At 60.2% G+C, this 56,785-nt stretch carries 57 protein-coding genes and 1 tRNA gene (2 of these 58 cut by a window edge); 37 read left to right on the forward strand and 21 right to left on the reverse strand.

Annotated elements, in window-relative coordinates; all coding sequences use genetic code 11:
* A protein-coding gene (locus J2X54_RS00720) for a DEAD/DEAH box helicase (protein ID WP_310176656.1) crosses the window boundary here: on the reverse strand, positions 1–122 show its start. 3,022 nt of this gene lie to the left of the window's left edge; 122 of the gene's 3,144 nt are visible here — the first part of the coding sequence; its start codon is at positions 120–122; its stop codon lies off the left edge, out of view.
* 226 nt (positions 123–348) lie between these two features.
* Here J2X54_RS00720 and J2X54_RS00725 point away from each other — a divergent pair, with 226 nt between their 5' ends.
* The 3 genes from J2X54_RS00725 (at position 349) to J2X54_RS00735 (ending at position 3,745) form a co-directional block, all read left to right on the forward strand.
* Complete coding sequence (locus tag J2X54_RS00725; RefSeq protein WP_310176659.1) at positions 349–2,697, forward strand: Tex family protein; 2,349 nt, start codon at positions 349–351, stop codon at positions 2,695–2,697.
* A gap of 153 nt (positions 2,698–2,850) precedes the next feature.
* Positions 2,851–3,162, forward strand: coding sequence for a Grx4 family monothiol glutaredoxin (grxD, locus tag J2X54_RS00730; protein WP_070249901.1), 312 nt, complete (start codon positions 2,851–2,853; stop codon positions 3,160–3,162).
* Complete coding sequence (locus J2X54_RS00735) at positions 3,155–3,745, forward strand: UbiX family flavin prenyltransferase (RefSeq protein WP_070249902.1); 591 nt, start codon at positions 3,155–3,157, stop codon at positions 3,743–3,745. Before grxD ends, J2X54_RS00735 begins: the two co-directional genes overlap by 8 nt.
* Before the next feature lie 59 nt (positions 3,746–3,804).
* Here J2X54_RS00735 and J2X54_RS00740 read toward each other — a convergent pair whose 3' ends face one another.
* Positions 3,805–3,978: a hypothetical protein gene (locus tag J2X54_RS00740; RefSeq protein ID WP_310176663.1), complete on the reverse strand. Its 174-nt coding sequence runs from the start codon at positions 3,976–3,978 to the stop codon at positions 3,805–3,807.
* Between the two features lie 298 nt (positions 3,979–4,276).
* The gene (locus J2X54_RS00745) at positions 4,277–4,684 is read right to left on the reverse strand and encodes a hypothetical protein (RefSeq protein ID WP_070249904.1); all 408 of its coding nucleotides are present in this window, start codon (positions 4,682–4,684) and stop codon (positions 4,277–4,279) included.
* Positions 4,685–4,951: 267 nt separating this feature from the next.
* Between J2X54_RS00745 and J2X54_RS00750 the strand changes: the two genes are divergently transcribed.
* From J2X54_RS00750 to J2X54_RS00775, 6 genes are all read left to right on the forward strand, one after another.
* Positions 4,952–5,359 carry a MerR family DNA-binding transcriptional regulator gene (locus J2X54_RS00750; RefSeq protein ID WP_310176666.1) on the forward strand — a complete coding sequence of 136 codons (408 nt, stop codon included), beginning with the start codon at positions 4,952–4,954 and terminating at the stop codon, positions 5,357–5,359.
* A 106-nt stretch (positions 5,360–5,465) separates the two neighbouring features.
* A complete protein-coding gene (locus tag J2X54_RS00755) occupies positions 5,466–6,650 on the forward strand; it encodes an isovaleryl-CoA dehydrogenase (RefSeq protein ID WP_310176669.1) in 1,185 nt (394 codons plus the stop codon).
* A 35-nt stretch (positions 6,651–6,685) separates the two neighbouring features.
* Positions 6,686–8,506 (forward strand): bifunctional isocitrate dehydrogenase kinase/phosphatase, encoded by a 1,821-nt coding sequence (gene aceK / locus J2X54_RS00760; protein WP_310176671.1) that lies wholly within the window; start codon positions 6,686–6,688, stop codon positions 8,504–8,506.
* Positions 8,499–9,719, forward strand: coding sequence for an acetyl-CoA C-acyltransferase (locus tag J2X54_RS00765; RefSeq protein WP_310176673.1), 1,221 nt, complete (start codon positions 8,499–8,501; stop codon positions 9,717–9,719). The genes aceK and J2X54_RS00765 overlap by 8 nt, the downstream gene beginning before the upstream one ends.
* A complete protein-coding gene (locus J2X54_RS00770) occupies positions 9,704–10,372 on the forward strand; it encodes an SDR family oxidoreductase (protein ID WP_310176675.1) in 669 nt (222 codons plus the stop codon). Before J2X54_RS00765 ends, J2X54_RS00770 begins: the two co-directional genes overlap by 16 nt.
* Before the next feature lie 40 nt (positions 10,373–10,412).
* Complete coding sequence (locus J2X54_RS00775) at positions 10,413–11,540, forward strand: acyl-CoA dehydrogenase family protein (protein WP_310176677.1); 1,128 nt, start codon at positions 10,413–10,415, stop codon at positions 11,538–11,540.
* 3 nt (positions 11,541–11,543) lie between these two features.
* Here J2X54_RS00775 and lepB read toward each other — a convergent pair whose 3' ends face one another.
* A complete protein-coding gene (gene lepB, locus J2X54_RS00780; RefSeq protein WP_310176680.1) occupies positions 11,544–12,311 on the reverse strand; it encodes a signal peptidase I in 768 nt (255 codons plus the stop codon).
* Between the two features lie 217 nt (positions 12,312–12,528).
* Between lepB and J2X54_RS00785 the strand changes: the two genes are divergently transcribed.
* Positions 12,529–13,110, forward strand: a complete 582-nt coding sequence (locus tag J2X54_RS00785; RefSeq protein ID WP_310176682.1) for a flavin reductase family protein — start codon at positions 12,529–12,531, stop codon at positions 13,108–13,110.
* A gap of 316 nt (positions 13,111–13,426) precedes the next feature.
* On the opposite strand, the gene J2X54_RS00790 is transcribed toward J2X54_RS00785, so the two are convergent.
* Positions 13,427–14,344, reverse strand: a complete 918-nt coding sequence (locus J2X54_RS00790; RefSeq protein WP_070249923.1) for a YihY/virulence factor BrkB family protein — start codon at positions 14,342–14,344, stop codon at positions 13,427–13,429.
* A 159-nt stretch (positions 14,345–14,503) separates the two neighbouring features.
* On the opposite strand from J2X54_RS00790, the gene J2X54_RS00795 reads away from it, so the two are divergent.
* Entirely contained in the window at positions 14,504–15,742 is a 1,239-nt protein-coding gene (locus J2X54_RS00795) for a nucleoside recognition domain-containing protein (RefSeq protein WP_070249925.1), read from the forward strand.
* 11 nt (positions 15,743–15,753) lie between these two features.
* Positions 15,754–17,367, forward strand: coding sequence for a D-alanyl-D-alanine carboxypeptidase/D-alanyl-D-alanine-endopeptidase (gene dacB / locus J2X54_RS00800; RefSeq protein ID WP_310176687.1), 1,614 nt, complete (start codon positions 15,754–15,756; stop codon positions 17,365–17,367).
* A 222-nt stretch (positions 17,368–17,589) separates the two neighbouring features.
* On the opposite strand, the gene J2X54_RS00805 is transcribed toward dacB, so the two are convergent.
* The 5 genes from J2X54_RS00805 to J2X54_RS00825 form a co-directional block, all read right to left on the reverse strand.
* Positions 17,590–18,324 carry an MFS transporter gene (locus tag J2X54_RS00805; RefSeq protein WP_310176689.1) on the reverse strand — a complete coding sequence of 245 codons (735 nt, stop codon included), beginning with the start codon at positions 18,322–18,324 and terminating at the stop codon, positions 17,590–17,592.
* 94 nt (positions 18,325–18,418) lie between these two features.
* Positions 18,419–19,285, reverse strand: coding sequence for an N-acetylmuramoyl-L-alanine amidase (locus tag J2X54_RS00810; RefSeq protein WP_310176691.1), 867 nt, complete (start codon positions 19,283–19,285; stop codon positions 18,419–18,421).
* A gap of 43 nt (positions 19,286–19,328) precedes the next feature.
* On the reverse strand, positions 19,329–20,309 hold the full coding sequence (locus J2X54_RS00815) for a BadF/BadG/BcrA/BcrD ATPase family protein (protein ID WP_310176692.1): 981 nt from the start codon (positions 20,307–20,309) through the stop codon (positions 19,329–19,331).
* Positions 20,310–20,317: 8 nt separating this feature from the next.
* Complete coding sequence (locus J2X54_RS00820; protein WP_310178372.1) at positions 20,318–21,898, reverse strand: family 10 glycosylhydrolase; 1,581 nt, start codon at positions 21,896–21,898, stop codon at positions 20,318–20,320.
* Positions 21,899–22,142: 244 nt separating this feature from the next.
* Positions 22,143–23,423 carry an MFS transporter gene (locus tag J2X54_RS00825; protein ID WP_310176694.1) on the reverse strand — a complete coding sequence of 427 codons (1,281 nt, stop codon included), beginning with the start codon at positions 23,421–23,423 and terminating at the stop codon, positions 22,143–22,145.
* 143 nt (positions 23,424–23,566) lie between these two features.
* On the opposite strand from J2X54_RS00825, the gene J2X54_RS00830 reads away from it, so the two are divergent.
* From J2X54_RS00830 to J2X54_RS00875, 10 genes are all read left to right on the forward strand, one after another.
* Positions 23,567–24,007, forward strand: coding sequence for a YchJ family metal-binding protein (locus J2X54_RS00830; protein ID WP_310176696.1), 441 nt, complete (start codon positions 23,567–23,569; stop codon positions 24,005–24,007).
* Between the two features lie 30 nt (positions 24,008–24,037).
* Positions 24,038–25,660: a carboxyl transferase domain-containing protein gene (locus J2X54_RS00835; protein WP_310176698.1), complete on the forward strand. Its 1,623-nt coding sequence runs from the start codon at positions 24,038–24,040 to the stop codon at positions 25,658–25,660.
* Positions 25,661–25,669: 9 nt separating this feature from the next.
* A complete protein-coding gene (locus tag J2X54_RS00840; protein ID WP_310176700.1) occupies positions 25,670–26,455 on the forward strand; it encodes an enoyl-CoA hydratase/isomerase family protein in 786 nt (261 codons plus the stop codon).
* A 75-nt stretch (positions 26,456–26,530) separates the two neighbouring features.
* Entirely contained in the window at positions 26,531–27,859 is a 1,329-nt protein-coding gene (gene bioA / locus J2X54_RS00845) for an adenosylmethionine--8-amino-7-oxononanoate transaminase (RefSeq protein ID WP_310176703.1), read from the forward strand.
* A gap of 1 nt (position 27,860) precedes the next feature.
* Positions 27,861–29,060: an 8-amino-7-oxononanoate synthase gene (bioF, locus tag J2X54_RS00850; RefSeq protein ID WP_310176705.1), complete on the forward strand. Its 1,200-nt coding sequence runs from the start codon at positions 27,861–27,863 to the stop codon at positions 29,058–29,060.
* The gene (bioD, locus tag J2X54_RS00855) at positions 29,051–29,917 is read left to right on the forward strand and encodes a dethiobiotin synthase (RefSeq protein ID WP_310176707.1); all 867 of its coding nucleotides are present in this window, start codon (positions 29,051–29,053) and stop codon (positions 29,915–29,917) included. The genes bioF and bioD overlap by 10 nt, the downstream gene beginning before the upstream one ends.
* 30 nt (positions 29,918–29,947) lie before the next feature.
* The gene (gene bioB / locus J2X54_RS00860; RefSeq protein ID WP_070245885.1) at positions 29,948–30,997 is read left to right on the forward strand and encodes a biotin synthase BioB; all 1,050 of its coding nucleotides are present in this window, start codon (positions 29,948–29,950) and stop codon (positions 30,995–30,997) included.
* 96 nt (positions 30,998–31,093) lie between these two features.
* Complete coding sequence (locus J2X54_RS00865) at positions 31,094–33,127, forward strand: acetyl/propionyl/methylcrotonyl-CoA carboxylase subunit alpha (RefSeq protein ID WP_310176710.1); 2,034 nt, start codon at positions 31,094–31,096, stop codon at positions 33,125–33,127.
* Between the two features lie 17 nt (positions 33,128–33,144).
* On the forward strand, positions 33,145–34,077 hold the full coding sequence (locus J2X54_RS00870) for a glyoxylate/hydroxypyruvate reductase A (protein ID WP_310176712.1): 933 nt from the start codon (positions 33,145–33,147) through the stop codon (positions 34,075–34,077).
* Between the two features lies 1 nt (position 34,078).
* On the forward strand, positions 34,079–34,990 hold the full coding sequence (locus tag J2X54_RS00875) for a hydroxymethylglutaryl-CoA lyase (protein WP_310176714.1): 912 nt from the start codon (positions 34,079–34,081) through the stop codon (positions 34,988–34,990).
* A gap of 117 nt (positions 34,991–35,107) precedes the next feature.
* Here the strand turns inward: J2X54_RS00875 and J2X54_RS00880 are convergent.
* Positions 35,108–35,184 (reverse strand) — tRNA-Pro (locus tag J2X54_RS00880).
* A 122-nt stretch (positions 35,185–35,306) separates the two neighbouring features.
* Here J2X54_RS00880 and J2X54_RS00885 point away from each other — a divergent pair.
* Positions 35,307–35,987: a hypothetical protein gene (locus J2X54_RS00885; RefSeq protein ID WP_310176717.1), complete on the forward strand. Its 681-nt coding sequence runs from the start codon at positions 35,307–35,309 to the stop codon at positions 35,985–35,987.
* 18 nt (positions 35,988–36,005) lie between these two features.
* On the opposite strand, the gene rsmI is transcribed toward J2X54_RS00885, so the two are convergent.
* Positions 36,006–36,914 (reverse strand): 16S rRNA (cytidine(1402)-2'-O)-methyltransferase, encoded by a 909-nt coding sequence (gene rsmI / locus J2X54_RS00890; protein ID WP_310176718.1) that lies wholly within the window; start codon positions 36,912–36,914, stop codon positions 36,006–36,008.
* Between the two features lie 32 nt (positions 36,915–36,946).
* Here rsmI and J2X54_RS00895 point away from each other — a divergent pair, with 32 nt between their 5' ends.
* The 5 genes from J2X54_RS00895 to J2X54_RS00915 all read left to right on the forward strand — a co-directional run bounded on the left by J2X54_RS00895 (position 36,947) and on the right by J2X54_RS00915 (position 40,564).
* Positions 36,947–38,329 (forward strand): penicillin-binding protein activator, encoded by a 1,383-nt coding sequence (locus J2X54_RS00895; RefSeq protein WP_310176721.1) that lies wholly within the window; start codon positions 36,947–36,949, stop codon positions 38,327–38,329.
* Between the two features lie 7 nt (positions 38,330–38,336).
* The gene (locus J2X54_RS00900) at positions 38,337–38,711 is read left to right on the forward strand and encodes a YraN family protein (protein ID WP_310176723.1); all 375 of its coding nucleotides are present in this window, start codon (positions 38,337–38,339) and stop codon (positions 38,709–38,711) included.
* 69 nt (positions 38,712–38,780) lie between these two features.
* Complete coding sequence (locus J2X54_RS00905; protein ID WP_070247639.1) at positions 38,781–39,377, forward strand: phosphoheptose isomerase; 597 nt, start codon at positions 38,781–38,783, stop codon at positions 39,375–39,377.
* Complete coding sequence (locus J2X54_RS00910; RefSeq protein ID WP_070247640.1) at positions 39,370–40,020, forward strand: BON domain-containing protein; 651 nt, start codon at positions 39,370–39,372, stop codon at positions 40,018–40,020. Before J2X54_RS00905 ends, J2X54_RS00910 begins: the two co-directional genes overlap by 8 nt.
* A 4-nt stretch (positions 40,021–40,024) precedes the next feature.
* Positions 40,025–40,564, forward strand: a complete 540-nt coding sequence (locus tag J2X54_RS00915) for a peroxiredoxin (protein WP_070247641.1) — start codon at positions 40,025–40,027, stop codon at positions 40,562–40,564.
* Here J2X54_RS00915 and J2X54_RS00920 read toward each other — a convergent pair.
* From J2X54_RS00920 to J2X54_RS00940, 5 genes are all read right to left on the reverse strand, one after another.
* Positions 40,561–41,463, reverse strand: coding sequence for a DUF3034 family protein (locus J2X54_RS00920; protein ID WP_310176731.1), 903 nt, complete (start codon positions 41,461–41,463; stop codon positions 40,561–40,563). The two genes, J2X54_RS00915 and J2X54_RS00920, sit on opposite strands and share 4 nt — an antisense overlap.
* A 21-nt stretch (positions 41,464–41,484) precedes the next feature.
* Positions 41,485–41,964 (reverse strand): group 1 truncated hemoglobin, encoded by a 480-nt coding sequence (locus J2X54_RS00925; protein ID WP_310176734.1) that lies wholly within the window; start codon positions 41,962–41,964, stop codon positions 41,485–41,487.
* Between the two features lie 141 nt (positions 41,965–42,105).
* Complete coding sequence (locus J2X54_RS00930) at positions 42,106–42,768, reverse strand: uracil-DNA glycosylase (RefSeq protein WP_310176735.1); 663 nt, start codon at positions 42,766–42,768, stop codon at positions 42,106–42,108.
* A gap of 211 nt (positions 42,769–42,979) precedes the next feature.
* Positions 42,980–43,492, reverse strand: a complete 513-nt coding sequence (locus J2X54_RS00935) for a hypothetical protein (RefSeq protein WP_310176737.1) — start codon at positions 43,490–43,492, stop codon at positions 42,980–42,982.
* Positions 43,489–44,349, reverse strand: a complete 861-nt coding sequence (locus tag J2X54_RS00940; RefSeq protein WP_310176739.1) for an AAA family ATPase — start codon at positions 44,347–44,349, stop codon at positions 43,489–43,491. The genes J2X54_RS00935 and J2X54_RS00940 overlap by 4 nt, the downstream gene beginning before the upstream one ends.
* A 511-nt stretch (positions 44,350–44,860) precedes the next feature.
* Between J2X54_RS00940 and J2X54_RS00945 the strand changes: the two genes are divergently transcribed.
* Positions 44,861–45,163 carry a hypothetical protein gene (locus J2X54_RS00945; protein WP_310176741.1) on the forward strand — a complete coding sequence of 101 codons (303 nt, stop codon included), beginning with the start codon at positions 44,861–44,863 and terminating at the stop codon, positions 45,161–45,163.
* A 218-nt stretch (positions 45,164–45,381) separates the two neighbouring features.
* Positions 45,382–46,056: a hypothetical protein gene (locus tag J2X54_RS00950; protein ID WP_310176744.1), complete on the forward strand. Its 675-nt coding sequence runs from the start codon at positions 45,382–45,384 to the stop codon at positions 46,054–46,056.
* Positions 46,057–46,257: 201 nt separating this feature from the next.
* Here the strand turns inward: J2X54_RS00950 and istB are convergent, their stop codons facing one another.
* Complete coding sequence (gene istB, locus J2X54_RS00955; RefSeq protein WP_310176747.1) at positions 46,258–47,034, reverse strand: IS21-like element helper ATPase IstB; 777 nt, start codon at positions 47,032–47,034, stop codon at positions 46,258–46,260.
* 194 nt (positions 47,035–47,228) lie between these two features.
* Between istB and tnpA the strand changes: the two genes are divergently transcribed.
* The 7 genes from tnpA (at position 47,229) to J2X54_RS00985 (ending at position 51,981) form a co-directional block, all read left to right on the forward strand.
* Entirely contained in the window at positions 47,229–47,558 is a 330-nt protein-coding gene (gene tnpA, locus J2X54_RS00960) for an IS66 family insertion sequence element accessory protein TnpA (protein ID WP_310176750.1), read from the forward strand.
* Positions 47,558–47,914: an IS66 family insertion sequence element accessory protein TnpB gene (tnpB, locus tag J2X54_RS00965; protein WP_310176752.1), complete on the forward strand. Its 357-nt coding sequence runs from the start codon at positions 47,558–47,560 to the stop codon at positions 47,912–47,914. Before tnpA ends, tnpB begins: the two co-directional genes overlap by 1 nt.
* Before the next feature lie 21 nt (positions 47,915–47,935).
* The gene (tnpC, locus tag J2X54_RS00970) at positions 47,936–49,525 is read left to right on the forward strand and encodes an IS66 family transposase (RefSeq protein ID WP_310176755.1); all 1,590 of its coding nucleotides are present in this window, start codon (positions 47,936–47,938) and stop codon (positions 49,523–49,525) included.
* On the forward strand, positions 49,522–50,031 hold the full coding sequence (locus J2X54_RS00975) for a hypothetical protein (RefSeq protein ID WP_310176757.1): 510 nt from the start codon (positions 49,522–49,524) through the stop codon (positions 50,029–50,031). Before tnpC ends, J2X54_RS00975 begins: the two co-directional genes overlap by 4 nt.
* Positions 50,032–50,138: 107 nt before the next feature.
* A complete protein-coding gene (locus J2X54_RS00980; RefSeq protein WP_310178374.1) occupies positions 50,139–50,954 on the forward strand; it encodes a TniB family NTP-binding protein in 816 nt (271 codons plus the stop codon).
* 5 nt (positions 50,955–50,959) lie between these two features.
* A complete protein-coding gene (locus tag J2X54_RS25710) occupies positions 50,960–51,463 on the forward strand; it encodes a TniQ family protein (protein ID WP_404990870.1) in 504 nt (167 codons plus the stop codon).
* A gap of 2 nt (positions 51,464–51,465) precedes the next feature.
* A complete protein-coding gene (locus tag J2X54_RS00985; RefSeq protein ID WP_310176759.1) occupies positions 51,466–51,981 on the forward strand; it encodes a hypothetical protein in 516 nt (171 codons plus the stop codon).
* A 71-nt stretch (positions 51,982–52,052) separates the two neighbouring features.
* On the opposite strand, the gene J2X54_RS00990 is transcribed toward J2X54_RS00985, so the two are convergent.
* The 3 genes in view from J2X54_RS00990 to J2X54_RS01000 are tightly spaced (at most 23 nt apart) and all read right to left on the reverse strand, a layout consistent with a single transcriptional unit that may run on beyond the window.
* On the reverse strand, positions 52,053–53,924 hold the full coding sequence (locus J2X54_RS00990) for a hypothetical protein (protein ID WP_310176762.1): 1,872 nt from the start codon (positions 53,922–53,924) through the stop codon (positions 52,053–52,055).
* Between the two features lie 14 nt (positions 53,925–53,938).
* Complete coding sequence (locus J2X54_RS00995) at positions 53,939–56,515, reverse strand: sensor histidine kinase (RefSeq protein WP_310176764.1); 2,577 nt, start codon at positions 56,513–56,515, stop codon at positions 53,939–53,941.
* 23 nt (positions 56,516–56,538) lie between these two features.
* Positions 56,539–56,785: the 3' portion of a hypothetical protein gene (locus J2X54_RS01000; protein ID WP_310176765.1), read on the reverse strand. Its footprint extends 944 nt past the window's final position; only the last 247 of its 1,191 coding nucleotides appear in the window; its start codon lies beyond the right edge, outside the window — the gene reads right to left on this strand; it ends in the stop codon at positions 56,539–56,541.

Below are 56,785 nucleotides of genomic sequence, written 5' to 3' on the forward strand. Positions count from 1 at the left end.
CGCTGCAGCCACGTGGCGACAGCATACGAGAGTTGATTCGCAGGGGGCGTCAGGCGCGGGGGTGCAGCCGGTGCCGAGGGGGCAGCTTTTACTTCGGAAGCGTCGTCGCGGGTAAAATCCATGGGTCGCATTGTTGTTCAAAGATGGTTCAAAATCGGCAACAGGCGATATTATCCGCCATACACGCGTTCGTGTTTGCGGATTCTATCGAAAAGCCGCCATTCAATCGGTGTTTCCGCACGCATTCGGCACACATCCGCGCGCACACAGTCCGTTTCCGCTGTCAAGACTGGCAGATTCGCCAAGATTGCGTATGATTCCGGGCTTGACTGCTTAGGATGCCCTCTCATGTTGCCTTCCATCGAACAACGCCTCGCCCTCGAACTTGCTGCCAAACCGGCCCAGGTTGCCGCCGCCATCGCCCTGCTCGACGAAGGCGCCACCGTGCCGTTCATCGCGCGTTATCGCAAGGAAGCAACGGGCGGCCTCGACGACATCCAGCTGCGCCTCCTGGAAGAACGCCTGCGCTACCTGCGCGAGCTGGAAGACCGGCGCGCCGCTATCGTGGCATCTATTACCGAACAGAACAAGATGACGCCGGTCTTGCTAGATGCAGTCATGCACGCCGAAGACAAGACCCGCCTCGAAGATTTGTATCTTCCGTACAAACAAAAACGCCGCACCAAGGCCCAGATCGCCATCGAAGCGGGCCTGGCGCCGCTGGCCGACGGCCTGCTGGGCAACCCGGACCTGAACCCGGAAACCGAGGCCGCCAACTACCTGCGCGAGGCCTTTACATCCACCGACGGCAACAACCCGGGCGTGGCCGACACCAAGGCAGCGCTCGATGGCGCGCGCCAGATCCTGATGGAACGCTTTGCCGAAGATGCAACCTTGCTGCAATCGCTGCGCGAATACGTACAGGAGCATGGCATTGTCCAGTCGAAAGTCATTGAAGGAAAACAAGACGAAGGCGAAAAGTTCGCCGATTATTTTGATTATTCCGAACCCCTCGCCAACGTTCCTTCGCACCGCGCGCTGGCGCTGATGCGCGGCCGCCGCGAGGGCATCCTCGACGTGGCGCTGCGCCTCGACAGCGAACCGGAAAAACCGAAATGGGACGCGCCGCACAATCCGTGCGAGAGCCGCATCGCCGCGCGCTTCGGCATCCGGCAGCAGGGTCGCCCGGCTGACAAGTGGCTGGCCGACACGGCGCGCTGGACCTGGCGCGTAAAAAGTTTCATGCACCTCGATACTGAATTGATGGGCGCGCTGCGCGAAAAATCCGAGCTCGACGCCATCAACGTGTTCGCTACCAACCTGAAAGCCTTGTTGCTGGCAGCACCCGCCGGTCAGCACGCCACCATGGGCTTGGACCCGGGCCTGCGCACCGGCGTCAAGGTGGCGGTGGTCGATGCCACCGGCAAGGTGGTCGATACGGCCGTGATCTATCCGCACCAGCCCAGGAACGACTGGGACGGTTCGCTGCACACGCTGGGCAAGCTGGCCGCCAAGCACAATGTCTCCTTGATTTCGATCGGCAACGGCACCGCCTCGCGCGAGACCGATAAATTGGCACAGGACTTGATCAAGCGCTTCCCAGAGCAAAAGATGAGCAAGATCGTCGTCTCGGAAGCGGGCGCGTCGGTGTACTCGGCGTCCGAATTCGCGTCGCGCGAGTTGCCGGATATGGATGTATCGCTGCGCGGCGCGGTATCGATTGCCCGCCGCCTGCAGGATCCGCTGGCTGAACTGGTCAAGATCGATCCGAAATCGATCGGCGTGGGCCAGTACCAGCACGATGTGTCGCAAACCCAGCTGGCGCGCACGCTCGACGCCGTGGTCGAGGATTGCGTCAATGCCGTGGGCGTGGACGTGAATACGGCATCGGCGCCGCTGCTGGCGCGGGTGTCGGGCCTGTCGGCGTCGGTGGCGCAGGCCATCGTCACCTATCGCGATGCAAAGGGCGCGTTTACGTCGCGCAGCGGGCTGAAATCGGTACCGCGCCTGGGTGATAAAACGTTCGAGCTGGCGGCGGGCTTTTTGCGCGTGACCGGCGGCGACAATCCGCTCGACGCCTCGGCCGTGCACCCGGAATCGTATCCGCTGGTGGAAAAAATCCTGGCTGATATCAAGAAGGACATCAAGGGCGTGATCGGCGAAGCTGCACTGATCAAATCACTGAATCCGGCCAAGTACGCGGACGACAAGTTCGGCGTGCCGACCATCACCGACATTTTAAAAGAGCTGGAAAAGCCGGGCCGCGATCCACGGCCGGAATTTACCACTGCCACCTTCAAGGAAGGCGTGGAAGAAATCCGCGACCTGCGCCCGGACATGATCCTCGAGGGCGTGGTGACCAACGTCGCCGCCTTCGGCGCTTTTGTCGACATCGGCGTGCACCAGGACGGCCTGGTGCATATCTCGGCGCTGTCGAACACCTTCGTGAAAGATCCGCACACGGTGGTCAAGGCCGGCCAGGTGGTGAAAGTGAAAGTGCTGGAAGTGGACGAAAAGCGCAAGCGCATCGCCCTGACCATGCGCCTGACCGACAGCGCCCCGCAGCCAGGCGCCCAGCCACAACAGCGCGCCGACCGCAACGACCGCAAGAGCATGGGCCAGCACCAGAAGCAAAGCGCCCGCGAACAACCGGCCGGCGGCAGCATGGCTGCTGCGTTTGCCAAGCTGCGGGGTTGAGCTTCGGGGTCAGTGCCGACATTCAGACACGGCCTCGGCCGCTAAATGCTGAGCACGTGTCCAATTGTCGGCACTGACCCCGAAGTGGCAGTACGCGTGCGGCGCATTTCTTATAAAATGTCGCCATCTATTTACTTCATTACCGAGGCAGCTATGAGCGACGTACAAACCTGGATCAAAGAGACCGTGAGCAACACCCCGGTGGTGCTGTTCATGAAGGGCACCGCCCAGTTCCCGCAGTGCGGCTTTTCCGGCCGTGCCATCCAGATCCTGAAATCTTGCGGCGTTGAAAACATTGCCACCGTCAATGTGCTGGAAGATCCGGAAGTTCGCCAGGGCATCAAGGACTACTCGAACTGGCCAACCATTCCCCAGCTCTACGTCAAGGGCGAATTCATCGGCGGTTCGGACATCATGAACGAAATGTTCGAGTCGGGCGAACTGAAAGCCCTGTTGAATGGCTGATCGCCCGCTGCGGCTGATCGTTGCCATCACCGGCGCCACCGGCGCCATCTATGGCGTGCGACTGCTGCAGCATTTGCAACACACCGCCGGCGTCGAGACCCATGTACTGGTCTCGGATGCCGCCGTGCTGACCTTGCACCAGGAAACCGGCTTGCAGCGACGAGACGTGGAGGCGTTTGCCCACGTGGTGCACAAGGTACGCGATATCGGCGCCTCGATTGCCAGCGGTTCGTTCCAGTCGGATGGGATGGTAGTGGCGCCGTGCTCGATGAAGACGCTGGCGTCGGTGGCGCACGGCCTGTCGGACAATTTGATTACGCGCGCGGCCGACGTGGTGCTCAAGGAGCGCCGGCGCCTGGTGCTGATGGTGCGGGAAACGCCGTTCAACCTGGCGCACCTGCGCAATATGACGGCGGTGACGGAAATGGGCGGGATTATCTACCCGCCCCTGCCCGGCTTTTATCACAAGCCGCAATCGATCGAAGAGATGGTGGACCACACCGTGGGGCGGGTAATCGACTTGTTCGGCATCGACCACGCACTGACGCCGCGCTGGCATGGCATGAAGCCGTCCGGCCAATAAACACCACTGCAACATTGCCACGCTGCCAGGCCAACCTGGCCGGCAGCGCCACCGAGGTCCTAGCGCGCGCCGAAATGCAGGCCGTCTTCCGCTTTTTTCAGTTCCCTGGCTTCTTCCACCATGCGCCGGTCGGCGATGCGCTTGCGCATGACCTCGGCATGCTTGGCGGCCGTCATGGGCGGGGCGGTCATCAATTCCTTCAGCTGCGCGACATTGCTGTAGTTACTTTTCATATGGCTGCTCAAAGGCTGGACTCCAAGTAATCACTACGACTGCAACCGCAAGTCTGTGACAACAACTGTCGATGACAACTTGCCGTTGCAAGTCAGCGGTGCTGACGCCTTATTGTGCCTGAAATCCAATTCTGGATCATGACAATTCGCAAACGTACTTCAAATAAAAAAGTAGCGTTGACGTGAATCAATCCCGCCACCGTGATTCCGAACAAAAAGCGGAAAAGTCATGAAACAAGGTTCACGCGGCAACAGTAAAAATGGCCCTTTCCGCCACTGCAAAAACCGCGCAACTTTATTACTTTTGGTAGTTAACCCGGACCAGCATGCGAATAAATTCGCGGGCAATTTGCTTGTGATGTTCGTCCAAGCGCTGTAAATCGGCAATTAACTTGACGTCAGCCGACTCGAAGCGCGAGACACCGTTGGCGCCGTCGCCTTCCGGGGTACCGTGTTCGGCGCCGCCAAAGCGCAACCACTCCGCAGGCACGCCCAGCCATTGGGCGATCATGCGCAGCTTCTCCTGGGTCGGTATCGCCTCGCCCACGAGCCACTTGCGGGCTGCGTGGACGGTAATCGGTCGCCCGTCAAAGCGGATATTGAACTCGCGCGCCAGCCGGGTGGGGCTGTCTGGGGAGTAGTGGGCATTCTTCAGCGCTTGCTGAAGGCGCTGGCTAAAGCTTTCGCGTTCATTTGAGGAATTCATCGTTGCACTATTTCATGTTGCGTCATGAAAGTCAGTCTCTTGAAGCAGAGCTTGATTTGTGACGCTGTGTGGTTCTAAAGTTAACGTTATCGGCTCTGCCAAAAGCGGGAGGGCCCTGGTGGCTGAGCAAATTTTATTTTGTTTTTTGCTTCTATGGAACACTAAACCGTGGAGCGTTATAAATCAAGAAATGTCGCAAGCATCTGCTGCCGCGCTACAATGGCCACTAACGTTAACGTAAGCGGAAATCCAACAATTATTTTGCCGATGTCCACCTATACCATTACCGAACTGGCCCGTGAATTCGACATCACGGCGCGCGCCATCCGCTTCTATGAAGACCAGGGGCTGCTGAGCCCGTTACGCGAGGGCACTGGCGGGCGCAACCGCGTGTATACGCCGCGCGACCGTACCCGCCTCAAGCTTACCTTGCGCGGCAAACGCCTGGGTTTGCCATTGTCGGAAATCCGCGACTTGGTCGACATGTACGAAACACCCAAAGACACGGCGGTGCAGATGAATCACTTTCTCGGCGTACTGGCGCGCCACCGCGAAAATCTGGAACAACAGCGCGAAGACATCGAAATGACCTTGGCCGAGATCACGGCCCACGAACAGGAATGCCGGCGCCTGATCGCCGCCGCTGCCGATGGCAAACCGGCTGCGCTGGACTGAGCACGGTTGACGTTTACGGTTGACGTTTACGTTAACGTCACTCAAGAGTATCATCGGATGTTCCAGGGAACCGGATTCCCGCCCATGACAACAATGAGGAAGAGACATGCTCGATCTGCCCGGACTGACCTTTGACCACGGCGAGGACATCGCCGCCCTGCGCGCAGCGGTGCAGCAGTTTGCCGCTGCCGAAATTGCGCCGCGCGCAGCCGAGATCGACCGCTCCGACCAGTTCCCGATGGACCTGTGGCGCAAGCTCGGCGACCTGGGGGTGCTGGGCGTGACCGTCGGCGAGGAATACGGCGGCGCCAACATGGGCTACCTGGCCCACATCGTGGCGATGGAAGAAATCTCGCGCGCTTCGGCCTCGGTCGGCCTGTCGTACGGCGCCCACTCCAACCTGTGCGTCAACCAGATCAAGCGCAACGGCACCGCAGAGCAAAAGCAGCGTTACCTGCCCAAGCTGGTCTCGGGCGAATTCATCGGCGCGCTGGCCATGTCCGAACCGAACGCCGGCTCCGACGTGGTCAGCATGAAGCTGCGCGCCGAACTCAAGGGCGACCGCTGGGTGCTCAACGGCACCAAGATGTGGATCACCAACGGGCCAGATGCCGACGTGCTGGTGGTCTACGCCAAGAACGACCTCGAGGCTGGCGCACGCGGCATGACCGCGTTCCTGATCGAAAAAACCTTCAAGGGTTTCTCGGTGGCGCAAAAGCTCGACAAGCTCGGCATGCGCGGCTCGCACACGGGCGAACTGGTGTTCGAGGACTGCGAAGTGCCGCTGGAAAATGTGCTCGGCGGCGTCGGCAAGGGCGTCAACGTGCTGATGTCAGGCCTCGATTTCGAGCGCACCGTGCTCTCCGGCGGCCCGCTCGGCATCATGCAGGCCTGCATGGATTCGGTGGTGCCGTACATCCACGAGCGCACCCAGTTCGGCCAGGCCATCGGCGAGTTCCAGCTGATGCAAGGCAAGCTGGCCGACATGTACTCGACCATGATGGCCTGCAAGGCCTACGTTTACGCGGTGGGCCAGGCCTGCGACCGCGCCGCCACGCCCGAAGCGGTGCGCAACCTGCGCAAGGACGCCGCCGGCGCCATCCTGTACAGCGCCGAAAAGGCCACGTGGATGGCCGGCGAAGCGATCCAGGCACTGGGCGGCAATGGCTACATCAACGAGTACCCGGTCGGGCGCCTGTGGCGCGACGCCAAGCTGTATGAAATTGGCGCCGGCACCAGCGAAATTCGCCGCATGCTGATCGGCCGCGAACTGTTCGCGGAAACCCGCTAAGCGCGCCAGGCGGCCCTGCCACGGTGACATCGACCATGACCCGGGCCGCCTTCCCCAAGCTGCTGCGCTCGCAAATCGCGTTCGACATCGCCCGCGCCATTCTCGACGGCTTCGACAAGCACTACCGGCTGTTCCGCGCAACCAGCCGGCAGGCCAAGCGCTATTTCGAGCGCGGCGCCTGGGCCGAAGCGCAGCAAGCGGCGCGCGAACGGATCGACTTTTACGACCGCCGCGTGCAGGAGTGCGTGCAACTGCTTGAAGACGAATACAGCCAGGCCGACCTGTCCGACGACGTGTGGCAGGAACTCAAGCTGCACTACATCGGCCTGCTGTCCGACCATGCCCAGCCGGAGCTGGCCGAGACGTTTTTCAATTCCGTGTGCTGCAAGCTGCTGCACCGCAGCTACTTCCATAACGCCTACATTTTCGTGCGGCCGGTGATCTCCACCGAATACATCGACACCCGGGAACTTGCGCCCACCTACAAGGTCTATTACCCGGATGCCGATGGTGTGCATTTCGCGCTCAAGCGCATCATCACCAATTTTCAACTGAACGCGCCGTTCGCCAACCTCACGCGCGACGTCGAGCAAGTCGAGTCGCGCCTGCAGCAGCTGTTCGGCGCCACCCGCATCGAGGCCAACCACCAGATTCATGTGCTCTCAAACCTGTTCTTCCGTAACAAGGGAGCGTACATCGTGGGCAGGATCATCAATGGCAACCGCGAGTACCCGTTCGTCGTGCCGATCCTGCACGACCGCGAAGGCCATCTCGTGCTCGACACCGTGCTGCTCGACCCCGAGCAGATCACGGTGCTGTTCTCGTTTACGCGCGCTTATTTTTTGGTGGACATGGAAGTGCCGTCGTCCTATGTGCAATTCCTGCGCACGCTGTTGCCGCGCAAGCCGCGCAGCGAGATTTATACGATCCTCGGCCTGCAAAAACAGGGCAAGACGCTGTTCTACCGCGACTACCTGCAACATCTGAAACACTCGTCGGACCGCTTCGATATTGCACCCGGCATTCGCGGCCTGGTGATGCTGGTGTTTGCGCTGCCGTCGTTTCCGTACGTGTTCAAGGTGATCAAGGATTTTTATCCGCCACCGAAGGACACCACGCGCGCGCTGATCAAGCAGAAGTACTTGCTGGTCAAGCACCACGACCGCGTGGGCCGCATGGCGGACACGCTCGAATACTCCAACGTGGCGTTCCCGCGCCACCGCTTCTCGGAGCGCCTGGTCGCCGAACTCGAGCAATTTGCGCCGTCAATGGTGGAGGTCGATGGCGACCAGCTGATCATTCGCCACCTGTACATCGAACGGCGCATGGTGCCGCTCAATATGTGGCTGGCCCATGCCGACCAGGACGGCGACGATGTCCAGCTCGAACACGGCATCGTCGAGTACGGCAACGCCATCAAGGAACTGGTTGCCGCCAACATTTTCCCCGGCGATATGCTGTACAAGAATTTCGGCGTCACCCGCCACCAGCGCGTGGTGTTCTACGATTACGACGAAATCGAATACGTCACCGACTGCAACTTCCGCGACATCCCGCCAGCCCGCACGGAAGAAGACGAGATGGCGTCCGAGCCGTGGTACCCGGTCGGCAAGCACGACGTTTTTCCCGAGCAGTTCGGCCAGTTTTTACTCGGCAACCCCAAGATCCGCCGCTTTTTCCTGCAGCACCACGCCGACCTGCTCACGCGCGACTACTGGCAGGCGCGCAAGCAGCGCATTCTTGATGGCGTGGTGGAAGACGTCTATCCGTACCCGCAGCACATCCGCTTTTTCCATCATGTCAACACCCCGGCGGTTCCGCCGCCACCGTTTATGGAGATACTTGAAAATGAATGATCCAATTGTGATCGTGGGCGCAGCCCGCACCCCCATGGGCGCCTTCCAGGGCGACTTTTCCGGCCAGGCCGCGCACGACCTGGGCGCAGTGGCCATTGCCGCCGCCGTCGAGCGTGCCGGTATCGATGGCCAACTGGTCGAGCACGTCTATTTCGGCAACTGCCTGATGGCGGGCCAGGGCCAGGCGCCGGCACGCCAGGCGTTATTGAAAGCGGGCTTGCCCACCTCCACCGGCGCCGTCACCCTGTCCAAGATGTGCGGCTCGGCGATGCAGGCGGCGATTTTTGCGCATGACCAGCTGATCGCCGGCAGCGCCGACGTGGTGGTGGCCGGCGGCATGGAATCGATGACCAATGCGCCGTACCTGGTGCCCAAGGCGCGCGGCGGCTACCGCATCGGCCACGGCATGCTGCTCGACCACATGATGTACGACGGCCTCGAAGACGCCTACTCGCGCAACGAGAAAACCGGCGAAGGCCGCTCGATGGGCACCTTTGCCGAAGAGTGCGTAGCCAAGTATCAATTTACGCGCGAAGCGCAGGACAATTTCGCCATCGAGTCGGTCAAGCGCGCGCAAGCGGCGACCAGCGAAGGCTGGTTCAAATGGGAAATCGCGCCTGTCACGGTCAGCAGCCGCGCCGGCGACACCGTGATCGACCGCGACGAAGGTCCGTTGAAAGCCAAGCTCGACAAGATCCCAACCCTGCGCGCCGCGTTCAAAAAGGACGGCACCATCACCGCCGCCTCGTCGTCGTCGATCAACGACGGCGCCGCCGCCCTGGTCATGATGCGCGAATCGACCGCCGTCAAACTGGGCGCCAAGGTCATCGCCCGCATCCACGGCCACGCCACCCACGCCCAGGCGCCGGACCTGTTTACCACCGCGCCGATTGGCGCCATCGAAAAGCTGTACAAGAAAACCGGCTGGGCCAGCCGCGACGTCGATCTGTTCGAGATCAACGAAGCGTTCGCGGCCGTGCCGATGGCCGCCATGCGCGACCTCGACATCCCGCACAGCAAGATCAACGTGCACGGCGGCGCCTGCGCGCTCGGTCACCCGATCGGTGCCTCGGGCGCGCGCATCATCGTCACCCTGCTCGGTGCGCTCAAGCGCACCGGCGGCAAGAAAGGCGTGGCGGCATTGTGCATCGGCGGCGGCGAGGCGACCGCCATGGCTATCGAACTGGTGGAGGCATCATGCCAACCGCACTGATCATTGGCGCCTCGCGCGGCATCGGCCTGGAACTGGTCAAACAATATCGCGCCGACGGCTGGCGCGTGATCGCCACCGCGCGCAAGGCCGAGGACTGCACCGCCTTGACAGCGCTGGGCGCGGAAGCGCACAAGCTCGACGTGACCGACGTCGAAGCCTGCGCCGGCCTGGGCTGGAAGCTCGACGACGAGGAACTGGACGTAGCGTTCCTCAACGCCGGCGTGTATGGTCCGCGCCACGACGGTTTTCCGCAGCAATCGGATTTCGACACCGTGATGCATACCAATGTGCTGGCTGCGATGCGCCTGTTGCCGATCATCGCGCCGATGGTGGCCAGCAAGCGCGGCAAGCTGGCGGTACTGTCGTCGCACATGGGCTCGCTCAGCGAACGTAGCAACCCCAGCGGTTCGCTGTACCGCGCCAGCAAGGCGGCGCTGAACTCGGTGCTGATCGATACCGCGCTGGTGCATGGTCCGCAAGGCGCCACCTGCGTGGCGTTCCACCCGGGCTGGGTACGCACCGAGATGGGCGGCGCCGGCGCCGACATTTCGCCCGAGGAAAGTGCAGCGGGCATGCGCCATACGCTGGCCACCTTGCCGGCATCGGATAAAGCTGTGTACCGCAATTACGACGGCAAGCCGATCGGCTGGTAGCCCATCCTCCGCCCTTGAACGATAAAAAACACGAGACACCATGATACTGAGCCAGGAACACGACATGATCCGCGACGCCCTGCGCGCTTTTGCGCAGGAGCGTCTCGCCCCCAACGCCGCCCGCTGGGACAAGGAACACCATTTTCCGAAGGAGGAATTGCAGGAGCTTGCCGCCCTCGGCGCCTTCGGGGTAGCGGTGCCCGAAGCCTTGGGCGGCGCCGGCATGGATTACGTGTCGCTGGCGCTGGTGCTCGAGGAAATCGCCGCCGGCGACGGCGGCACGTCCACCATCATCTCGGTCAACAATTGCCCGGTGTGCAGCATCGCCATGATGTACGCCAACGACCGCCAGAAGGAACAATGGCTGCGTCCGCTGGCGCAAGGCGCGATGCTGGGCGCGTTCTGCCTGACCGAGCCGCACACGGGCAGCGACGCTGCCGCCCTGCGCACCACGGCCACGCGCGATGGCGACGAGTACGTACTCAACGGCGTCAAGCAGTTCATCACCAGCGGCAAATATGCGGACGTGGCGATCGTGCTGGCGGTGACCGACAAGGCCGCCGGCAAAAAGGGCATCAGCGCATTCTGGGTACCGACCAGCACGCCCGGCTACGTCGTCGCAGGGCTGGAACAGAAGATGGGCCAGCACTCGTCGGACACGGCGCAAATCCTGTTCGAGAATTGCCGCATTCCGGCAGAAAACCTGATCGGCGAAGAGGGGCAAGGCTACAAGATCGCGCTGTCGGGCCTGGAAGGCGGACGCATCGGCATCGCAGCCCAGGCCGTGGGCATGGCGCGCGCGGCGTACGAGGCAGCACTGAGCTACGCGCGCGACCGCGAAAGTTTCGGCAAGCCGATCTTCGAGCACCAGGCCGTGCAATTCCGCCTGGCCGACATGGCCACCCAGATCGAAGCGGCGCGGCAATTGATACGCCATGCGGCGTCGATGAAGGACGCGGGCTTGCCGTGCCTGAAGGAGGCGGCAATGGCGAAACTGTTCGCCTCCGAGATGGCCGAGCGCGTCTGTTCGGACGCGATCCAGGTCCACGGCGGCTACGGCTACGTCAGCGACTTCCCGGTCGAACGCATCTACCGCGACGTGCGCGTGTGCCAGATTTACGAGGGCACCAGCGATATCCAGAAACTGCTGATCGCGCGCGCCTTGTAGCAGTTACTGTGCAGGCGGGAAGATGGCCACGACCTTGCCGACGATGGCGCCGGACGGTACGAAGCCCCAGTAGCGGCTGTCCTGGCTGTTGTCGCGGTTGTCGCCCATCACGAAGTAGGCGCCGGCCGGCACCTTGCAGCGCAGGGTATCGTTGGCGCTCACGCAGTCGGCTGGCAACGATTGCTGATCATGGGCGATTGCCGGCACGTCGGGATCGATCACGATATCGAACTCCGACTTGACCGAGCGTTCACGGTAGCGCTGGAGATATTTTGGCGCAGGGTCGGTCAGCAGATGGTCATCGAGCCGTTTTCCACGGGTATCACTGCCATTGATGAAAACGTGCTTGTCGCGGTACTCGACCAGGTCGCCCGGCACACCAATCACGCGCTTGACGAAGACGGTCGCGAGGTCGCGCGGATAATCGAACGCAATCACGTCACCGCGCTCCACGGTAACCGAGAGCGGACGCGTGATCAATTTCGCGCCATACGTGGAATAATGGCCGTAACCCCACTTTTGCACGAGCAGGTTGGAGCGCACCGGGATGGTGGGCGTCATCGAGGTGGACGGCGCGTTGAACGGCTCCACGACAAACAAGCGTACCGGCACGATCACGACCGCCATGGCAACAACTGCGCCGATCAAACCGTACCGGCGGGCATACCACGGCTGCGGCACGCCTTCGCTGGCTGTGGCGGCCCGGCTCGCCAGGCGGTAGGCCAACACGGCGCAAGCCACAGCAAACGCCAGGGTTGCCAAGGCCATCATTGGCGAGTCCGGCAACGTAAAACCTATCCCCGCGAGCACCAACTGCAGAGCGAGCATCACCACCGCCAAACCCGGCCGTCCCAGGTACAAAAAGCCCAGCAACGGCATGAAGAACCCGAGCACGGTGGCCAACCACCTTTTTGGTTTGTAAAGCACGACTACCCCGTCAACGTGTATATTAATCAGCAATCTTACTGCGAAAAACCACTTAAAAACCATGACTGATTACATCGATTCTGTCCCACTGGAAAAAGCTTACCGCCTGCTCACCCACGGTCCGACCGTGCTGGTTTCGAGCCGCCACAACGGTGTGGATAACGTGATGGCCGCCGCCTGGTCGTGCGCGCTCGACTTCGCCCCGCCCAAGGTGACAGTGGTGATCGACAAGATCACCGCCACCCGGGCGCTGGTCGAAGGCAGCGGCATGTTCGTGCTGCAAGTGCCGACCGTCGCGCAGTTGCAACTGACCGAGCAACTGGGCACGACCAGCCTGGCGACCGAACCACACAAGCTGCAACGCGCCCAGGCCGAACTGTTCCATATCGACGGCCATGACCTGCCGTTCGTGGCCGGCTGCTCGGCCTGGCTGGCGTGCCGGCTGGTGCCGGAACCGCACAACCAGCAGACTTATGACTTGTTCATCGGCGAAGTGGTGGGCGCCTGGTCCGATACGCGCGCGTTCAAGGACGGCCACTGGCAGTTCGAACATGCCGATCCGGCCTGGCGCAGCCTGCACCACGTGGCCGGCGGACACTTTTATGCGATTGGCGAGGCACTGACGGTCACGCCGGAAAAATAGGCGAAAAAAAAGCCCGCTTAGCATCAGCTAGCGGGCTTCGTTCCAATGTATTACCAATGCTTTAATCGTACCGTTCTCCAGGGCTATCTGCCAAGTGAGGCGGTAATCTCAGGCGCCCATGCTATCTGCATAGTGCCCCTGACGTGTAAGTCGACCAACGTATTCGAAAGACAGCTGCAGCATCTGCGTCACCAGCGCTACGAACTTACACAGTTCTCGCGCGGCGCATTTGCCAGAGGTGGGACTGTCGGCACGCACAACGTGCAGACCTCAACCACGAACGTAGTGTAACACAGATATTTGTGCGCCGCACAAATTATTTCATTGGTGTTGCTTCGGTGGTCAACGGGCGCACGGTCCGGCGCGGCTTGTGGCGGCAGGCGCGTTCGAACTCCGAGATCACCTGGGCCCCGAACAGCAGCAGGGTGGCGCCGATTTCCAGGCTGAACATGACGATGATGGCGGTCGTCATCGAGCCATACACCACGTTCACCTGCGACAGCGTGGTGAAGTACCACACCAGGATGTGGCGCGCGCACTCCCACAGCAGCGCTGCCGTCACGCCGCCGATCAACGCGTGCGACAGCGACAACCTGCCCACCGGCATTACCAGGTAGATCGACGTGAGTACCAGCACCTCGCCGCCAAAGCCCACCATGTAGAGCAGCACGCCCGAAATGCCCTGCAACGACCATTCGTAGCCGAACAGCGACACGCTTTCTTCGCCCATCACCTGCAAACTGCCGGCCACTAGCGTGACCAGCAACATGCCCGCCCCCAGCGACAGGATGTAGCAATACGGCATGATGGCCGAGATCAGGAAACGCCGCCGCTTGACCTCCACCCGGTGCTTGAAGATCACCGACATGGCGTTTTCCAGCACCGTGAACGCCAGCGAGCTGAAGAAGATCATGCTGATCAGCAGCACCCCGCCCACCACGTCGCGATGATCGAGAAAGTGCGAGACCTCCTCGACGATGGGGCCGGAGTGGCCCGGCACCAGCCAGCCCAGGTAGCGCCCGACGGTCTCGAGCAGTACGGCCTCGTCGATGACGTGGGACAGCGCCACCACCACCAGCATCAAGAGCGGCACGATGGACAGCAACGAGTAATAGGCGACCGCGCCCGCGAGCAACAAGCCCTGGTTGGCGCGAAAGCCTTTCAGGCATTGCACCAGGAAAGCCATGGGATGGGTGATCACGTAGACCAGGCCCCTGCGATTAAGAAATTTCATTGCCTTATTTTACGCACAAGCCGGGGACAAGTATGTGCGGCGTCGCCCAGACTCCAGCGCCGGCGCGCCGGTCCAGCTCCGGCCCCACCGATGGCGCGCGGCAGCGATCCCCCGCTATACTGCGACTATTGCCCACTGATTTGAAGAAAATACGCCTCTATGTCGCTCACCTATATCTGGTCTGGATTTTTCGTGGTCGGCTTGCTGGCCGCACTGGTGCAGTTTTTCTTCATGGGCGACACCGAGATTTTCAAGCGCATTGTCGATGGCACTTTCGTCTCGGCCAAGTCCAGCGTGATGGACATCGCGCTGCCGCTGGCCGGCGTGATGACCTTGTGGCTCGGCATCATGAACATCGGTGAAAAGGCCGGCGCGGTCAACCTGCTGGCGAAGATTATCGCGCCATTCTTCTCGCGCATCTTCCCCGGCGTGCCATCGAACCACCCGGCCAACGGCCACATGGTGATGAATTTCTCGGCCAACCTGCTGGGCCTCGATAACGCCGCCACGCCGTTCGGTTTAAAGGCGATGGAAAGCCTGCAAACCCTCAACCCCAAGGCCGACGAACCGACCGACGCCCAGATCATGTTCCTGGTGCTGCACACCTCGGGCCTGACCCTGATCCCGGTGGCGATCATGGCGCAGCGCTCGATCATGGGCGCGGCCGACCCGGCCGACATCTTCATTCCGTGCCTGATTGCCACCTACGTGGCCACCGTGACCGGCATCATCGTGGTGTCGATCCGCCAGCGCATCAACCTGATCAACCGCGTGGTGCTGGGCTGGCTGGGCGGCATGACTGCCGCCATCTTGGGCATGATCTGGTATTTCACCGAATACCTGACCAAGGCCGAGATCCAGAAGTTTTCCACCGTGTTCAGCAACCTGCTGCTGCTGGTCGTCATTGTCGGCTTCATCCTCGGCGCCTTGCGCAAGAAGGTCAATGTCTACGATGCCTTCATCGAGGGCGCCAAGGGCGGCATCGAAACCTCGATCAAGGTCATTCCGTACCTGGTGGGCATGCTGGTGGCGATCAGCGTGATCCGTAACGCCGGCGTGTTCAACTTCGTGGTGCAGGGCTTTACCTGGGTGTTTACCCACATGGGCATCAATACCGATTTCGTGCCGGCGCTGCCCACCGCGCTGATGAAGCCGCTCAGCGGCAGCGGCGCCAAGGCCATGATGATCGATACCATGCAAACCTACGGTCCCGATTCCTTCGTGGGCCGCCTGGCGTGCGTGTTCAACGGCTCGGCCGATACCACCTTCTACATCGTCGCGCTGTACTTCGGCTCGGTTGGCATCCGCAAGACGCGCTACGCGATCTCGTGCGGCCTGATCGCCGATTTTGCCGGCGTGATCACCGCCATCGCGGTCGCTTACCTCTTCTTCCATTGATCGGGCTGTCCATGTTGCGTCGTACCTTGCTTGCCGCCCTGCTGTTCGTTGGCTCCGTTCATGCCGCGCCGTTGCCGGAGCCGGTCGCGCGACTGATGAAATCAGCCAAGATTCCAGAGTCGGCGGCCGGCATCGTCGTGCTGCGCGGCGACACCGTGCTGCTGGCGCACAATGCGCAGCAGGTGATGCAGCCGGCCTCGACCATGAAGCTGTTCACGGCCATGACCGCGCTGGAAAAACTGGGACCGGTATTCCGGGGCCGCACCGAGCTGCGCAGCAGCGCCGACGTCGTGCAAGGTGTGCTGCAAGGCGACCTGATCGTGCGTGGCGGCGCCGATGCCGACTTCAACGAAGATGTGCTTCTGCACATGCTGCAGGCGCTGCGCAACCAAGGCATCACCGCCATCAACGGCGACGTGGTACTGGACCGCACGCTGTTCCAGCCGGCGCGCCTCGACCTCGGCCAGCCGCCGTTCGACGAGTATCCGTGGGCCTACTACAACGTGATTCCCGACGCGCTGCTGATCAACACCAACCTCTTGAAACTCGAACTGCGCGCAGTCGGCGGCCAGCTCGCGATCGTGACCATGCCCGAGATGGACAACGTCACCGTGCGTTCCGACCTGCGCATGACCGATGCGACGTGCGCGCAGTGGGAGCAAGGCTGGCGCACACCCGATTTCGTGCGCAACGGCGACCGCATCAACGTGGTGCTGCACGGCAGCTTCCCGCGCGATTGCGTGAAAACCGTCAACGTCAACGTGCTCGATCCACACGATTACCTGGCAGGGCTGGTGCGGGCGACCTGGCGAAAGCTCGGCGGCACGATTGCCGGCACCGTGCGCGAGGCCAATGCGCCGGTCCCGCAGTCCGCTGGATTGGCAAGCGCCCCGGCTGCGCAACAACCTGCGGTAACGACACTGTCCCTAGCTGCACAGCAGTCTGCCGCCCCGAACGCCGCGCCGGCCAATGCCGACGCAGACGAAGGCGTGCCGGCCGCGCCGCCAGCGACCACGCCGGTCGCACCGGTCACCACGCGCCTGCTGGCCGAACACGTTTCGCGCGCGCTGCCGGAAGTGCTGCGCGACGTCAACAAGAACTCCGACAACACGCTGGCACGCACCATTTTCCTCAGCCTGGGCAGCCTGGAAGCCGACCCGGCGCTGGGCAGCCGCCCGCTGCCACCGGACGGCCTCAACACCACCACCAGCGCCCGCGCCGATGCGACGATCCGGGCCTGGCTGCAACAGCACAACATCGACAGCACCGGCCTGGTGCTCGACAACGGCTCCGGCCTGTCGCGCACTGAGCGCGCTACGGCTACCCAGCTGGCCGGCGTGCTGCAGGCGGGATTAAAAAGCAACTGGATGCCGGAGTTTCTGTCGAGTCTGCCGATCGCAGCCACCGACGGCACCATGCGGCGCCGCCTGAAAGACAGCCCGGCCGCCACCCGCGCCCGCATCAAGACGGGCAGCCTGAACGGCGTGATTGCGATCGCCGGCTATGTGCAGGACGCCAACAACCAGCCTGTGGTGGTGGTGGCCATGCTGAACGATCCGCGCGTGGCCGGTGGTGTCGGGCGGGCGGTGCTCGATGCGCTGATTGACTGGGTGGCACGGCAATAGCGACAGCAGAACGCTCTCGGCCTAGATGTTCGTATCATCCACTGAAGGTAAGTCCAATACTCGCTGTTTGGATTCGGGACTTTCCGGCAAATCGTCGGTACCGAACGCAGGTATTCCCAATGAGTCAGCGAATTTGCGCAAGCCAGCATCTTCCGAAACGAAGGCGATCCGAGGTACGCGGATCAAGCAACCTGATGAGTGTGCCTGCATCGAAAAGTACCTTCACTCCACACCCCGCATGTCGAGATGGACGTGGACAGGATCATCGAGATCGTTCCAGCTGTTTCCCTTGGTGAGCCTTGCGGCGTTGAGGATATCCGAGATCGGCGTTTCGTCGAGTAATTCCCAGCCGGTGATCTTGAACTTCTCCAGCGTCCAGAGGCCATTTTCGCCGCGCAGCCAATCACCGTTGCCTGTGACCCGAACCGGGAGGGAGAGGCAGTGCTGAACCAGCTCGCGCGCCATCTCGCTATTTGCTTCGCATTTATGGACGGTGCCATCTGCGTCCTTGAGCCACACCGGAATGGTCTGGTCCTTGCCACCGATGCGAATGACGACCCCGTCCAGGACACCTGCCTCTTTGACGCGATAGGTTTTTTGAACTGCTGTATCCCTGCCAGGAAAGACCAAAATCAGCGCGCTGGTCGGTAAGTTGATTTGGCCAACTGCATGGTCGGATTTCAGCATGCCGTTGATATTGTGGTAGGCCCGTCGAACGTCATCCGGTGCAGCGATAGTATTGGCCAGGCGCAGGCGCGACTCCACAGAGGCAATTGCATCGCATTCGACATGGGCATGTAACACCGCGCTGCCTTTTCTCACTTCCTTGAAATGTACGCAAGCCTGGCTGCCATAGAGGGCTGCCAGTTCGTGCAAGTATTCAGCAAGTCGGGACATGGGAATAGTCTCCGGGCTGAATACATCAATACTGAAGTCGAGGGATTGCGAGTTTTCCATGACACGGCGAAATGGACAAAATGATCAGCCACAGTATGAGCCAGATAGATGAAATGTCAATCGTCACCGAGCGGAACCTCACTTGACAAGTACTTCACTCCACCGGCGCAGTCTCCACACCCGCCGGCACCGCCACTGGCGCGGCCGGCAACACCGGCAGCGGGCTGGTCAGCACGTCCAGCAAGGCGGCGGTTTCCGCGTCCGGCGTGCCGTCGAACAGCGCCGGGCGGTACTTGGTCTGGAATACGGCCACCACGTTGCGGGTGGCCGTGTCGAACACGCCGGTCTGCGGTACGGCGTAGCCTACCTGCGCCAGCGTGCGCTGGAACCAGAAGATGTCGGGCAGTTGCTGCTGGTAGCCGGGCAGGCGCGCGGCCACGCGGCTCGGTTCGGGCCAGGTGATCAGGCCTTCGTCGGCCAGGCGTTTCCAGGGAAACAGCGGGCCGGGATCGAGCTTGCGCTGCGGTGCGATCTCGTTGTGGCCGAGGATGTTTTCCGGGCGGATGTTGTGACGCTTGACGATGTCCTTGAGCAGCAGCACCAACTGGTCGATCTGCGCCGGCTTGAACGGATACCAGGCGCGGCCCTCCGGCGTGTCCTTGTAGCCGGGGTTGACGATCTCGATGCCGATCGAGGCGGCGTTGAGCTGGTTGTAGATCTTCCAGTTGCTGTAGCCGGCGTGGTTCGACTGGCGCGATTCGTCCACCAGGCTGTACACGGTGGGCTGGTCGGCGTCGGTCACAAGATAATGGGCGCTGACGTCCTGCGTGGTCAGGATCTTGACCGAACGCGGCGTGTCCGACACCGTGTAGTGGATGATGATGTACTTGACGCGGTCGCTCTGGCCGCGCGCGCTCAGGGTGCGGTCGATGGCCAGCCCGGCGGGCGGCGGGGGCGGCACGGTGGCGCAGCCGGCAAGCGCCAGCAGGGTGGACAAAACAGTCAGCGTTACGATCTTCATGGGCGGTCTCAGGTAATCTCGGGCAACAGTTGCAGCAACATGCTCATGCGTGGGAGTGTAGTGCAATCCGCGCGGCCGCGTGGTGCGCCGGAACACTTATTTGCGTGAGCGAAAGTTCTGCCGGCAGCGCTGAACGCATCGCCTTCAGGATGGCCGGATGCAGGGTGGCGGCGCGTCCGCTCACTGCGATCGGCCGCGCGCCGTAGCGGCCCACCAGCGCCAGCGCGATGCGCGCCAGCTCGCGCCCAGCCTGCTCGAGGATGGCGCGCGCCACCGGATCGGCGTCCGCTGCCTGCGCGACCGCCAGCGCCAGCCGGCCGATCGCACCCCGATCCTGGCCATAGATGAACTGGCGCGAGACCGCCCAGTCGCTGCCGCCCACGTGGTCGAACACGGCGCGCGCCAGCGCCGACTGTTCCCATGCGCCCGGCTGTTCATCCTCGCGGCGCCAGATATGGCGCATCGCCTCGCGCGCGATCCAGAAGCCGCCGCCGCCATCGTCGAGCGTCACGCCGCGGCCGCCGGCGCGGTGCAAGCTGCCGTCCACATCGATCCACGCTGCGATCGAGCCGGTGCCAGCGACCACCAGGTAGCCCTCGCCCGGCGCAAAGCTGGCCAGATAGGCGATGTCGATGTCGCTGCGCACCGTGACCGCTGCGGGACTCAGTTCCAGTGCTGCGGCCAGCAGCATGGCCGGTGCGCTGGAGAGGCTGTCGAACCCGGCCAGCGTTGCGGGCGCGATGTCCAGCACTGCGGCCAGCTGCGCGGCCGGCGTGGTGGCAGCGCCGTCAAAGCCGGTCAGTCCGGCGCAGACGAAGGCAGGAGTGGCGACCGCCAGCACCTGCCCGGCCAGGTCGGCCAGCACTGCGCGCACCGCCGCAACACCAGCGGCAGAGCCCAGCTGGTTGGCCGAGATGCCGGCTACAAAACCTTCCGCCACGATGGTGCCGGCAGCATCGGCCAGCGCCCAGCGGGTTTGGGTGCCGCCGGCGTCGAGGCCGAGCGCCATCGAGTTCACGCTCATCACCAAGCTCACGCCTGCAAGGCGACCGTCACGCGCGTGCTTTCATTGCCGAGCCGGTCAACGGCACTCACCACCACGGCCTGGGCCGCGCCGGCCACCGCATCATCAGGCAGCAACATTACCGGGCGCGACGAGGGCGCCACCGCGAAGCGCCACTGGGCGCCGTAGCGTGTCCAGATCGCGTAATGGCTCACCGGCTTGCCGGCGCCAGCAGACAGGCGCAAGCCGGTGCCGTTGGTTTCACGGCGCGCGGTCGCTGTTGGCGCCGTGGGCAGATCGGAGCCGAGCCACGGCGTGGCCGGCGCCAGCGCAGCGCTCTGGTAGGCGCGGGCGCGCAGCTGGTCGGTGATGCCCTTGCGGTTTTCCATCAGCGGCGCAATGCTGAAATGCACGTGGCCACGGGCGCCGGCGCGGGTGCGCGTCACGCCGATCTGTTTGACGATCTCGTCGGGCGCAAACGACTTGGCGCTGTTGTCGATACGGCTCGTGTACAAGCCGGGCCAGACGTGACGCGCGTACGTATTTTGCGCCAGCCAGTAGTCGAGCAGCACGCCGAACGCCTGCGGCGCCTGCGCCACCGGCCAGTACAGCTGCGGCGCCAGGTAGTCGAGCCAGCCGTTGTTGAGCCACAGTTCGGCATCGGCATAGAGCTTGTCGTACTGGCTGAAGCCCACGATGCCGGTGGGGCGGCGGTCCGGGCGGCCGATGCCGAACGGGCTGATGCCAAAGCGCACCCAGCTTTTCTCACGGTGGATGCCCTTGTACAGCGCCTCGATCAGGGTATTGACGTTCTGGCGCCGCCAGTGCGGACGGTCGAGCGCGCCGCCGCCGAGCAGGTAGCGCTGCCACGACGGCTCGTCCGGGAAATCGAGTTCGCGCCGTGCGGCGCTGCCGCCATCGAGGGCCACGCCCTCGGCGCCGGCGGCATTGGTATTGTCGATCGGGTAAGGATAGAAATAGTCGTCGATGTGGACGCCGTCGATGTCATAGCGGCGCACCACGTCGAGGATCACGTCCAGCGTGCGCTGGGCGGCAGCCGGCTCGCCCGGGTCCATCCACAGGTAGCGCCCGTACGTCTTGACCGCTTCGGGATGGGTGTACGACATGTGGTTGCGCGCCAGCGGCGACTTGGCCGTGGCATGGCGCGCGCGGTACGGGTTGAACCACGCGTGCAGTTCCAGCCCGCGCGCATGGGCCTGCTCCACCCAGAATTGCAGCGGATCGTAGGTGGGCGCGCGGCCCTGCTGGCCGGTGAGAAACTCCGACCACGGCTCGAGCGCGGACGGGTAAATGGTATCGGCGCTGGGGCGCACCTGCAGCACGATGGCGTTCAGGTTGAGCAGCTTGCAACGCTCGAGGATGGCGATGGCTTCGGCCTGCTGCTTTTCGGCAGACAAATTGCTGCGGCTGGGCCAGTCGATATTGGCCACCGTCGAAATCCAGGCGGCGCGGAACTCGCGCGGCGCCGGCGGCGGGTTGACCAGGCTGGGCGGCGTCGGTGTGACCGGCGGCGGCAAGGCCCCGGGTGCAGCCGGCGCGGCCGGTCCTTCGGGCACGACCGCAGTCGGCGTGCTCGAGCAGCCCTGCATGATGGCAGCCACGGCGCCGGCCACGCCAGCGCTCAAGGTCAGCCGTTTCTTCGCATTGAATACCAAAACATTCCCCGATACAGTTGAGGAAACCGCTAAAAACCTACTGCGCGGCCCGCTATCGCCGCTGCGTTGCTCAGCGTACCTGCGTACGCTTGCGCTACTCACGACGATAACGAACCGCTCGCTACGGCTTTTAGGGGTTTCCTTGAGCGTCGTATTGTAATGCGACGATCACCGATTGCTAGCCCTGCTTCTTACCGAATCCGGGCTTGATGTCCACCAGCGCGGTCATGAAAAACGCGGGCAGCGTCGAAATACATGCCCAGATGAAAAAGTTCTGGTAGCCGAGCAGGTGTTGCAGCTTGCCGCTGATCATTCCTGGCAGCATCATGCCCAGCGCCATGAAGCCGGTGCAGATGGCGTAATGGGCGGTCTTGTGCTCGCCATCGGCCACCATGATCATGTACAGCATGAAGGCGGCGAAGCCGAAGCCGTAGCCGAATTGCTCGACGGCCAGGCAGCCGGCAATTACCTCGATGCTGGTGGGCATGGCGGTGGCCAGGTACACGAACACCAGGTCCGGCACGTGCATGATGAACAACATCGGCCAGATCGCCTGTTTCAGCCCGAAGCGGGAGATCACGATGCCGCCGGCAATGCCGCCCAGTACCAGCGCCACCACGCCGATGGTGCCATACACCAGGCCGAACTCGGACGTGGTCAAGCCCAGCCCGCCCTGCGCGCGCGGGTCGAGCAAGAACGGCGCCGCCATCTTGAGCAGCTGCGCCTCGCCCAGCCGGTACAGCAGCAGGAAGCCGATGATGGAGCCGATGCCCTGCTTGCGGAAGAAGCTGCGGAAGGTCTCGATAAAATCGGCCCACAGGGCGCCGGTCTTGGCCGTGCTGTGGTCGCCCTGCGGGCGCGGCAGCACCAGCTGGTGATACGCGCACAGCGCCAGGAAAATCGCTGCGGTAATGCCGAACACCACCGACCAGGCAGTCGCCGGATCGTTGCTCGACTTGATCAATTCGCCGGCCAGGTACACCAGCCCGCCCTGCCCGGCAATCATCGCCAGTTTATAAAAGGCGCTGCGCACGCCGACAAACGCTGCCTGCTGGTGCTGCGAGGGCAAACCCAGCATGTAATAGCCATCGGAGGCGATGTCGTGGGTGGCGGAAGCGAATGCCATCAGCCACAGCACCGCCAGGCTCAGGGCAAAAAATTGCGGTAAATGCAAGGTAAAGGCAACCGCCGCCAGCGCCGCGCTCGACACCAGCTGCATCAGCACGGTCCAGTGGCGCTTGGTGCCGAACAGGTCCACCACGGGCGACCACAGCGGCTTGAGCACCCACGGCAGGTACAACCACGACGTGTAAAACGCCAGGTCGTCGTTGGAGACGCCCAAATTCTTGTACATCACGGTGGACAACAACATCACCGCCACGTACGGCACGGCCTGGCTGAATGACACGCTGGGCACCCAGGCCCACGGGCTGCGTTGCTGCGGACTGCTTCGACTCATACAATTCTCCTCACGGCGCTAGTCTAACGGCGCCGCTCCCGGGCGGCACCTGTTATTTCTTCATCTGGTGTAACTTCGCGCCGGGCGCAAGCACGCCATTTGACGGATAATGCTCGCTTGTCAGACCTGCCCACCGTGCCTCCATGTCCAAGAAGTCCCCTGCGTCCGCCGGCTGCCCCTGCGGCGGCCCCGCGCTGGCCACCTGCTGCGGCCCGTACATCGAAGGCGCCGCCATCGCGCCCACGGCCGAAGCGCTGATGCGCTCGCGCTATACCGCCTACGGCCAGCGCAACGAGCCGTACCTGCTGGCGACCTGGCACGCCAGCACCCGTCCGACCGAGCCTTTATTTGGCGCCGAGGAAAAATTGCACTGGCTGGGACTTGAGGTAAAATCTTCTTTACGTTTACGTCAACGTAAAGCAGAACACGCCGACGAGGAGCGCGACACGGTGGAATTCGTGGCACGGTTCAAGGTTGGCGGCCGGGCCGAGCGGCTGCACGAGGTCAGCAATTTCGTGCGCGAGGCCGATCCTGCCGATGGCGCCTTGCGCTGGTTTTACGTTGACGGACATTTTCCGCAGTAATCGACACGAGACCACGCGCAAAGGACAACCATGCCGCAGATCGACACCAAGCTCAATCCCCGTAGTGCAGACTTCAAGACCAACATCGCCGCCATGCAGGCGGTGGTGGACGACTTGCGCGCCAAGGTCGCTGCCATCGCCCAGGGCGGCGGCGCCGCAGCCAGCGCCAGGCACGTCGCGCGCGGCAAGCTGCTGCCGCGCGACCGGGTACAAATGCTGCTCGATCCCGGCACGCCATTCCTCGAACTGTCGCAAATGGCCGCCTACGGCATGTACCAGGACGCCAACGGCGTCGATGCGGCGCCGGCGGCCGGCATCATCACCGGCATCGGCCGCGTGGCCGGCCAGGAGTGCGTGATCGTCTGTAACGACGCCACCGTCAAGGGCGGCACCTATTACCCGATCACGGTCAAAAAACACCTGCGCGCGCAGGAAATCGCCGACCAGAACCACCTGCCCTGCATCTACCTGGTCGATTCCGGCGGCGCCAACCTGCCCAACCAGGACGACGTCTTTCCCGACCGCGACCACTTCGGCCGCATCTTTTACAACCAGGCCAACCTGTCGGCCAAGGGCATCCCGCAAATCGCCGTGGTGATGGGTTCGTGCACCGCCGGCGGCGCGTACGTGCCGGCTATGAGCGACGAGTCGATCATCGTCAAGGAACAGGGCACGATTTTCCTCGGCGGCCCGCCGCTGGTGAAAGCGGCCACCGGCGAAGTGGTCACCGCCGAAGACCTGGGCGGGGGCGACGTCCACACCCGCCTGTCGGGCGTGGTCGACCACCTGGCGCAGAACGACCTGCACGCGCTGTCGCTGGCGCGCACCATCGTCTCCAACCTCAATCGCATTAAACCGCAGCAGGGCGCCTTGCGCGCGGTGGTGGAGCCGAAGTACCCGGCCGAGGAACTGTATGGCGTCATTCCGGTCGATACCCGCAAGCCGTTCGATGTGCGCGAGGTGATCGCCCGCATCGTCGATGGCAGCGAATTCGATGAATTCAAGGCGCGCTTCGGTGCCACCCTGGTGTGCGGCTTTGCCCATATCTTCGGCATGAAGGTGGGCATCATCGCCAACAACGGCATCCTGTTCTCGGAGTCTGCCGTCAAGGGCGCGCACTTCATCGAGCTGTGCGCGCAGCGCAAGATCCCGCTGGTCTTCCTGCAAAATATCACCGGCTTCATGGTGGGCCGCAAGTACGAAAACGAAGGCATCGCCCGCCACGGCGCCAAGATGGTCACGGCCGTGGCCACTGCCGCCGTGCCCAAGTTCACCGTCATCATCGGCGGCAGTTTCGGCGCCGGCAATTACGGCATGTGCGGCCGGGCGTTCTCGCCGCGCTTCCTGTGGATGTGGCCCAACGCGCGCATCTCCGTCATGGGTGGCGACCAGGCTGCCAGCGTGCTGGCCACCGTCAAGCGCGACGGCATCGAGGGCAAGGGCGGCACCTGGTCGGCGGATGAAGAAGCCGCCTTCAAGCAGCCGATCAAGCAGCAGTACGAAGAACAGGGCCACCCGTATTACGCCACCGCGCGCCTGTGGGACGATGGCGTGATCGATCCGGCCGACACCCGCACGGTGCTGGGCCTGGGCCTGTCGGCTGCGCTCAACGCACCGATCGAGGACACGAAGTTCGGCGTATTTCGCATGTAAGGAGCGGCCATGACCTACGAGACTTTAACCGTCGCGCGTGCCGGCCAAGTGGCCACCGTCACCCTGAACCGTCCCGACGTGCGCAATGCCTTCAACGAGGCGACCATCGCCGAACTGACGCAGGCGTTCTCGGCGCTGGGCGCCGACGGGTCGTTACGCGCAATCGTCCTGGCGGCCAGCGGCCCGGCCTTTTGCGCCGGCGCCGATTTGAACTGGATGAAGAAAATGGCGGGCTACACGCACGCCGAAAACCGTGCCGATGCGCTGCAACTGGCCACCATGCTGCGTACGATTTACGCGTGCCCGCAGCCGGTGGTGGCGCGCGTGCAGGGCGACTGCTATGCCGGCGGCATGGGCCTGGTGGCCGCGTGCGACATCGTGGTGGCAGTCGATACAGCGCAGTTCTGTCTGAGCGAAGTGAGACTGGGCCTGATTCCAGCCACCATCGCCCCGTACGTGATCAAGGCCATGGGAGAGCAGGCCTCGCGCCGGTACTTCCTGACGGCCGAGCGGTTCACCGCCGCCACCGCGCTGCGCATCGGCTTCGCCCACGACGTGGTGGCCGCCGATGCGCTCGACGCTACGGTGGCGGAGATCACCAAGGCGCTGGTCAACAACAGCCCCGCTGCCGTACGCCAGGCCAAGACGCTGGTGCGCGAGGTGGCGGGACGGCCGGTCGATGACGCGCTGGTGGACGATACCGCCGCGCGCATCGCCGCCATCCGCGCCTCGGAGCAGGGCCGCGAAGGCGTGGCGTCGTTCCTCGAGAAGCGCAAGCCGGCCTGGTTGAGTTAACCCAGCATCGTCATTCCCGCTTTCGCGGGAATGGCGGATCTAGCGTCTGTAGATATTGTAATCATTGGAGCAGTTTTGGAATTGAATAATCAAAGCGAATGGGTCACCCGCAGCCTGCGCAGCGTCTGGCATCCGTGTACCCAGATGCAGCACCACGAAACCGTGCCGCTGATTGCCGTCAAGCGCGGCCAGGGTGCCTGGCTGTACGACCATGAAGGCCGCCGCTACCTCGACGCCATCAGCTCGTGGTGGGTCAACCTGTTCGGCCACGCCAACCCGCGCATCAACGCGGCGCTGAAAGACCAGCTCGACACGCTGGAACACGCCATGCTGGCCGGCTTCACCCACGAGCCGGTGATCGAGCTGTCGGAAAAACTGTCGGCCCTGACCGGCGGCGCGCTCGGTCACAGCTTTTACGCCAGCGACGGCGCCTCTGCCGTGGAAATCGCCCTCAAGATGAGTTTTCACTCGTGGCGCAACCACGGCAAGACCGCCAAGCAGGAATTCGTCTGCCTCAAGGGCAGCTACCACGGCGAGACCATCGGCGCTTTGGCCGTCACCGACGTGGCCCTGTTCAAGGACGCCTACGGCCCGCTGCTGCGCGCCTCCCAAACCGTGATGTCGCCCGATGCACGCCAGGCCCGTGACGGTGAAACCGCCGAAGACATGGCGCGCCGCGCCGCCGCCGACGTCGAGCGCCTGTTCCAGCAAAAGGCGGACAGGATCGCCGCCATCATCATCGAGCCGCTGGTGCAATGCGCCACCGGCATGGCCATGCACGACCCGCTGTATCTGCAACTGGTGCGGGCGCTGTGCGACCGGTACTCGGTGCACCTGATCCTCGACGAAATCGCCGTCGGATGCGGGCGCACCGGCACCTTCTTCGCGTGCGAGCAGGCCGGCGTGTGGCCCGACTTCGTGTGCCTGTCCAAGGGCATCAGCGGCGGCTACCTGCCGCTCTCGCTGGTGATGACGCGCGACGACATCTACCAGGCGTTCTACAGCAATGACGTCACGCGCGGCTTCCTGCATTCGCACTCGTACACCGGCAACCCGCTGGCGTGCCGCGCCGCGCTGGCCACGCTGCAAATCTTCGAGGAAGACGATGTGCTGGCCGCCAACCGCGTCAAGTCGGCGAAACTGACCGCCGCCCTGCAACCGCTGGCGCAGCATGCCAAGGTACGCAACTTCCGCAACCGCGGCATGATCTGGGCCTTCGACGCGATCGATGCCACGCCCGATTTTTCGCGCCGCTTCTTTGCCACGGCCGTGCAGCACGAACTCTTGATGCGCCCGATTGGCGCCACCGTGTACCTGATGCCGCCGTACATCCTGGACGACGACGAAATCGCCGGCCTGGCCGCCAATACGCTGGCGGTGTTCGATCAAGTGATGGCGGGCTGACATGCAGCTGCTTGCCCAACTCTCGCAGCAGTTGCAGGCGCTCGACGAGCGCAGCCTGATGCGCCGCCGCCGCACGGTCGATACACCGTGCGGTCCGCGCGTGACGGTCGATGGCCGCGAACTGCTGGCCTTTTGCAGCAACGACTACCTGGGCCTGGCCAACCATCCTTTGATCGTCGAAGCCCTGCGCGAAGGCGCGTCCCTGTACGGCGCCGGCAGCGGCGCCTCGCACCTGATCAGCGGCCACACCCGTCCGCACGCGCTGCTGGAAGACCGGCTGGCCGGGTTTGTCGGCGCCCACCTGGAGCGGCCACGCGCACTGACCTTTTGCACCGGCTACATGGCCAACCTGGCCATCATCAGCGGCCTGACGGCGGGCGACCGCGATGCCGAAATTTTTTCCGAGTCGCTCAACCACGCCTCGCTGATCGACGGCGCCCGTCTCTCGCGCACGCGCGTGCACGTCTATCCGCACGCCGACCTGGCTGCCCTCGAGGCCATGCTCAAGGCCAGCAATGCCGCGACCAGACTCGTGGTCACCGACAGCGTGTTCAGCATGGACGGCGACCTGGCGCCGCTACCCGCACTGCTGGCGCTGTGCGAACAGTACAACGCCTGGCTGGTGGTCGATGACGCCCACGGCTTCGGCACGCTCGGCGCGCGCGGCCACGGCGCGCTCGAACACTTTGACCTGCGCTCGCCGTACCTGGTGTACATGGGCACCCTGGGCAAGGCAGCCGGCGTCGGCGGCGCGTTTGTCGCTGCCCACGAGACGGTGATCGAAACGCTGATCCAGAAGGCGCGCCCGTATATCTTCACGACCGCCGCACCGCCGGCCATGGCCCATGCGCTGCTGGCCAGCCTGGACCTGATCGACGGTGCCGAAGGCGCCCTGCGCCGCGCCCACTTGCAGGCATTGGTGGCACAATTGGACGATGCTGCGACAGGCCTGCAGTTGCAACGCTGGCAACGGCTGCCATCGGCCACCGCCATCCAGCCCATCCTGATCGGCGATAATGCCGAAACCATGCGCGCCGGCGCGGCCCTGTATGAACAGGGACTGTGGGTAGGCACGATCCGCCCGCCCACCGTGGCAGCTGGCACCGCGCGGCTGCGGGTGACGCTGTCGGCCGGGCATAGCACCATGGAAGTGTCGCAACTGAGCGCCGCGATCAATGCACTGGAAAAGGAATGGACATGAACCTCGACGCCCCCGTAATAGTCGATAACCCGCCGGCCGATGCCGAAGTGGCTGGCGAAATCGTTCTCGACACCGAGATCATCGACACCGATGCCGATGATGCAGCCAACGCCCAGACCGCAGCCACCGCCGCCGTGGCAGCCGCTGCGCTGCCGCCGCGTTTTTCCTGCTTCGTTACCGGCACCGACACCGAGATCGGCAAAACCCTGGTCTCGTCGGCCATGCTGCACGCGCTGGTGCAGGCCGGCGTGCGCGCCTGCGGCATGAAGCCGGTGGCTGCCGGCGCCGAGCTGCGCGACGGCGTGTGGCACAACGACGACTGCGATCAGCTGGCCGCCGCCGGCAACGTCCACCTGCTGCCATCGATCACCACGCCGTTCCTGCTGCGCGAGCCAGCCGCACCGCACATCGCGGCAGCCCTGGAAGGCGTGGAGATTTCGCCGGTGCCGATCCTGGCCGCGTACGTGGAAATCAACGCCGCCTCCGACGCCGTGGTGGTCGAAGGCGTCGGCGGCTTCCGAGTGCCGCTCAACGACGAATTCGACACCGCCGACCTGGCCGAGCAGCTCGACCTGCCGGTGGTGCTGGTGGTGGGCCTGCGCCTGGGCTGCATCAGCCATGCGCTTCTGACGGTCGAAGCGATCGCCGCGCGCGGATTGAATCTGGCCGGCTGGGTGGCCAACGAAACCCAGGCCGACATGGCCTTTGCCGACGAAAATATCGCCGCGCTCGAACAGCGGATACCGGCGCCGCTGCTGGGCCGCGTACCGCGCCTGGCGCAACCGAGCGCGCAAGCGGCTGCCGCCTACCTCGACTTTACGATGCTGCCCGACTGGCCGGCACAAAAGAACACCTGAACTAAACACTTGATCCACGAAGGAAAACCGATGTCCATGAACACCCTCCAAGAACCGAAAGTCGTCGCCCTGCACCGCCCGACCGCCGCCATCACGCTGCCGCCCGCAGCCACCTGGCCGATCGACGACGTGCTGGCGCTGTTCGAGCTGCCGTTCAATGACCTGATGTTCAAGGCGCAGCAAACCCACCGCGCCAACTTCCCGGACGGCGACGTCGAACTGGCCACGCTGCTGTCGATCAAGACTGGCGGCTGCGAGGAAGACTGCGGCTACTGTCCGCAGGCGGCGCGCTACGACACCGGCGTCGAGGCGAAGAAAATCCTCGACATCGACACCGTGCTGGCAGCGGCGCAGCAGGCCAAGGACAACGGCGCCACGCGTTTCTGCATGGGCGCCGCCTGGCGCAGCCCGAAAGAGCGCGACATGGACAAGGTCGAAGAGATGGTGCGCGAGGTAAAAGCGCTGGGCCTGGAAACCTGCGCCACGCTGGGCATGCTGGAAGAAAAACAGGCGCAGCGCCTGAAAGACGCCGGCCTCGATTACTACAACCACAACCTCGATACCGCGCCCGAGTTCTACGACAACGTGATCTCCACCCGCGAATACCAGGACCGCCTCGACACCCTGGGCCACGTGCGCGAAGCAGGTTTAAAGGTGTGCTGCGGCGGCATCGTGGGCATGGGCGAGACGCGCCTGCAACGCGCCGGCCTGATCGCGCAGCTGGCCAACCTCAATCCCTATCCGGAATCGGTACCGGTCAACCACCTGGTGCAGGTGGAAGGCACGCCGCTCTACGGTATCGATCCGCTCGACCCGTTCGAATTCGTGCGCACCATTGCGGTCGCACGCATCACCATGCCGAAGGCGCGCGTGCGCCTGTCGGCCGGCCGGCGCCAGATGGGCGAAGCGGTGCAAGCGATGTGCTTCCTGGCCGGCGCCAACTCCATCTTCTACGGCGACAAGCTGCTCACGACCGACAATCCGGAAGCGACCGACGACCGCGAGCTGCTGGCAAAGCTGGGCCTCAAAACCCGTGGCGCCGTGCTGGAGTCGGCGCCTAAGGAGAAGTGCGGCTGCTGATGCGGCACGCTTGAACCCCGGCACGGCGGGGTCGGACCCTATCGGGTCCGACCCCAGGTAGTTGGGGGTTAAAAATAAAAAATACGGAGACTAAAAATGTTCCAGAAAATCCTCATCGCCAACCGTGGTGAAATCGCCTGCCGCGTCGCCGCCACCGCGCGCCGCCTGGGCATCAAGACCGTCGCCGTTTATTCGGAGGCGGACGCCAACGCCCTGCACGTCGCCAGCTGCGACGAAGCGATCCTGATCGGCCCAGCGCCAGCCAAGGAAAGCTACCTGTGCGGCGACAAGATCATCGCTGCCGCCAAAGAGACCGGCGCGCAGGCGATCCACCCCGGCTATGGCTTCCTGTCCGAGAACGCCGATTTTGCCGAAGCCTGCGAGGCTGCCGGCCTGGTCTTCATCGGCCCACCCGCATCGGCCATGCGCGCCATGGGCTCGAAGTCTGCCGCCAAGACGCTGATGGAACAGGCCAACGTGCCGCTGGTGCCCGGCTACCACGGCGAACAGCAAGACCCCGACTTCCTGCAGGCGCAAGCCGACCGCATCGGCTATCCCGTCCTGCTCAAGGCCTCGGCCGGCGGCGGTGGCAAGGGCATGCGCGTGGTCGAGAGTTCGGCGCAGTTCAAGGATGCCCTGGCCTCGTGCAAGCGCGAAGCGATCAGCTCCTTCGGCGACGACCAGGTGCTGGCCGAAAAATACCTGCAACGCCCGCGCCACATCGAAATCCAGGTGTTTGCCGACACCCACGGCAACTGCATCTATTTGTTCGAGCGCGATTGCTCGGTGCAGCGCCGTCACCAGAAAGTGCTGGAAGAAGCGCCGGCCCCTAACCTGCCGCAGGAACGCCGCGCCGCCATGGGCGAGGCAGCGGTCGCCGCTGCCCGCGCGGTCGGCTACGTGGGCGCCGGCACGGTGGAATTCATCGTCAACCAGGATGGCTCGTTCTACTTCATGGAGATGAACACGCGCCTGCAAGTGGAACACCCGGTCACCGAAATGATCACCGGCACCGACCTGGTGGAGTGGCAGCTGCGCGTGGCCGCCGGCGAAGCGCTGCCGAAAACCCAGGATGAGCTGGCGATCCACGGCCACGCCATCGAAGCGCGCATCTATGCCGAAAACCCCGACAAAGGTTTTCTGCCGTCGATCGGTACCCTGCGCCACCTGGGCACACCGGCCTCGGTGATGTTCGAACTCGGTGGCGACGCCAAGGCGCCGGCGCCGGTACGCATCGATTCGGGCGTACGCGCCGGCGATGCGATATCGCCGTTCTACGACCCCATGATCGCCAAGCTGATCGTGTGGGGCGCCAACCGCCAGCAGGCGCTTGCGCGCATGGTGCAGGCGCTGTCGCAGTACCAGGTGGTGGGCCTGACCACCAACGTCGCCTTCCTCAAGCGCCTGGTGCAAAGCACCGCGTTTGCCACCGCCGATCTCGATACGGGCCTGATCGAGCGCAATCACGACATCCTGTTTACGGCAGCTCCCGAGGCGCCCGCTGCGGCCCTGGCGCTGGCATGCGCCGCGCTGATGGCGTCGGAGCAAGGACAGGCGGCCAGCCAGGGCAACCACCCCGGCGACCCGTGGAGCAGCGCCACCGGCTGGCGCCTGAACCAGCCGTACCTGCGCGCGCTGTCGTTCAGCGACGAATTCGATTACACCGCGCACCTGAGCTATCGCGCCGACGGCTGGCTGTTCAGCACCGGTGCATCCACCTCGGCGCCAGACACGCCGCAGCAGCTGCACCTGACCGCGCACCAGGGCGACGACTACGCCATCCGCCTGGGCGAGCAGACCATCCACGGCGTGGTGCGGCGCGACGGCGACGTGCTGCACGTGTTTACCGGCGGCGCCCACTACCAGCTCACGTACCACGATCCGATGGCCCACGCGGGCGAGGCCGAACTCGACACCGGCCGCCTGACCGCGCCGATGCCGGGCAAGGTCGTGGCAGTACTGGCGGCCAAGGGCCAGCAGGTCAAGCGCGGCGAAGCGCTGGTGATCATGGAGGCGATGAAGATGGAGCACACCATCGCCGCGCCGCACGACGGCGTGATCGACGAGATCCTGTACGGCGTGGGCGACCAGGTGGCCGACGGCGCGCCGCTGCTGGCCTTCAAAACCTAAAAATCCGGGAATACACCATGCGCATACTTCTGCACCGCGCCGACGGCAAGACCGAGCCGTGGCTCAAGGATTTTTCGAAGTACTTGCCCGAGGCGGAATTCGAGATCTGGCACGCCGGCGAAAAAAGCCAGCCGTGCGACTACGCCGTGGTGTGGTCGCCGCCCGAGGCCATGCTGCCCGAGCTGGCCCAGGTAAAGGCCATCTTCAACACCGGCGCCGGGGTCGATGCGCTGCTGCGCTACGGCGACGCGATTCCGCGCGAGATCCCCATCATTCGGCTAGGTGACGCCGGCATGGGCCTGCAGATGGCGGAATACGTCACCCACGCGGTGCTGCGGTACTTCCGCCGCTTCGACGACTACGAGCGCCAGGCGCGCGCCGGCGTGTGGGCCACGCTGCCGCCGTACAACCGCGAAGACTTCGCCATCGGCGTGCTGGGACTCGGTGCGCTGGGCACGCGCGTGATCGAGGCGCTGGCGCCGTTCGGCTTCCCGCTGCGCGGCTGGAGCCGCACCGACAAACGCATGGATGGCGTGCAGTGCTACCACGGCGACGACGGCCTCGACACCTTTTTGCGCGGCAGCCGGGTGCTGGTGTGCATGCTGCCGTTGACGCCGCGCACCAACAACCTGATCGACCGCACCAACCTGGGCAAGCTGCCGGCCGGTGCGTACGTCATCAACGTTGCGCGCGGCGCCCACATCGCCGAGCCGGAACTGCTGGCGATGATCAAGTCGGGCCACATTGCCGCTGCCACGCTCGACGTGTTCCGCAACGAGCCCCTGCCCGCGCAGCATCCGTTCTGGCAGGAGCCGCGCATCACCATCACGCCGCACATTTCGGCGCTCACCCTGCGGCGCGAAAGCGTGCAGCAGATTGCCGACAAAATCCGCCAGTTCGAAAGCGGACAACCGGTCGCCGATATCGTCGACCGCAACCTGGGATACTGATATGGCCAACCTGCCAAAGCAAGTGAAAATCGTCGAAGTGGGACCACGCGACGGCCTGCAAAACGAAAAGGAAAGCGTCCCGGCCGAGATCAAGACGGAACTGGTCAACCGCCTGTCGGGCGCCGGATTCCGCAACATCGAAGCCGCTGCGTTCGTGTCGCCCAAGTGGGTGCCGCAAATGGCCACCAGCGCCGACGTGATGGCCGCCATCGCGCGCCGGCCCGGCACCATCTATTCCGCGCTCACGCCCAATATGCAGGGCTTTGACGCGGCGCTGGCCGCGCGCGCCGACGAGGTGGTGATCTTCGGCTCGGCGTCCGAGGCATTCTCGCAAAAGAACATCAACTGCTCGATCGCCGAATCGATCGCCCGCTTCGAGGGCGTGGCGCAGGCGGCCAAAGAACACGGCCTGCGCCTGCGCGGCAGCATCAGCTGCGCCTTCGGCTGCCCGTACCAGGGCGACGTCTCGCCCGAGTCGGTGGCCGACGTGGTGCGCCGCATGCGCGACCTGGGCTGCGACGAAATCGACATCGCCGACACCATCGGCGTGGCCACCGCGCGCCAGACGCAGACGGTGATGGAGCGCGCCGCGCGCGAATTCCAGATCGACGCGCTGGCCGGCCACTTCCACGACACCTACGGCCAGGCGCTGGCCAACATCTACGCCAGCCTGGAAGTGGGCATTTCGATCTACCACTCGTCGGTGGCCGGCCTGGGCGGCTGCCCGTACGCCAAGGGCGCCACCGGCAACATCGCCACCGAGGACGTGCTGTACCTGATGCAAGGCCTGGGCATCGAGACCGGCATCGACCTCGATATCGTGGTCGATGCCGGCCAGTTCATTTCGCAGTTCCTGGGCCGCAAGAGCGCGAGCCGCGCGGGCAATGCGCTGGCGGCAAAACGCACCAGCTAAGCCCGTTAGTATCCTTACCGGCCCGGCTCGCCGGGCTATCCAAAACAACCCACGCCGAATCGCTGCCACAATGGAAAAATCCCGCCTGACGTTGCCGTCAGGCGGGATTTTAAATTTTGGTCGGAGTACAAGGATTCGAACCTTGGACCCCCTGGTCCCAAACCAGGTGCGCTACCGGGCTGCGCTACACTCCGAAGAAGCAAGATAATACAAGCTGCCGCATTCTCCGTCAAGGGCGTCATAAATATTTATGCCATTTCCGGCGCAAACCGCTGGAACTTACATAAAATGCATGCACCCCAACCAAGGACCGGCCATGAGCGCAGCGTTATCGACGGAATCAATGCGGCGCCCCGGCATCGTGCCGGGCATTCTGATTTCGCTGGCGCTGCACGCGGCGCTGATCTTGGGCTACCGCCTGGCCGCCCCCAAGCTGCCGCCGGAGCCGCCGCCTAACCGGACCATGACGGTGTGGCTGCAACCATTCAAGCCGCCGGTGGCAAAAGTCGAACCGGCCAAACCTGCGACCACGCCATCGACAAGAGCTCCAGGTTCGCCCCGGTCGCGTGAGCGGACCGCCGTGGCGCGGGCCGAGGCGACGCCAAAGCAGCCAGCGCCAGCGGCTGACCACAGCACCGGCAGCACCAGCGCCAGCGCCAGCGCGACGGCCACGACGGCCACCACTGCCGCCGCTGCCGGGGCAATCACGGCGCCGGCCGCGTCCTACGATCCGCTGCGCGAACCAGCCGCCGCCACCTTCGACATGGAGGCGGCGCGCCGGGCCGCACGTCGCGTAGCCACCGAAAAAGACACCACCCGCCCCGACTCGCTGGCCAAGCGCCTCGACGACCATCCGCTGTACCCGGAAGACCATGAAACCCGGCTGCAAAAAGGCATTGCCGGCGCCAAGCGCGGCGACTGCCGTAACACGCCCGGTGGCTTGCTGGCGCCGCTGGTGTGGCTGCTCGATAAGAAGGACAGCGGCTGCAAGTGGTAGCCGCCGCTGCCGCCGCTGTTATTCTTCCTGCTTGAGCTGCAAGGCCCGGTCATACAGCGCATTCTTCTTGCGGCCGGTAATCTGCGCCGCCAGGGAAGCCGCCTGCTTGACCGAACACTCGGTCAGCAAAATTTTCAGGATGCGTTCGGCATCGGCATCGCTCTCGCGGTCCTGCGCGGGCGCGCCGGCCAGCAGCACCACGAACTCGCCTTTTTCGCGGTGGGCGTCGGCGCGGATCCAGGCCTCGGCCTCGGATAGCGGGCAGCGGTGGATTTCCTCGAACATCTTGGTCAGCTCACGCGCGAACACGACCTCGCGCTCCGGCTCGAACACGGCTGCCAGCGCAGTGGCGCAGTCGAGAATGCGGTGCGGCGCTTCGTAGAAGACCATGGTGGCGGTCACCGTGCGCAAGGTCGACAGGAAGTTTTCACGCTGCCTGGCCTTGGCTGGCAAAAAGCCCACGAAATAAAACTGGTCGTTGACCAGGCCGCTGGCCGACAGCGCCGTTACCGCCGCCGACGCACCGGGCAGCGGCAGCACGCGCAGGCCGGCCGCGCGCACGGCTTCGACGATGCGTGCGCCAGGGTCGGAAACGGCCGGGGTGCCGGCGTCGGACACCAGCGCGATGCGCTCGCCAGCCTGCAGACGGGCGATCAGCGTTTCGGCCACTTCGCGCTCGTTGTGCTGGTGGGCGGCGATCAGCGGGCGGTGCAGGCCGAAGCGTGTCATCAGTTGCGCGGTGTTGCGGGTATCCTCGCACGCGACCGCATCGACCAGGCTTAAAACGTGCAAAGCGCGCACACTGATGTCGGCGACATTACCGATGGGGGTCGCCACGACGTACAAGGTTGCGCTAGGATAGGTCTGGTGCGCTGTTTCTTCCAAGACAGGAAGGGCGGAAATGGCGCGGGGTGTGTGTTCAGACATATCGTGGTCAGTGATTGTAATTAGGGGGCAAGATGAAAAAAATGAGGTTGTGCGCGGCAGTGGCCGCAGTGGCGGCGCTGGCGCTGATGAGCGGGTGCGGCTCGTCCGTGCCTATCATTATAAGCCCGCCGCCGGCCCCCGCTCCCGTGCCGTTGCCGCCACCGCCGCCGGAGCCGCCACCGCCAGCCGCGGAAGTGTTCGCCATCGACATGCCCGGTGCGGCCGCCGAACCCACGCGCGCGCCGGAGACCGACCAGCTGCGCGCCGAAAACGCCACCGGCTACCGGCCGGCCAGCGAGGCGGCCCGGCCGTCCAGTGCGCCGGTGCGCATGGGCCTGATTTTGCCGTTGCGCTCGGAAACCCTGGGCGCCGCCGCCGACGCGCTGCGCGCCGGCTTCATGGCCGCCTGGGAGCGCGACCGCGACAACATCACCGTCACCGTGGTGGAAACCGGCGACGCGGCGCAGGACATCCTGGCCAGCTACGCCCAGACGCTGGAAGGCGTGGACCTGGTCGTCGGCCCGTTGGCGCGCTCGGCGGTCACCGCCGTGGCGACCAGCCCGCTGGTCACCAAGCCCACCATCGCCCTCAACCACCCGGAAGGTTACGGCACACCCAACGCTATTCCTCTGCCACAGCAAATGCTGGCCATGGGCCTGTCGATCGAGGAAGAGGCGCGCCAGGTGGCGCAATGGGCGGCGGCCGAGCAACCGGGCGCCAGCGCCATGATCATCACCACCAGCACGCCGTGGCAGCGCCGCATTGCGGGCGCGTTTGCCGCCCACTGGCAGCAACTGGGCCAGCAGGTGCGCATGGTGGAACTGAGCGCACCGAATAATTACCTGAGCGACCCGGACCTGGTGCAACTGCGCGCACGCCTGCAGCAGGACCCGCCGGGCCTGCTGTTCTCGGCCATGGGCGCCGACCAGACCCGCCAGCTGCGCGGAGCGCTCAACAGCGGCCTGGTACATGAAGCGGACGAGCCGGCGATCAGCACCGCCGCCGGCTTGCCGGCAGCACCGGCGGCGCCAGCCGCGCCCACCGGCTTTGCCGCCCTGCCGCTGTACGGCACCTCGGCGCTGAACGCCGGTGGCGGCATGAATTCGCCGACCAATGAACTCGATGGCGTGCGCCTGCTCGACCTGCCATGGCAGGTGCAGCGCGACCATCCGGCGGTGATGGTGTACCCGCACCCGGTACAGGCCGGCACGGCTGACATGGAACGGCTGTACGCGCTGGGCATTGACGCCTACCGCGTGGCGCGGGAAGTGAGCCGCCAGCCGGCTGGCCGCTTCCAGCTCGATGGCGTGACCGGGCGCCTGACGGTGGACTTCGGCCAGGGTGCGGCCCGCTTCGAGCGGGTGGAGCAGCCGGCCGTGTTCAAGAACGGCGTGCCGCAGGCCGTGCAACAGTAACCATCCCATGGCGCCGTCCCGCGCGCCGAGCGGACGGCGCACCGCGCAACAGCAACTGGGCCAGCAGGGCGAGGACCGGGCGCTGGCCTACCTGCTGGCACAGGGCCTGGTGCTGGTCGAGCGCAATTTTCGCTGCAAGGCCGGCGAGATCGACCTGATCATGCGCCACGGCGCCCACCTGGTGTTCGTGGAAGTGCGGCGCCGCGCAGCCAGCGGCTTCGGCGGCGCAGCTGCCAGCGTCACCCACGCCAAGCAGCGGCGGCTGGTCCACGCGGCCCAGTGCTACCTGCTGCGCCACCGCGCGCCCCCGCCCTGCCGCTTCGACCTGGTGGCGCTTGACGGCGATCAACTGGAATGGCTGCGCAATATCATTACCCTATGAAACGAGTTGTAAGCATTTTTAACAGCACTTGTCCGGGGTTCTCGATGACTGCACTATAATCAGCACACTATGACAAATCAACGCATCCTGGCGCACTTCCACGAAAGTGCCGAACTGAAGATCCAATCGGCCACTGTGCTGGCGCCCCATATCGCCCAAGCCATCGAGATGATGTTTGCGGCATTGTCTAATGGCAATAAGATTTTGGTGTGCGGCAACGGCGGCTCGGCTGCCGACGCCCAGCATTTCGCTGCAGAACTGGTGGGGCGCTTCGAACGCGAACGCTTCCCGCTGCCGGCCATTTCGCTCACCACCGACACGTCGATCCTGACGGCCGTGGCCAACGACTACAGCTACCGCGAAATCTTTTCCAAGCAGGTACAGGCGTTCGGCCAGGCCGGCGACATCCTGCTGGCGTTTTCCACGTCCGGCAACTCGGGCAACGTGGTGGCTGCGATCGAAGCGGCGCTCGAGCGCGAAATGCGCGTGGTCGCCATGACCGGCAAGGGCGGCGGCGAGATCGGCAAGATGCTGACCGACGCCGACGTCCATATCTGCGTCCCCGCCGACCGTACCGCCCGCATCCAGGAAGTACACCTGGTCTGCATCCACAGTATTTGCGACGGCATCGACGTCGCCCTATTCGGAGGAGATGTGAATGAGTAATTCCCGCACCATCTGGACCAACATGAAGCGCCCGCTTGCCATGAGCGTGCTGTGCCTGGCTACCGCCGCGACCCTGTCAGGTTGCGTGGCGCTGGTTGCCGGCGGCGCCATCACCGGCACCCTGGCCGCCTCCGACCGCCGCACCTTCGGTGCGCAAACCGAGGATACGTCGATCCAGCTCAAGGGTGCGAACAAGCTGCGCAATGTGCTTGGCAGCGACGCCCACGTCAACATCAACAGCTTCAACCGCCGCGTGCTGCTGTCGGGCGAAGTACCGGACGATGCCGCCAAGGCCACCGCAGAACGCGAAATGGCAGCTGTCGAAGGCGTGCTGTCGGTCATCAACGAGCTGGAAGTATCTGGCCCTGCCAGCTACACCTCGCGCTCGAACGACACCATCATCACCGGCAAGGTCAAGGCCAGCCTGGTGGACGCCAAGGATATCTCGGCCAACTCGTACCAGGTGGTGACCGAGCGTGGCGTGGTGTACCTGATGGGCCGCGTGACCCAGCGCGAAGGTCAAATCGGCGCCGACGTCGCCCGTGGCGTTTCGGGCGTGAGCAAGGTCGTCAAGGTGTTCGAATACATCACCGACGACGAGTGGAAGTCGTACCAGCCCAAGCCTAGCGGTTCGGCGCAGTAATGCCATGAGCACGACCACCTCCACTGTCGCCTCGCCGGAATCCTCGCGCGCCTGGGTCAAGCCGGTGATCGCCGCCGTGGCGCTGGCCGTGATCGGCGCGGTGGCGTACGTCACGCTCAGCAAGCGCCCGGTGGCGCCCGAGGTCACGTTCGTCACCATCAAGGGCGAGAAGATCGCGCCTGCCGACTTGCGCGGCAAGGTGGTAATGGTCAACTTCTGGGCTACCTCGTGCACTACCTGCGTGGCCGAAATGCCGCAAATGGTGGAGACCTATAACAAGTTCAAGGACGACGGCCTGGAATTCGTGGCCGTGGCCATGAGCTACGACCCGCCCAACTACGTGGTCAACTACGCCGATACGCGCAAGCTGCCCTTCAAGGTGGCGCTCGACACCGACGGCTCGGCCGCCAAGGCCTACGGCGACGTGGCCATGACCCCCACCACCTTTGTCATCGCCAAGGATGGCAAGATCCTCAAAAAGTACGTGGGGCAGCCCGATTTCCCGGCGCTGCACAAGTTACTGGCAACGTCACTTAAAAGCTAAAATCCGGTCTGCACCGACAGGTACAGGCCGCGCTGGGTCTTCGGATTGAACACCGTGATCTTGCCCAGGTTAGCATACGCCGCCGTCACCGACACATTCTTGGTCGGGAACCACGCCACGAACACATCGTAATAAGCCTTCTCGGGATCGACGCCGAGGTTGTGCGGCTTGCGCCGGTACTCCGCGCCCACTGCCAGGTGGCGGTTGACCAGGTAGGCGGCCGATACCTCAGGCATGAGCTTGCGGCTGTCGCCCTGGTCGCCGCCGAATCCCAGCAGGCCCATCTGGTTGGCCTTGGTGGCGCGCAAGGTGAGGTTGAGCAGCAGGCTTTGTTCGAGCAGCAGCTTGGTGGCCGCCACGTAGTAATCGTAGCCGCTGTCGTCTTTCGCGCCCAGCTCGATGACACTGGTGACGCCCAGCGCACCGAGCCCCTTCACCCCCTTGTTGTCCTTGAACATCGCGCCCACGGCAATCTGCGGCAGCCAGCTGTCCTGCTCGTACACGGCATCACCCGCCAGCTTGACCTTGATGCCGAGGATGTCCTGCTTGAGGTTGAGGTTGTCGAGCGGCGCCAGGCTGCCCTTGAACGACTGGCTGGCCACCGACAATTCCACGCGGTCGGCCAAGCCGATCGCCACGCCGTAGGTGTCGAGCTTGTAGTCCTGGGTGCTGATATAGGTGTAATGGGCGTTGGCGCCCCAGCTGTCGCGGGTACCGTAGCCGGTGATCAGCGCCCACGGCACGATGCCGCCGCCGCCGGCGCCTTCCACCTGGATCACGCCGCCGGTGGCCAGCAGCTTGCCCATGTCGGGCGCAGCCTGGGATTGGGCGGCGGCGCTGCCGGCGGCCAATCCCAGGATGGACAGGGCAAGCGCTGTCCGGGAGATTGAAAATGTCATGGCGATGCTCCTGGCGGCTGCTTACTTGGTGACAATGGCGCGCTGCATGGGCGCCAGCTTGGCCACCAGCTTGTTGGCGACGCTGTTGGGGACGTTGTGGCGTTCCATGGCGATTTGCAGGTCTTCGGTCAGCGCGTTGAACATGGCGTTGGTAATCTTGAGATCCTGGTGCACGGTGGTCATGTCGCGCACGGTGCCCACGCCGTCCATGGTCTTGTCGCGGTATTTGCCGGTGTACCTGCACGGTCCGCCGGCGAACTCGCAAATCTGCTCCTGCAGCCGCACGTTTAGCTGCTCCATGTCGAAGTCGGCGAAGTTGTCCTTGATGCGCGGATCGGCCAGTACCAGCGGAATAAAGGTCTCGACGATGTTCTTGATGCCTTGCTTGCCGCCGAGCCCCTGGTACACGGTGTCGTCGGTATAAGGCGTTTGCGCCACGACCAGCGAGGACGACAGCAGCAAGCCGGTCATCACGGTGGCCACACGGGAAAGTAGTTGCATGTCGGTTCCTCAACAGGGCAATAGGGAATGTCCCCCCGACAATTTATCAGCTTATGCGTGGCAATCTGGCATTTGTTTGCTGGGGAACAATACTTTCGACTTGCCAGTTGTGGCGTTGCATCCACTTCCGTGTGCGTGCGGTCATGCCCAGCGGATCGGCTCCTTGCCGTGGGCAGCGAGGTAATCGTTGGTGCGCGAGAATGGCTTGCTGCCGAAGAAGCCCTTGCGGGCCGAGAATGGCGACGGGTGCGGCGAGGTAAGCACTAGGTGCTTGCCGGTATCGATCAGGGCGCGCTTGGCGATCGCGTAACTGCCCCACAGGATGAACACCAGCCCGTCGCGCTGGTCGGACAACCGGGCTATGGCGCTGTCGGTAAAGGTTTCCCAGCCCTTGTTGGCATGCGAGCCGGCCTGGCGTGCACGCACGGTCAGCACGCTGTTGAGCAGGAACACGCCCTGCTCGGCCCAGTCGGTCAGGTCGGTGTGACGTCGCTCAACGCCGACATCGTCGCGCAGTTCCTGGAAGATGTTTTGCAGGCTGGGCTGGGGACGATTACCGTCGGGGACTGAAAAGCAGAAACCCATGGCGGCGCCGGGCGTGTGATACGGATCCTGCCCCAGGATCACCACTTTGACGTCATCGAACGGCGTCAGGTCGAAGGCCCGAAAAATATCCTTGCCGGCCGGGCAGCAAGGACCGGCGGCGTACTCGTCCTTCACGAACTCGGTGAGGGCTTGCCAGTACGGTTGCTCGAACTGGTCTTGCAGGTGGGCTTTCCATGAGGGTTCGATGCGGACGGTCATGAAAGCCGCCTTACCTTCACAATCAGGCGTTGACTGCCGCTGTGAACATTCAGTAGTTCGTGCGACAAATTGACCGCTTTCACGACATTTCATTCAGAAGTTTGTGAGACAAAAATTAGAAGTTGGCGAGACAATTTTCTGTTGAAATCTAGTAGCCGCAACCAATTGTTGGCAGACAAGCAATTTTAGCTACTAGTCTCTTCTGCTATCATCACTCTGTATTTTTACTATTGTCTAGCACACTAGCTTGGTTGTCAGAATCTTCATTGTGCGAAGTTTGCTCTGCCTTATGCGTAGTGAGCTCAGACGTTCCTCTGAAGGCATCGCCTTTTTGAGAACGCGCCATCGCTATCTCAACTATCCTGTCTATGACACGCTCAGGGTCTTTCCATTTCATAACGAGCTTGCCAGTGTCCATACCAAATTCGGCGACGATGTCGAGTAGCTGAGTCAAGCTTAAAGGGGACAACATGTGCCTTAAATGCTCCTCCCCGGTACGCGCAACTTGCACTGGATCCAAAACTGCTTCAGCTCGGCGATTGGCGGCACGTCTAGGGCCAACGCCGCCCATGGCAGGACGCCCGAGCTCCCCAATCTTTTCCTTAGGCGAAGTCACTTTGGACAAGTTTAGAGCGTCTTCCAATTTGTGTGCAAATTCTGGATTTCGCTCCGCCTCTGCCAATACTTCCCGCATAAAGCTGGACAGAATACGTTTAATCGTCACAGATCCCCCTCAAGATCACTCCAGATCTCATTTGCTAGTTCGATGAAGGTTTGACTCAGTTCTGCCCCATATTTTTGTTTAAAGGTACGCTTTGCAGGGGTAAATTCTGCCGCGCCCGATACATTATTGGTCTGTCGAATTCGCGTCTCATACACAACTGGAAGTTTTTCATCTTTTTCCAGCTGCCTGAGAACGTTATTATGCACGGTAGAATTAACTTGGTATTTCGTTATTATAATACCCATCGGATCAATTCTTTCGTCAATTGCTTTCGCGAACTCATGTACACGTGTGACAATTTGTGGAATACCGTAAGTTGAAAGGTGGTCAGGTATGGTTGGAATGATATATCCGTCAGAGATTCTTAATCCATTAAGAGTGATAATTCCTAAGTTCGGCGGACAGTCGATAATGACGATATCATAGTCATCTAGTGAATTCTTCACCGCGCGAGATAATAAATCAATTGGATTAACTGCAAAATATTTCCCCGATGGAATCGTCGCCAATCTATCTTGGACGTCAATCAAGTCTAAGCTTGATGGTAACAAATCAATAGTTCTGGCATCCGACACGTCACTTACTCGTTTTTGGAGAGTGGCTTCCAAATCAAACTCATCAGTATCGTCGGGCTCTACCGCATGTTTGAATAACGTTGCAAGTGTTTTCCCCTCGGTATTCAAAGCAAACCACTTCTTTTCACCCAACATCATAATTGTGGCATTCGTCTGCGGGTCTAAATCAATAACAAGTACCTTTTTGCCCAGCGCAGATGAAAATGCTTCAGCTAACGCCACAGAAGTAGTTGTTTTGGCAACCCCGCCTTTGAAATTAATGGTAGAAATGATATGTGTCATGCTAGCCTTTCGTCGGTTTTGCCTCAGCCAGGATCTGATCTGAGAACGTCTAAAAATAGGACCTGAAGCAAGGTCTGTTATGGGCATAGGAAAGCCTGGCAACCTAGCTCGCCAGTTTGCTACAGCCTGGCGAGACACGCCTGCCATTTCTGCGATCTCGTTTATGCCTACTAGGTCATCTGCATTAGAATTTTTCATATTTTTGTGAACATCATTCACACTCGTAGTGTACAACGTACACAGACGAAGTCAAGCTCAATCTGCGATTCCAGTGGGATCCAGTCTAGCTGATAAGAACAGCCATCGACATGCTCATCTTAGGCTCTCCGCAGAGGACGAGATCGTGTTCGTGGCGGACGAATACTTGGGGCGGAAAGCAGGCCAGTGAACGCCTCTCAATGGTTGTTGACAGCTTAGAGTTCCAACGTGCAATATTCTGGAAAATCTGCTCGGCAAGATGGAGTTTCTTCATGCCGGGGCATCTAATTAATCCCTCTCCGTTGGAGCTCAATTGCAACATCTACATACTTTCGAAACGGAAGAAGAGGCTGAAGATGCTCTACTAAAGTTAGTGGGGCAGAAGCGACTGGCTAGTGATCGAGATGGCACTGAAGTCATCTACAAATTGTTTGGCGAGTTAACGTGGAGAAATCTCTACGCATTGGGCTTGCATAATCTTCCTGAGTTGAAAAGTATTCTATCGCAGCGTGACTCTAAAGATGCCTATGATAAAAACCGACACCTCGAAATTATCGCCGCACTCGAAAACATTTCACGCGTGCTCGGACTGACGATTCCTGCGCATTGGCGATGAAGACTGTGGAGTTGGGACATTATCTTCTAAATATCCATCATGGCGCAGACGGCGATTAACTCGTGGTATGGTTGATACGTTACGATGATCGCAAGAAAGCAACATATTCAAGTACCTATAGTTTCTTCTCACGTATGCATTCGCTTGCGTCAAAAAAATTAATTTTAATATTTAGATTGGTAGCAACGGCTGCAACTACATCAAGAATAGGATAGACGATGAGAAATTGGGACGATTTTATTGCAATTGAGGCTGGCAAAATATGTAATATATCTGAGGCTGAATTTACAGATTTACTCAAGCAAAATGCTGCCACTTCGAAACTTCTCGGAGCATCACTTGATCTAATGCTGAATAACTTGAGCACTCCAGAACTTCGGAATGGGATAACACATCAAGTAGTGCGAAATGATCCTGTGCAACGGGAGTGGGAGGCAACTTTTTCTGCCGTGAACATGGTTGGCCCGGTCATTATCTCTTTAGCTATGCAAGGATTTTATGCGGCGGCTATCTGTTTACTTCGTCATGAACTCGAAGGTGTGGCTCAACTAAAGCACATTCTAGACGGACGCCGGAGTAAAAAATATGCGCCAAGCATTTCTCATTTGGAAGAAAGAATGCGTAAGTGGTATCCGGCGCTGAGCGAAAGCGCTCATCTCTCAAGTGATTTTGCAGCATCAATGCAAGCGCCACTTTTGGGGAACCCGGATAATTTGGCCCTCCTACCCCATGGCAACAGTATGCTGCCGGTGTACAATAAAAAAATTGCAGAAGAGGTGATTGGTATTCATATTGAAATTCGAAAAGAATTGATAAAACGTGTTGACGAACACCTCGAAAGAATTGGAATAAAAATTCCTGATGCTGGTGCTGGAACTGTCATTACGAATTAAGACATCGCTGGACAGAATCAATGAGGAAGGGTTCGGATCAGCACCGAGGACTCTTCCGGATCGATCTCTCGATATCAAATTTTGTAGCGCAGTTCGAGGAAGAGCTGCTGGTACCGGCGCGCTTCACTGTTAGTTTGCGTTAGATACTGACCCGTTATTTGCATTGAATTCTGACCCGCTCTTCGATTTACAGCCTGGTGGTTATGCGGGTGCTAGATTGGGCTTAGCCTCCTTTCCGATATGCTGGGTTGAACTATTCTTGAATCGATAGCTGTCGTTGCCAGTCTCGATGATGTGGCAATGATGAGTGAGGCGATCGAGAAGCGCTGTCGTCATCTTGGCATCGCCAAACACGGATCCCCATTCTGAGAAGCCCAAGTTAGTCGTGATGACCAAACTCGTTTTCTCATAGAGTTTGCTAATCAAGTGGAAGAGTAGCGCCCCGCCATTCTGACTGAATGGAAGATAGCCGAGCTCGTCCAGGATAACCAGGTCGGTGTAGAGCAGCCTCATCGCGAGATGTCCTGCCTTGCCTTGCTGCTTCTCCAGTTCAAGCATATTGACCACCTCCACCTTCGAGAAATAGCGAACCCGGCAATTGTGCTGCTCGATCGCTTGGGTGCCGATCGCGGTTGCTAAGTGAGTTTTTCCCGTTCCTGGGCCCCCCACCAACACGACGTTGGTGGCCGACTTCAGGAAGTCGCAGCGATGCAGTTGCCTGGCCAAAGTCTCATCTACCTCGCTGCACGAGAAGTCGAAGCCGTTCAAGTCCCTGTATGCGGGGAACTTGGCGACTTTCATTTGATAAGCGAGGGAGCGGACCTCGCGTTCGGCGGTCTCCGCTTTGAGGAGGCCAGCCAGCACCGGCAACGCCGCCTGATAGGCTGGCGAGTCTTGACCGGCGAGGTCCTCCAAGGCTTGCGCCATGCCCCACAGTTTCAGGGACTTGAACATGTCCTGCATCGCTTCATGCTGCATTCAAAATGCTCCTATTTCTAAGTTTATCGTAGCGCCCCACGTCGGCCTGCGGCTCGACTTTAAGGCTGAGGGCTTGCGGCGCGTCAATACGGGGCGGAGGCGTCCCTTCGAGCGTAAGCGATCCACAAACCCCAACCTTGTAGCCTGAGTCCGATTTTCGCATGCTTGCCGTTTCAATTTGAACGGGAGCAAATATGGCTGGCGATACCGAATTCTGGACCTCACATGTCGAGGCGTGTCGGCGCGAAGGCGCAGCGGCGAGCTTGTATGCGCGGCAGCACGGGTTGACGCTGGCGTCGCTGTATTACTGGCGTCGCAAACTGACGCCCGTTACCGTGGTCACCGAAGCAAGCGGCAGTGCGACCGGCAAGTTCGTCGCGCTGCGCGTAGTAAGTGAGCAGGCGGGCGCGGTAACCGGCTCCTGTACGTTGGTGCTCGGGTCAGGCCTGCGCCTGGAAATGGCCGCGCTGCCGTCACCGGCATGGCTGCTGGCCCTCGAACAAGCCCACGCCGGAGTTCGCTGATGCATCCGGGCTGCCGCATCGAGCAGGTGTTTTTATGCCGCGATCCAGTCGACTTCCGCAAGTCCATCGGTGGCCTGTCGGTGCTGGTCGAGCAGGAGCTGGGCCTCAATCCGTTCGGCAGCGCGCTGTACGTGTTCGTCAACCGTGACCGCAACAAGATCAAGGTGCTGTACTGGCACCGCAACGGATTCTGTTTGTGGCTCAAGCGCCTTGAGGCAGAGAAATTCGCCTTGCCGCGCAACGCCGACAGCGCCACGCAAGCGGTTACGCTGCAACAGTTCGAGTGGTTGCTGGAAGGCTTCGATGTATGGCAGAAACCGCCACATAAAACCTTGCATTTCGGTTCTGTTTCATAGGGGAATTTGGTAAACTGTCGCATGCCTTCCGCCACCGCCAAACCGTCGAACCTACCACCGCGTTACAGCCTGCCCGAGCTGTCCCTGCCGGCCGTGCTGCCGACCGATGCGGCCGCGCTAACGACGTTGCTGCACTCGGTCATTGCCGCGCACAACGACGTCAAGGCTCAGGCGTTGAACCACATGCAGCACATGATGGAACAGTTCGTCCTGGCGCGCCACCGCATGTTCGGCGCCAGTTCGGAGCAGTCCTCGGCCCAGGGCCGCCTGTTCGACGAAGCCGAGACGCTGGCCACCGGCAGCGACGCGGCGCAGGATGCGGCACCGCTGCCGGCCGACACCAAAGACGGCGACAAGGCCAATACCAAGCAGGCGCGCGGCAAGCGCGGCCCATTGCCAGCTGAGTTGGCACGTGTCGACGTCGTACATGACGTGCCCGCCGCCGAACGAACCTGCCCGTGTGGCACGCCGATGGTGGAAATTGGCGAGGACGTCAGCGAGCAACTCGACCTGGTGCCGATGCAGGTACGCGTGCTGCGCCATATCCGCAAGCGCTACGGCTGCCCCGGCAGCGTGCATGCGCCGGTGACGGCCGCCTTGCCACCGCAACCCCTGCCCAAGAGTAACGCCAGCGCCGATCTGCTGGTCATGCTGCTGGTGGTCAAGTTCATTGACGGCTTGCCGCTGGCGCGCTGGGTGATCGGCGCGGCCGACGTGCTGCAGCCGCTGCACAACCTGATGCGCGACGCCTTGCTCGAAGGCGCGTTCCTGCACATCGACGAAACTGTGGTGCAAGTGCTCAAAGAAGCTGGCAAGGCGCCGACCTCGAACAGCTATATGTGGGTGCAGACGGGCGGATCGCCGGGGCGGCCGGTGGTGGTGTTTGACTACGATGCCAGCCGCAGCGGGCAGGTGCCGGTACGCCTGTTGCACGACTACCGGGGCTATGTGATGACCGACGGCTATAGCGGCTATAACGAGCTGGTGCGTACCGGCGGCATCGAACAGTTAATTTGCTGGGCGCACGTGCGTCGTCGATTCGTCGAGGCCGTCAAGGTACAGCCGAAAGGCAAGCGCGGGCTGGCCGACGAGGGCGTCGCGCTGATCGGCAGGCTGTACGGCATCGAGCGCGACTACAAGGACGCCGACGCCGCCGCGCGCCTGCTGGCACGGCAACAGCACAGCGTGCCGGCGCTGGCGGCGCTGCGCGCCTGGCTCGACAAGACGCTGCCGGGCGTGACGCCCAAGAGCGCGCTGGGAACGGCGCTGTCGTACCTGCGCGACCACTGGCCGCGCCTGACGCGCTACACGGAGCGCGGCGATCTGCCGATCGACAACAACCGCGCCGAGAACGCCATCCGTCCGTTCGTCGTCGGCCGCAAGGCATGGTTGTTCAGCGACACGGTGGCCGGCGCCAACGCCAGCGCCGTCATCTACTCGGTGCTGGAGACAGCCAAGGCAAACGGCATCGAGCCTTACGCTTGGCTGCGACGCGTGCTGCGCGACCTGCCGGCTGCGAAAACCGTCGAAGACGTTGAAGCGATGCTGCCCTGGAATCTGAGCGCGGCAAGCGGCATCCAGAATAGCGCACCGACCGGTGTCCTGCAATGAGCCGCATCTCTTTGGCGGCACTTACCGATGCCATCAAAACAGTTCGTGCCATGGGCATGGAGCAAAAAGAGGCGCTGGCCAACGAATTGTTCCTCACTCAGCCAAACCTGTTCGGCTCAGCGCTCGCACTCCAGCGCATGGGCGTCTCGCTGGCAAAGATCGAGGTAGTGCTTGACCTGCTGTTCGTCTGCTTCCAGTCGATGAAGCAGTCGGGCTTGCCCTGGCCACTGATCACCGAAGCCGACCTGGACAAGCAAATGGGACGCTATGTCGCCACCGTGCGCTTCGGCGAAGACCTGAAACCGGTACAACGCCAGCGCGCCATGATGCAGTACCTCGAAGCCCATCCGGAAAAACTCCTGCTTGCCCATGTCACCGACGAGCTCAACAAATGGTTGACCACCGTCGCTCCCGAAACGACGGACAACTATGTCATGCTCGCCGCCATGAACTTCGTCAACTGCATCGCATTCACGCCTATCTCGAAGCTAGCGAAGCGAACCTAAACAATGTGATCTGGCTCGTCAGGCATCAACCTCAATGCCATCATCATGCCGTCCGTCAGATCCGTGGGCAAGGTTGAGGTTTATGGATCGCTTACCGCATATTTGCAATACGGACAGGCGCCTGGCTGGGCTACAGGGATGCGAAGCGCATCCTCGAACGTATGGAAGAGCTGCTGGAATATCCGCGCATTACCCGCATGCCAAACATGCTTTTGGTAGCGCCGTCATTCAACGGAAAGACATCCATACTCAAGCGCTTCATGTCAATGCACGAGCCCGATCTTGATCCTACAGGGGAAGTAACAATTTGCCCCGTTGTAATGGTGGAGGCGCCACCGAAGCCCGACATATCGGATTTCTACACCCGCATACTAGATGCCTTGATGACGCCCTACAAACCAACCGCATCGGTCCAGGAAAAATATTCTCAAATAAAGCGGCTGTTTCGGCAAATGGAGGTTCGCATGCTGATCGTCGACGAAATTCACCACCTCATTGCAGGTAGCTTGAATCGGCAACAAGAGTTCGGGAACGCGCTTAAAAGTCTAGGCAATGAGACCATGATCAGCATTGTCGCTGCCGGTATCGAGGACGCCTACAATGTCTTCAATACCGACCCTCAAATGTCGAGCCGATTCACACCGGAAGAATTACCCACCTGGCTAGCTAACAACGAATTTGGCTCCTTACTGGCTACACTGGAGCTACGCGCACCACTCAGACAGGCATCAAATTTGAAGGATCCACAAATGATGCTAGCGATTCACACACGTAGTGAGGGAATGCTCGGCGACATGTGCGACCTGGTTAAAGAACTCGCAGTTGACGCCATACGGTCAAAGTCCGAACAGATTACTCTGGACAGCATCGCCGCGCTACGTTGGGTGCCGCCGTCAAAGCGAAAGCAGCATAAACGCCTCTGATCAACATGAGACGCCTCTCCTCCACAATTTGGCCGATACACTACAAGCCGCTACCGGATGAATTATTGTCGTGCTGGCTTGTGCGTCTGGCACACGGGCACGGTATGAAGGCTCAAACTTTTTGTAATGTTATCTTCGGAAGTCAGCGGCAAATATGGAACAGAGATATCGACAGGCTGGCACCAAAATGGCTTATGGACGAGCTAACCAACCGCACCGGAACTCCGCCTGAAATCGTTTTTAAAACAACTCTTCGTGCATATGAAGGAACACTGTATCGTAGGTTTAGATCAGCAGGCCCATTACATTGCATTCTTGTTCTTCAAATGTACCATCGAAAGCGAAACGGATATGGTTTGCAATTCTGCCCGCAATGCTTAGGTAGCGACTCAATTCCATATTTCCGAAAACAATGGCGTATCGCACTAAACACAGTGTGCACAACTCACCGGAAAATGTTACTCGATAGATGCTCGAGTGCGGGAAGGCGATCGCCGTTCATCGATTAGATATGTCTAATCCCGATGCTGAAGAAATAGAATTATTCCGATGTCATGCCTGCAAATTTGATCTACGTTACGCATCCAGCTCTGACCCTCTGGTACTGGATGAACAATCATATGAAAAAATTCTAGCGACAAACGACCATCTCGGCGGCACGAACATTTCGATGCTAAAAGACGGATGGAATCTCGGTCATTATTCCGTACTGCACCAACTTTGTAAGATTATGAGTACCAAGAATTCCCATGCATCACTGAAAACGCACGTTTTGGGCAATCTCAATCTAGAAGAAATACCATTACTCGGTAATTATACTTCTTTTGAAGTTCGCCCCATCGAACAACGCCATTACTTGGCGCAACTTGCGGCCTGGCTACTGCTTGATCTTCCTGCACGACTAAAAAACGCATGGCATGCCGGCGCTGTCCGTTACAACATTTTATTGAAGGACTTTGAATACCCGCCTGAGTTTTATACAAAAATCACAGGCGGATTATCTGATTGGCGTGATCGAGCTCGTTAATTCAAAAAAATTTCTAAAATAAATAATCTAAAAAAATAATAAAAAATTTCTTAAAATTCAACTCCTAGCAATTATTCTATGGCACTAGGCTCAACCGAAGTTCTGTTAGTTGAATAATCGTAATCCAATGCTGGCCGCCCCATAAATACCGAGAATTTGTGCACTAATTCACCCGCGATCGGTGGCGTTAATCTCGATATCCGTTGAATAGAGAAGTTAGCAGAAATTGCTTTTTTATCCTCGCCCGGTTTAATAGAAATAGCCATCATCGCGGAAGATTTTTTGACAATGTTGCATATTGTGCCTTCAGAAAGAATAGATTCAATTTCTTTTGCACGTTTAATTTGGGATTCAAGTAAATTTCTCCCCAATTTAGCGTAAGCACCTTTTTCCCATATCGCTTTCCCATCCGAACGGTAGGAGCATAGATCCAGTACCTCCAAGGGAACTGTGTAAATGTCACTAAACCAAACGGCGCCGTTTGAGTCATTGGTCAAGGGGCAAGGAAGTTTAAAGACATCATCAGATGACTTTGATTTTATTAAAGGCAGCAATATCGCTTGATGAGCTAATTTTCTTTTTCCGGTATCGCCACGTAGCATTAAATCACATGCATTTGACACCAAAACAAAATCTCTATTTTCAACTATAGTTTCTTCATCTATTTTTCGCGTCAAACTACACGTAAATATATCGCCAGAGGTAATAGGTTGCAATAAACTATTTAATGATATCGCCGGCTCAAATGCCTCCGAGTGGCGAAGCGCGATCAACCCTTCTCCAGACGCTAAATCTTTTAAGGAGTCAAATGGAATCGACAAGCCGCGCATTTCACCTAGCAATTTTCGAACACTGTCATGATTTACAATCTGCTCTGTTAACGCGCGACGTTGTTCTACAGCCAACATTCTCACCAGTGCATCCAACTCAGAAACGCCTTCCGATCTAGGACTGCCTGCTACCGCATACATGAACTCTTCGAGTGACATTCTGCGTAACTTTTTATATGCTTCCTCAACTGCAGATTTAAGATGTTCCTTCGTTTCAACCGCAAACTGCTTGCTTAAATTTGAAAGTTTAATACGAACAAAATAATCGACTAATAAATGCTCAAATTCCAACTTTGCGGCTTCTAAATCAGCAACATCAATTTTATTCAGCCTTGACTTGGACATTGCAAACAAAGGAACGTCCAGGCTTACCTGGGCCAGCCCATTCATACGTTCGTTGCCATCAGTACTGTTATTTTCATTCAATTCATTTAGAAACTTAGTTGCATGCTTGTGCTCCCCATCCTTTTCGCACAAACTGGTCACCATCAAAATATGAAAAGTATCAATCTTCTCTTTTGCCGCACCTATGATGTCTGCAACCACAGATTTTCCATCAGGCGCGCCAACTTCCACGACATTTTGCTGATCAAGCAAAAATAAAGCGGTGTTTGTTGAATCATGCTTTAATAAAATATTACTTTTGTCGCGCGCCCAGTCGGAAAAAGAAATAGGTTTCAACTCAACGGTTTCTGGCAACTGCGAAAATATGGTGGCCATAATTTCTTTTTGCCTAGAGGAAAGTGCGCCGGGAAGCGCTGCTAAAGCGTTCTGTACTTTCGCGATAGCATTATCAGCCTGCAATTCTATTGCTTTCTTAATCGCTGACTCACAACTTAAGACGGTATCGAAATCTGAATCTTTATCGGCCTTCAGATTTTTTTCATGTTTATCCCAGTCCTTCGCAAGTACTTGCAGCGGAGGTCGCGCTACCTCATCAAATGCGCTAATAAGGGCAGAAACTTTTTTTGAATCAAGTATTGCAATGCGATCGACTAACAGCGTTATGAGTCCGGGTAAGCCAACGTCTGTATCTTTAGCGTGTTCATCGTCGACCCAATAGACAGTAGTAAATTTAAGCGATTTTACAGTATCAGAAAAATTATTTTCCACATCTACCTCATTTTTTATTTCGACACAACCGCACCAGATAAATCAAGGGCGAATATATAACGGAGGCCGGATTCATTTCTATCGTTCAATAAACTTATTGAGCAATTTTCAGCCTCTAGGAAAGTTTTAACTATATGCAAACCTAGTCCTTGACCTTCTCCAGCGGGTTTGGATGTTTCAAAAACATCAAACAAACTCTCTTCAATGGTGCTAGCTATGCCGTTTCCGCTATCCCACCATGAAAAACCAGTGGGAGAAAATCTTACATTAACAATTTTGTCTTTTTGCTCGCTCTTGGGTAGCCAATACAAACTATTTTGGAGCAGGTTTTCTATAACTTGATAAAACCTAGTCATATTAAACCTAATTACGCACAGGTTTTGCACACCCTCGATGTTGAACCGAATGCCAGAAATCTCCGCGATGGACTTTCTATTTTCAAATATTTTCTCAACGACATCTTTAGCGGAGAAGATTTCTCTGATAGTACGGCTTCCCGGAAGCAAAGGATCAATTGCTGAAACCACTTTTCTAAGCTCACTAGCTGCGCTAGATAAGTCGCTCGACGCACGACGAGTCTCTATATCCTCGGTACCGCGAATCTTCTTAACAAGTATCCTGGCCGCGCCCTCAATTCGATCTAAATACGTGTGCAATTCATGAACAAGCATTCTAGCGCTAAGTCCCACTGACGCTGCCTCTAGTAAGCGAAGCTGCTTATTCACGGTTTCATCATGGATAGATTTGAGAACATTCGACGCATTACTAATTTCGGTTGCATTGCCTCCAATATTGCTAAGTCTATTTTCGAAAGTAGATAATGATTTCTCTATGACAGAAAGCGCGTTCGAAATAGCAACCGTATTGTTTTCAGATTGATCAGAATTTTCAATAATAGAACGCGCGTCAGTTAAACTTAAAGAAGTTTTTTTAATATCTTCGCGTGCCGCACTGATAGCGGCATTCATACTATCATTCGAATTCTTTAACTTTTTAGAAATACTCTTTACCGAGGTATCACTTTCTTTTAAAACAAGGCTACGTTCGTATTCCGTAAATGCAGTTCTGACTGTATCCAAAATCATATTGGCATAATCTCTACACTTTAGCGAGAGAGCCATAAAGCCGCGCAAATGAATATTATCGACAAATCCTTCTCGATCTGATTTTTCAATCAAATTAGAATTGAATTCATTACTCAGAGAGAAATATCCTAAAGTGTTGCGCGGTCGAAGATAGAAGAATCCACCACTTGTCGTGCCTTCTGCCAATCCAATCCAATCATCTGGCATGCGTATTCTAAATCCGTCTCTAAAAACAGCGACGCCGCTCATATTCTGAATCTGTTCTTTTCCAGCTTGAATTGTCTTTAACTTAGCAATTTCGTCTTCATTAAAAAGAAAGTAATAAAAATTACCGTTAAATTTTCCAGGATTAGTAGCAAGCGGAAAATTTTTAAACGTCGGGAACGTCGATAAATCTTCTTGCATTCCGCAAGTGAACAATACTTCAGTTGCTTTAGCAGAGCTACCAGTAATAGTGAGCTTTTTCGAGTATTTTTTATGTTGCTTAACCCAGGTCAAGAATTTTTCGACCTCGGCCTCATCCGAGAAAACTCTTTCAAATGCCTTTTTAGCAGCGTCGCCCTTTGTACCTCTAAATAACCCTCTAGATATCTTTGCCCCACATTTTAGGTGAGCTCCATCCCAGTTATATTCAAAGCTTGCGGGAGAAAATTTTAGCGCGTCTTGCCCTACCTGCTGCAAATCAAAGGGCTTTCCTTTTTTCGATATTTTTATTTCAAAATCTGGAATAGGCGAAAAAGGATTTACCAGCGCCGAGAGCCGCCCTATAAGGCGCGTAACACTTTCTTGAGATTTCCAGCGGTCAGGGTCATGAAGGCCAATAATCTCGACTGTCGAACCACGCTCATCTACTTCTCTCTCTATTTTTGTTTCTCTGACACGAACTTGATCTACAGTTTGCACATTCGAGAAATCGTCCCAGCAAAAGCTTGTCGAGGTTTCAACCGCAGCACCTGGAAGAGCAGTAGTAAAGGTCAGCACTCGGCCGAGTTTCATAGTTGCAAGTCGGCCAAGCCCCTTATCGCCAACCGGTACACGCTTACCGTCATCTGAACGCTTAGCATGGCCAATCTCTGGACGCTTACGAGAAAAACTTACCGTGAGCCAACTTTGATGGACATCTTCAGGAGCAGCACCATCACCCCGATCTACGATATAAATACGGCCGCTTAGCTGCTTCTTATCAAGAACAACTAACTCGGGTTCTTGATCTTCCACCGATGCGCTCTCTTCGTCGGCGCCATCTTCCATTTTTTCGCGCTTCTGCTTGCTTATTGGCGGGGTGAGAAATTCAAGACGAATATCATCCTCCGGAGGTATCCAGTCGGGATCCAAATGAATTACGCAATCAGGAGAATTCGCGTCGTATGCATTTTTAACTAACTCAAGCAACGCCTGTTCTTCGTCAGAGACCAGTTCTCTTCCGAGCTGAATTACAACGTGCGCTGCAACTTTTAGCTCAAGTTTTGCGCTTGTTTCGACATTTTCTGCTGAGATCTCAGTCATATGATTTTATTTATATTTGATTTCTATGCGCCAGCTATAATAACTATTTCGGTGTCCATAGTATTTGACGATTTATTTCTATTTGGCATTCTTTTACTAGGAATAGGCCTGACAAATTGAGCGACACGTCTAATATTATGATGCTCCAATAACTCGAATACGATCTTATCCAGCGGGACCCTTTGACCAGCTAGAGAGCGATTGCCGAGTGTCCAAACCATATATCCGGACGGCGCCATGAGTTTAGAAAATGCCTCCACGCCCTTATGA

Source organism: Duganella sp. 3397 (genome assembly GCF_031456625.1).
Lineage (GTDB): Bacteria > Pseudomonadota > Gammaproteobacteria > Burkholderiales > Burkholderiaceae_D > Rugamonas > Rugamonas phyllosphaerae.

Coding starts and splice junctions, on each gene's coding strand:
- J2X54_RS00725 (WP_310176659.1), top strand. CDS start 349: ATGTTGCCTTCCATCGAACAACGCCTCGCCCTCGAACTTGCTGCCAAA.
- grxD (WP_070249901.1), top strand. CDS start 2,851: ATGAGCGACGTACAAACCTGGATCAAAGAGACCGTGAGCAACACCCCG.
- J2X54_RS00735 (WP_070249902.1), top strand. CDS start 3,155: ATGGCTGATCGCCCGCTGCGGCTGATCGTTGCCATCACCGGCGCCACC.
- J2X54_RS00740 (WP_310176663.1), bottom strand. CDS start 3,978: ATGAAAAGTAACTACAGCAATGTCGCGCAGCTGAAGGAATTGATGACC.
- J2X54_RS00745 (WP_070249904.1), bottom strand. CDS start 4,684: ATGAATTCCTCAAATGAACGCGAAAGCTTTAGCCAGCGCCTTCAGCAA.
- J2X54_RS00750 (WP_310176666.1), top strand. CDS start 4,952: ATGTCCACCTATACCATTACCGAACTGGCCCGTGAATTCGACATCACG.
- J2X54_RS00755 (WP_310176669.1), top strand. CDS start 5,466: ATGCTCGATCTGCCCGGACTGACCTTTGACCACGGCGAGGACATCGCC.
- aceK (WP_310176671.1), top strand. CDS start 6,686: ATGACCCGGGCCGCCTTCCCCAAGCTGCTGCGCTCGCAAATCGCGTTC.
- J2X54_RS00765 (WP_310176673.1), top strand. CDS start 8,499: ATGAATGATCCAATTGTGATCGTGGGCGCAGCCCGCACCCCCATGGGC.
- J2X54_RS00770 (WP_310176675.1), top strand. CDS start 9,704: ATGCCAACCGCACTGATCATTGGCGCCTCGCGCGGCATCGGCCTGGAA.
- J2X54_RS00775 (WP_310176677.1), top strand. CDS start 10,413: ATGATACTGAGCCAGGAACACGACATGATCCGCGACGCCCTGCGCGCT.
- lepB (WP_310176680.1), bottom strand. CDS start 12,311: ATGATGGCCTTGGCAACCCTGGCGTTTGCTGTGGCTTGCGCCGTGTTG.
- J2X54_RS00785 (WP_310176682.1), top strand. CDS start 12,529: ATGACTGATTACATCGATTCTGTCCCACTGGAAAAAGCTTACCGCCTG.
- J2X54_RS00790 (WP_070249923.1), bottom strand. CDS start 14,344: ATGAAATTTCTTAATCGCAGGGGCCTGGTCTACGTGATCACCCATCCC.
- J2X54_RS00795 (WP_070249925.1), top strand. CDS start 14,504: ATGTCGCTCACCTATATCTGGTCTGGATTTTTCGTGGTCGGCTTGCTG.
- dacB (WP_310176687.1), top strand. CDS start 15,754: ATGTTGCGTCGTACCTTGCTTGCCGCCCTGCTGTTCGTTGGCTCCGTT.
- J2X54_RS00805 (WP_310176689.1), bottom strand. CDS start 18,324: ATGGAAAACTCGCAATCCCTCGACTTCAGTATTGATGTATTCAGCCCG.
- J2X54_RS00810 (WP_310176691.1), bottom strand. CDS start 19,285: ATGAAGATCGTAACGCTGACTGTTTTGTCCACCCTGCTGGCGCTTGCC.
- J2X54_RS00815 (WP_310176692.1), bottom strand. CDS start 20,309: ATGAGCGTGAACTCGATGGCGCTCGGCCTCGACGCCGGCGGCACCCAA.
- J2X54_RS00820 (WP_310178372.1), bottom strand. CDS start 21,898: ATGCAGGGCTGCTCGAGCACGCCGACTGCGGTCGTGCCCGAAGGACCG.
- J2X54_RS00825 (WP_310176694.1), bottom strand. CDS start 23,423: ATGAGTCGAAGCAGTCCGCAGCAACGCAGCCCGTGGGCCTGGGTGCCC.
- J2X54_RS00830 (WP_310176696.1), top strand. CDS start 23,567: ATGTCCAAGAAGTCCCCTGCGTCCGCCGGCTGCCCCTGCGGCGGCCCC.
- J2X54_RS00835 (WP_310176698.1), top strand. CDS start 24,038: ATGCCGCAGATCGACACCAAGCTCAATCCCCGTAGTGCAGACTTCAAG.
- J2X54_RS00840 (WP_310176700.1), top strand. CDS start 25,670: ATGACCTACGAGACTTTAACCGTCGCGCGTGCCGGCCAAGTGGCCACC.
- bioF (WP_310176705.1), top strand. CDS start 27,861: ATGCAGCTGCTTGCCCAACTCTCGCAGCAGTTGCAGGCGCTCGACGAG.
- bioD (WP_310176707.1), top strand. CDS start 29,051: ATGGACATGAACCTCGACGCCCCCGTAATAGTCGATAACCCGCCGGCC.
- bioB (WP_070245885.1), top strand. CDS start 29,948: ATGTCCATGAACACCCTCCAAGAACCGAAAGTCGTCGCCCTGCACCGC.
- J2X54_RS00865 (WP_310176710.1), top strand. CDS start 31,094: ATGTTCCAGAAAATCCTCATCGCCAACCGTGGTGAAATCGCCTGCCGC.
- J2X54_RS00870 (WP_310176712.1), top strand. CDS start 33,145: ATGCGCATACTTCTGCACCGCGCCGACGGCAAGACCGAGCCGTGGCTC.
- J2X54_RS00875 (WP_310176714.1), top strand. CDS start 34,079: ATGGCCAACCTGCCAAAGCAAGTGAAAATCGTCGAAGTGGGACCACGC.
- J2X54_RS00885 (WP_310176717.1), top strand. CDS start 35,307: ATGAGCGCAGCGTTATCGACGGAATCAATGCGGCGCCCCGGCATCGTG.
- rsmI (WP_310176718.1), bottom strand. CDS start 36,914: ATGTCTGAACACACACCCCGCGCCATTTCCGCCCTTCCTGTCTTGGAA.
- J2X54_RS00895 (WP_310176721.1), top strand. CDS start 36,947: ATGAAAAAAATGAGGTTGTGCGCGGCAGTGGCCGCAGTGGCGGCGCTG.
- J2X54_RS00900 (WP_310176723.1), top strand. CDS start 38,337: ATGGCGCCGTCCCGCGCGCCGAGCGGACGGCGCACCGCGCAACAGCAA.
- J2X54_RS00905 (WP_070247639.1), top strand. CDS start 38,781: ATGACAAATCAACGCATCCTGGCGCACTTCCACGAAAGTGCCGAACTG.
- J2X54_RS00910 (WP_070247640.1), top strand. CDS start 39,370: ATGAGTAATTCCCGCACCATCTGGACCAACATGAAGCGCCCGCTTGCC.
- J2X54_RS00915 (WP_070247641.1), top strand. CDS start 40,025: ATGAGCACGACCACCTCCACTGTCGCCTCGCCGGAATCCTCGCGCGCC.
- J2X54_RS00920 (WP_310176731.1), bottom strand. CDS start 41,463: ATGACATTTTCAATCTCCCGGACAGCGCTTGCCCTGTCCATCCTGGGA.
- J2X54_RS00925 (WP_310176734.1), bottom strand. CDS start 41,964: ATGCAACTACTTTCCCGTGTGGCCACCGTGATGACCGGCTTGCTGCTG.
- J2X54_RS00930 (WP_310176735.1), bottom strand. CDS start 42,768: ATGACCGTCCGCATCGAACCCTCATGGAAAGCCCACCTGCAAGACCAG.
- J2X54_RS00940 (WP_310176739.1), bottom strand. CDS start 44,349: ATGACACATATCATTTCTACCATTAATTTCAAAGGCGGGGTTGCCAAA.
- J2X54_RS00950 (WP_310176744.1), top strand. CDS start 45,382: ATGAGAAATTGGGACGATTTTATTGCAATTGAGGCTGGCAAAATATGT.
- istB (WP_310176747.1), bottom strand. CDS start 47,034: ATGCAGCATGAAGCGATGCAGGACATGTTCAAGTCCCTGAAACTGTGG.
- tnpA (WP_310176750.1), top strand. CDS start 47,229: ATGGCTGGCGATACCGAATTCTGGACCTCACATGTCGAGGCGTGTCGG.
- tnpB (WP_310176752.1), top strand. CDS start 47,558: ATGCATCCGGGCTGCCGCATCGAGCAGGTGTTTTTATGCCGCGATCCA.
- tnpC (WP_310176755.1), top strand. CDS start 47,936: ATGCCTTCCGCCACCGCCAAACCGTCGAACCTACCACCGCGTTACAGC.
- J2X54_RS00975 (WP_310176757.1), top strand. CDS start 49,522: ATGAGCCGCATCTCTTTGGCGGCACTTACCGATGCCATCAAAACAGTT.
- J2X54_RS25710 (WP_404990870.1), top strand. CDS start 50,960: ATGAGACGCCTCTCCTCCACAATTTGGCCGATACACTACAAGCCGCTA.
- J2X54_RS00985 (WP_310176759.1), top strand. CDS start 51,466: ATGTCTAATCCCGATGCTGAAGAAATAGAATTATTCCGATGTCATGCC.
- J2X54_RS00995 (WP_310176764.1), bottom strand. CDS start 56,515: ATGACTGAGATCTCAGCAGAAAATGTCGAAACAAGCGCAAAACTTGAG.